We start from the raw sequence: 56,439 nt of genomic DNA on the forward strand, positions 1-56,439 counted from the left end.
GCAGCGGCGCGCGTTCGACGAGGTCGGGGCCGCGCACGGCGTCGAAGGCCGCGCCGATCTGGTCGACGACGCCGGACAACTGCTCGCTTTCGGGCATCGGCATCTCCGCCGGGTCCCGTTCCTCGCGGACGGCGGCCGCGAGTTCGGTGAGGGCGGCCGTCAGGAGGGCGATGTCGGCGTCGGCCGGGGCGGGGGCGCCGCGGCCGAGGGTGACGCCGACCTCGGTGACGGCGTCCGCGACACGTTCGAGTCCGGCGATCACCGGCCACCAGGCGACGGCCTGCCGTCCGGCGGCGGAGGGTTCGACGACGACCTGCTGGAACGCGGTCCGCAGGTCGGCCAGCGCGCGGTAGGCGCGGCGGCGGGCGCGTGAGCGTTCCAATCGCGCTTCGCCCGACGGCGCGAGCACGAGGCCCTTGTCGACGTATTTCACCAGGCAGTCGAGGCTGTCGGCGAGCCGTCCGCCGACCTGCGGCCGTCGGCTGCCCGGCCAGAGCAGGTAGCCGAAGAGCAGGACGATCGCGCAGCCGAGCACGGTGTCGACGAGCCGCGCGAGCACGACGTCCCAGCTTCCGGTGCTGGCGAGGTCCATCTGCAGGATGATCAGCGGCGTCACGAAGGCGCTGAGGATGCCGTAGTTGCGGACCTTGCCGACCGCGACGCCACCCGCGAACACGGCGATCAGCAGGACCAGCAGAAAGCCTTCGCCGCCCGCGGCGAGCACGGCCGCGCCGATGCCGACGCCGATCACCGTGCCGATGCCGCGCAGCACGGCGCGGCCGAAGACCGAGCCGAAGTCCGGTTTGAGGACGATGCCGACGGTGAGCGTGATCCAGTAGGAGCGTTCGAACGGGACGAGCAGCGCGACGACTTCGGCGATCGCGACGCACAACGTGAGGCGCAGCGCGGCGAACCAGGTGAGCGGACCGGAGACGAGCGAACCCGCCCAGCCGCGGAGGCGCTTGTGCCACGGCTGGACCTCGCGCCGTTTCCGGTTGTCGCCCTTGCCTATCCGGGCGAGTCCGGCGTAGAGCGCGGCGAGGACCGGGTCTGTGTCTTCTGGCGCTTCGGGAGGCTCCGGCAGTTCCTGGTTCGCGAGCACGGCGGCCGAGGTCGCGATGAAGTGGTCGATCACGTCTTCCGGGGCGCGGCGGCCGGCGTTGACCATCGCGACCGACGCCTCGACGGCCGGGGTGCTGGCCGAGAGCAGGTTGAGCAGCTGGCGGTAGGTGGCGTCGCGACCGGAGAGCCAGGATCGCGCGGTGAGAAGCCGGTCGTACGCGGTGTTCATCGCGGTCGTGAGCTGGTGGCGCGCGACGCGGGAAGTGGCTTCGTCGGTCGCGGACAGCATCGCGGCGAGTTCGACGTAGACGTGCGCGACGGCGCCGCGTTCGGGGCTGGTGGCGCGGAAGGTCCAGGTGGCGAGCGCGATCAGCAGGCTCCAGGCGGCGCCGGCGCAGAAGTAGCCGAGGAGGATTTCGACGCGCAGGCCGGTGACGTGCTGGCCGGTGCCGAGCACGCAGAAGACGAACATCTGCAATCCGGCGACCGACGCGTTGCTGCCCGCCGCGCTGATCAGCGCGGACACCGCCGCGACCCCGACGACGACCGGGATGGAAGCGGCCGGGATGCCGCCGGTGATCAGCCCGGCGAAGTAGCCGAGTGCGGCGGCCGCGGTGGCGCCGCCGAGCCGACGGGCGCGGTAGCGGTACGGGCCGGCGGATTCGGAGAGGACGGTGGGCAGGGCGCCGGTGGAGATGAGCGCGCCGACGCCGATGTCGCCGAGTGCGTAGCCGACGGCGAGCGGTACGGCGAGGGCGAGGACGGCGCGGGCGACCATGTTCCACGGAATGGGAACCGGCGTGCTGCGGAGCAGCTGCACCAGCCAATGCGGTGCGGCGATCTCGCGGCGCGACGTGCTCACGCCCCTATCTTGACTTATCCGTGGCGGCCGGAGCGGTTATCGTCGCCACATGGGCAAGACGTACTCCTTCGAGATCAACCGGACGAGCAGCGCCTCGCCCGCTTCCCTGTTCGCGCTGGAGGCCGACGGTTCCCGGTGGTCGGAATGGGCGAAGCCGGTGGTGTTCCACTCGCGCTGGGCGCGGGAACCGGATGCGGACGGGGTGGGCGCCGTCCGGGCCGTCGGCCTGTGGCCGGTGTATCTCCACGAAGAGACTCTTGAGTACGAACAGGACCGAAAGCACGTCTACGGCTTCGCGGGCCTCGCGCCGCTGAAGGACTACCGCGCCGAGGTCTCGTTCACGCCGAACGCTTCCGGCGGCACGGATCTGCGGTGGACGGGACGATTCACCGAACCGCTGCCCGGCACCGGCGCCGCCGTCCGCACCGCTCTGCGCACGGTGATCTCGATCCTGGCCACCCGCCTGGTGAAACACGCCGAACGCGCCTGACCCCACCCCCCGCCCTTCCCAAGGGGGGCGACCCCGAGTCCAGTCTACCGGCGATGGGCGCTGGGAAGGGCTGGTCGGCGGAGTTGTCCACAGGTGGCGATGGTTGTGGACAAGTCCTGTGGGGAACTGAAGGACGCCATAGCCGCATCGGACGCGGCGAAGGGAGCTTTCGCCCCTTGGGTCTACGGTGGCGAGCCCAACGCCCGGGGTGGCGGGCGGCGCGAAGGCGTAACTCACGTGTTTGGAGACGTAACTCGCGTTGATCACGCGAGTGCGGTGCCGCGTCACCCCAGGGTCACCTTCCCCTCAATAACCGTCCTTATCACTCACGAGGTCCAGCACCAGGGATGTCACGTGACTGAACGGACGACACGCGTGATCCGGCGGACGACACACGTGACTGGACGAACGACACGCGTGATCCGGCGGACGACACACGTGACTGGACGAACGACACGCGTGATCCGGCGGACGACACGACCGCGGCCGAGGGTTCCGCAGCGAGTCGTCCGCCTGATCACGTGTGTCGTCCGTTCAGGCACGCGAAAGCGCCATCCGTGCACCTGCAAGACACGGTTGGCCTAACCGTCCTTACCCACTTACGACATCTCTAGCCCGCGCCAAGGCAAAGGAAGGGCCGCCGCAGCGGGTCGGCGGCGGTCGCTTCGGCGAGTGCCAGGGCGGGCGCGGTCCCCGAGGCCAGCCGACGGTGCAGATCCGCCATCGCTTCGGCGGCGGCCTTGTCCCCGACCCGCGCGATCGCGCCGATGACCGTCCGCGATCCGCTGGCGAGCAGCGTCCCGGCGAAACCGAGCGCCTCCTCGCCGGGCCGGATGTGACTCATCGCGAGTTCGCACGCGGCCAGCACCACCCGTTCCGGCGGCTTCGCGAGCCGCGCGGTTTCGTGCGCGTACAACGGGCCGTCGACGAGTTCCAGCCGCGAGAACAGCGCGTTCGCCGGTTCGTGCGCGCCGTGCGCGACCAGGTGTGCCATCCCGGAACCGTCCAAAGCGGACAGTACGGCTTCGCTGGTCGCGTCCTTACCGTCGACGAGCCTGGCGTGCGGGTACACCGTCCGCAGGTTCCGCACCTCACCGACCGAACCCGGCACACCGGGCCCGCCGGCGAGCAGGACCGGGCCGGAGTTCCGCCGTCCCGACGCGCTCACCCATGCGGTCGCGGACGGCGCGATCGACACCGGATGTCCGTGCAGTGACGGCAAAGCACCCCACGGCAACGCGTACAGCGAGCCGATCGGCACGATGATCAGCTCGCGGTTCTGCAGCGTTTTCGCCAGCGACGCCGAGATCAGTGTGTCCAGTTTGTCCGCCCGGCGCCGCGCGGAACCGGTGACGACCTCGACGAGCGGCGCGGGCAGGTTGTCCGGGGCCAGCGCGTCGAGGTCCGCGTGCAACTGCCGCGCGGTCTCGACGATCTCCGCGAGCGGCCCCAGCTTCAGCAGCCGGAACCGGCCGTGGTCGACGACCACCGCGTACAAGGTGTCGCGATACCCCATGAGGCTGACCAGCACGCGATCGCCGAGCCGCTCCACCACCTCTTCGGGTGTCGACACCGGCCGCGGACGACCCCATTGGCTGGTGTACCACCCGAGCCGGGTCGCCTCCTGCTGCAACCGGTCGTAGCGTTCCTCGAGCTTCCCGACCGGTTCGCCGGACAACCGCCGCGCCTGGATCGTCCCCTGCACGTGCCGCATTTCGTTGATGTGCCGGGCGAGCGCCGGATCTTCGATGACCGGGAGCGGTTCGTAGCGGTACACCTGCGCGCGCGTGCGTTCCAGCCACGCGAACAGGCTCTTCGCCCCGGCGCCGCTACGCCTCGCCTTCTTGAGCACCAGTGTGAGCGCGAGTTTGCCCAGTTCTTCGCCGTGCGCCGCCGTCCCGCAGACGAGGTCGAGCCCGCCCATGCGGTCGCGGATCTGCCCGAGTTCCGCCAACCCTGCGCGCGCCTGCGCGAGCGCCGAACGCGGCCGATGCGACGCCACCGCGAGTTCGGCCCGGCACAACCGCAGCTGCATCCGGTGGTCGATCGGCGTCGTCTGCCGCGGTTTCGGTACCTGCGCCAGGAGTTCCTGCGCGGCGACCGTCTCTTCGCGACGGATCAGCAACCGCACCGCGAACATCCTGGCCGCGCCCGCTTCGTCGCGCAGACCGAGTCCGGCCAGCCGGATTGCGAGATCGGCCAGCCGCCCCGGCAGTTTCGCGGACGGCTTCTTCTCCCGGTCCGCCAGCACCTTCACCGCGTCCGCGCGGAGCCGGGTCAACGCGGCGATCTCCGCCCAGCGGCCCTTGCCACGCCGCAGGAAACTCCGCCGTGCCGACGCCGCGAGCTTCTTCGCCAGCGGGTAGTCGCGTTCCAGGATGGCGGCACCGGCCCTGGCGACCTCCGCCTCCGCGACGAGGTGCACCGCGCCGTTGTGCCGCAGTTCCGGGATGGCGTCGTCGAGATGCCGCGCGGCCTCTTCGGCGAGGCCCGCGGTCAGCAGCGCCTTCGCCTGGTCGAGCCGGACGAGCGGCAGCGAGCCGGGGCCGTCGGTCACGAAGATCGCGGCCGCCTGCTCGTAGTGCCGGAGCGCTTCCGGGATGTCCCCGAGCAGCTGCGCGTGATCACCGAGGTTGTGCCGGATCTTCCCTTCCAGCAACCGATGGCCGTGCTCGACAGCGAGGTCCGACGCCTCGACGAGGTCGCGGTACGCCGCGTCCGGGTTGCTCATTTCCAGATGCAGCCACGCGCGGTTCACCAGTGACCGGGTGAGCACCGCGCTGTACTTGCCCGCCTCGGCGGCGAGCCCGGGGAGGAAGGCGTTGTTGAGCGCGAGCGACTCCTCCAGCCGTCCGGCTCGCATCAGGACGACGGCACGCTGGAGCCCGACGACGAAGCGCAGCTCGTGGCGGACATCGCCACCCGGCAGCAGGAGCCGGATGCGTTCCGCCTCGTCCAGCCGGGCGAAACCGTCCTCTTGGGACACGAACTCCGCCTCGGCCGCCGCCAGGCTGATCAGGATCCGGACCCGGATCTCCAGCCGGGCGACCAGATCCGCGTCCACCGGACCGAGAAGTGCGAGCGCGCGCCGAAGCAGCCGTATCGGCCTGCTGAGCCCGTGATCCGAGGCGGCGGCCCTCGCCCGGCGATGGAGTTCGGCCGCTTCCTCGGCTACGGGATCGACGACAGGAGGAGACGGCGCGGGCACACGCACTATGGGAGCACACCCACGCCGCATAACGGAACAGCCGTCCGGTTAGAGCACCACTGTGGGGGTCACGACGGTCCTGCGACAGGTCACGTCACCGAGGTGGATCACGATCTGGGTGGTGCCCTGGGGGACGTTGTCCAGCACGAATCGGCCTCCCTCGTCGGCGGTGGTGGAACTCGTGCCGTGCTCGGCCACGCGAACCTCCACTCCGTACTCGCCGGCGGGCACGAGCCAGCCGTCGATCCGGTGTTTCTTGCCGATCTTGGTGAGGTTGATCATCACGGTCAGGTCGCTGACGGTGAAGGTGATCGTGCCGGTGTCGCTGCCACGGACGCCTGCCGTGGCGTCCATCCGTTCCCAGCGGGCGACCTCGACGTCGAGGTTTTCGAGCGCGAGCGCGAACTGAACCCGCTGCACCAGATCTCCCGGCGGCGGGTCCAATTCGTCCATGAAGCGCCCGATATCGGCGAGCAGGTCCTCATCGCCCGGGGAGGTCATCTCCCCCGGCGTCCCGAGGTCGTTCATCGGCTTCCCCCTTCGTGGGCCAGCAGGTCGCGCATCGATTCGAGGCAACGGCCCCTGGTCGGGCCGACACTTCCGCGCGGCATACGGAGTGCTTCGGCGACCAGTTGGTATTCGGCCCGCCCGGCGAGCACGGTCAGCCGAAGGAGCTGCTGACAGCGGTGCGGCAGGCGGAGGAAGGCGCGCCAGACCCGGCGATCCCGGTCGGCGCGGACGGCTTCCTCCTCGGGAGCCGGATGGGTGCTCTCCATGCTTTCGGCCAGCTCGTCGGTCAGCGGGACGGGCTGGGCGCGGCGGCCGAAAGGATGCTGTGCTTCACGTCTGGTGGTGGTGATCAACCAGGCGGCGAGCGCCTTGGGGTCACGAAGTTTGTCGAGCTGACTGAAGAGGGCGAGCCACACCGTCTGGACCACGTCCTCGGCGGTCAGGCGATCGAGCCCGTTCGCACGCGCGACATGCCACACGAGCGGGGTCAGCTCGTGCACAAGTCTGTCCATCGCCTGGCGGTCACCGGCGCGGGCCGCACGCATACAGGCGGCATGCAGGTCGGCACCGGTCAGTCCTTCCCATGGCGGGTCTACCTCGGTCGTTTGCACGTCGGTCACCGTATCTGCCCCACTTCGGACGTGTCTTCGTGTCGGCGCTGGCAGTATCGCGGGCCTTTCGGGGAAAAGGAGCGTGCAAGAGGCTCTGGGATACATCAAGTCACTAACTTTTTTGTCGGGTTTCCGGTCGTCCCCCTCGAGGTGGGCGAGGACAAAGGCACCGGCCGGCGCGAGTAGGTGTGGACTGCGCACCGGCCGGCCCTTTTTCCCTCCCCCCGGGCCCGCTCCCCAACGGGCCCGCGTCCGGGCGTCCCCCTCCCCCGAAGGAGCACCCGGAGGTGATGCCCGGAGGCCCCCTCGGCCTCCGGACATCACCTGTCTGTGTTAATTCAGTTCACCGGCGGTTTGGTGCCGTGCGGGTCCCAGTTGCCGTCCGGGCTCGTACCGGGACGGGGCGGGACCGGCGCCGTGATCGGGCCCGGCTTCGGGGTCTCTTCGAGGTCTTCGGTGGCCGTGGCCTCGTCGTCGACGGGCGCGGTGTTGGTCTCGGTCGTCATCGGGTGTCCCTCATTTCCTCGACTGCTCCATAGGACGCAACGAGGCTGCCACCAGATACACGCAGAGCCAGCTTTTTCGCGGAAATTTCTCGTTCTGTGGCAGGAGAGTGACCTGATCAGCGGTTTTACCGGTGAAATGTGCCGCTGAGTAGCCGGTGGCTCACGTCCGCGAGTTGCCCGGCCCAGCGCCGGTACCCCTCCGGACCGGGGTGGAAGCGGTCCTCGGCGAAGGTCGCCGGGTCCAGCATCGCGGCGGGCATCGGGACGTGGACGACGCCGGGCAGCGACGTCAGCCGCGCGGCCGCGGCGTCGAGGGCGGCCGACCGCGCGCCGAGGACGTCCCGCAGCGGACGCGGCAGCGCGGGGAACCGGCCCATCGGCGGCACGCCTGCCAGCACCACCGGGACCGGCCCGGCGCGGCGCCGCAGGGCGACGACGAGGTCGAGCAGGTCGCGCCGGTAGCGCGCGGCCGAATGCAGTTCGATCGTGTCGTTGACGCCCAGCGCGATCACCACGAGGTCGGCGGGTTCGAGCAGCGGCAGCAGCTCCTCGCGCGCCACCCGGGCGTTGGCCCCGGTCTTGCCGAGTGCCTGCCAGGCGACCGCGCGGCCGTCCCGCGCGAGTTCGTCCGCGAGCCGTCCGGTCAGTCCCTCGGCGTGCGTCGCCGCGCCGACGCCATCCACAGTGGACTCGCCGAGCACGGCGAGCCGCACCGGACGGCCGTCGCCCGGCACGAGGCCGGTGACCGGGCCCGCGGCGCCGGGCAGCCTCGGCGTCGTACGGCGCACCCGGACGGCTTGCGCGAGCAGGATCGGGGCGAGCACCACCGCACGGCTGATCACCCCGCGACTCTACTTCCGCCTCAGCCGTGGGCGATCGAGACGGTCTGTCGGACGAGCGAGTCGTCCGCGGCCGCGCGGAGCAGGTAATCGGCGACGTCGGCGCGGTTGATGCTGTAGCTGCCACGGACGTTGCCGTCGGTGCGCGCGGCGATGGCGCCGGTGTGCGGCCCGTTCAGCAGCCGCGGCGGGCGCACGATCGTCCAATCGAGGTCGCTCGCGCGCACGATCCGTTCGGCGGCGATCATGTCCGCGAAGGCATGCCGGAGGACCCTGCCCAGGATCGGCTTGACGACGTTCCTGGTGAAGAAGGTGTCGCCGTCGACGAACGGACCGCTGGCACTCACCAGGAGCAGCCGCCGGGTCCCCGCCGATCCGAGCGCGGCGACGGCGGCGTGCGCTCCGTCGGTGACGACGGTCGTCGGGGTCCGGTCACGGGCGCCGAGCGCCGAGATCACCACGTCACGTCCGGACACCGCCTCGGTCAACGCGCCGTGCTCGGACAGTCCGGCGACGACGACCTCCAGCAGTTCACCCTCGACGTCGAGCCGGGACGGGTCGCGGACGACGGCCGTGACGTGGTGCCCGGCGGCCAGCGCCTGCTTGACGATTTCCGAACCGACCCCGCCCGTGGCACCGAGAACAGTGAGCTTCATGGTCACGCCTTTCTGGGTTAGTGAACACTCACCCACTATGGTGAGTGTTCACCCACCACTTGTCGAGCGAACGCTGAGAAGCCCTCAGGAGCGAATATGGGAAGCCGCGAGGAGATCGTCGCCGCGGCGGCGAAGGTGATGCGCGAGCAGGGCTACGCGCACGCCACGACCAAGGCCATCGCGCGGGCGGCGGGTTACTCGGAAGCGTTGCTGTACAAGCATTTCAAGGACAAGACCGAGATCTTCATGAGCGTGCTCACCGAGCGGCTTCCCGGGCTCGGGACGACCTTGGACGAGTTGATGAAGACCGCGGCTGACACCCCGCTCGCGGCGAACCTCGCCCGGCTGGCGCGGATCACGCTGTCGTTCTATCTGGAGAGCTTCCCGATCGCGGTGTCGCTGTTCTCCTCGCGGGAGCTGCTGGCGACCCATCGGGAACGGGTCATGAGCAGGGACGGCGGGCCGGACGTGCCGCTCGGACGCGTCATCGAGTACCTGGGCGAAGAGGCCCGGCTCGGCAGGATCCGCGAGGACGCGGATCTGGAGGCGTCGGCGTCCCTGCTGCTCGGCGCCTGTTTCCAGTACGCGTTCCTGTCGTCCTTCGAGGACCGTGAGCCTCCCGCGGAGGAGCTGGACCGGTGGGCGGAGAGGCTGGCGGGCACGCTGGTGGTCGCGTTGGTCGTGAGTGGCGATTCGGGTTAGGGCCAAGGGTGTCTTAGGGACCCACGCGGTTCCGGCTGCGGTTGGTGCCAGGCCCCGGTCCGTGAAGGCCCCCTTCCCTCGGCTCAGCCGAGGAAACTCGACCTTCACACCTGCCCGAAGTACATGAAGGACCCCTTCCTGTACCTAGGCGCAAGGAAGGGGCCCTTCATGTACTCAGCCGAGCAAGCCCTCGTGAGTGGCGATTCGGGTTAGAACCCGAATCGCCACTCACGACCACCTCTACCGAACGGCCACCCGCGCCCGCGCGACCTACTTGCCCTTTTCGGCCCGCATCTCGTGCCACTTCGCGTACATGTCGTTGAGCTCCTTGATCATGAAGCTCAGGAAGTCCCGCATCTCGGCGACCCGCTCGCCGGCAGGCGTGCCCTCGCCCAGCGCCGAAACGCCCTCGTCGGCGGCGTCGCGCCACATGGTGATCATGCGGTCGCGTTTCATGAAGGTGGCGTACCAGAGGTCGTCGAAGAGCCGGTAGTGGTCGCGGCGCGAGCCGGGCTCGCGTTCCTTGGCGACCAGGCCGATCTGTTCCAGGTACCGCACGGCCCCCGAGATCGCGGCGGGGCTCACCGAGAGCTGGTCGGCCAGTTCGGCCGCGGTGAGGCGGCCGGCGTCGGTGGTCATCAACGCGGCGAACACCCTGGCGGGCATCCGCTGCATCCCGATCTGGGAAAGCGTGAGGCCCAGGTGCTCCACGTAACGGCGGACGGCGTCCTCGTCTCTCTGGGTGCTCGAAGCACTCTCAGGCGTCGTCGTCATGGGCACATCCTCTCGTACTACCCCCAGAGTGATCACACCATCCATACGTTTTCTTAACTTCACAACTTCGTGAAATCACTGTACCTTCAGATACATGGAAAACGCCATCTCCATCTCCGGCCTCCACAAATCCTTCGGCCGGACCAAGGCTTTGGACGGCCTTGACCTGCGGGTACCCGTTGGGGAGGTGCACGGTTTCCTCGGCCCGAACGGCGCGGGGAAGTCGACCACCGTCCGGGTCCTGCTCGGTCTGCGCCACGCGGACTCGGGCGACGTCCGCCTGCTCGGCGGCGACCCGTGGAAGGACGCGGCGAGCCTGCACCGGCGCCTCGCCTACGTCCCCGGCGACGTGAACCTCTGGCCCAACCTCTCCGGCGGCGAGGTGATCGATCTGCTGGGGCGGCTGCGGGGCGGGCTCGATCAGCGCCGCCGCAAGGACCTGATCGAACGGTTCGACCTCGACCCCAAGAAGAAGGGGCGCACCTACTCCAAGGGCAACCGGCAGAAGGTCGCGATCGTGGCGGCGCTGGCCTCGCACGTGGACCTGCTGATCCTCGACGAGCCGACCTCCGGCCTCGACCCGCTGATGGAGGCCACCTTCCAGTACGCGATCCAGGAAGAGCGCGAGCAGGGCCGCACGGTGCTGCTGTCGAGCCACATCCTGGCCGAGGTCGAGGCGCTCTGCGACAAGGTCAGCATCATCCGCAACGGGCACACCGTGGAGACCGGCACGCTGGCCGAGCTCCGGCATCTCACCAGGACGTCGATCTCCGCCGAACTCGCCGGCCCGCCGAACGGGCTGACGAAACTGGAGAACATCCACGACCTCAAGGTCGAAGGCAACCGAGTCCGGTTCGACGTCGAAACCCGTTCCCTCGACGACGCGCTGCGCCAGCTCACCCAGGTCGGCGTCCGCAGCCTGACCAGCCAGCCGCCGACGCTGGAAGAGCTCTTCCTCCGCCACTACACCACCGAAGCGAGCGCGAAATGACCGCGACGCTGGACCGCCCGGTGACCGTCTCCGAACCGGCGCACGGACTCGTCGGCACCTGGCAGCTGACCAGGCTGGCGCTGCGGCGGGACCGGATCGTCCTGCCGATCTGGGTCGTCCTGCTCGGGATCATGCCTTCGACGTCGTCGGGGACGTTCGAAACGCTGTACCCGACGGCCGCCGAACGGGCCGGGCTCACCGCGAGCATGGGCGCGAACCCGTCGCTTTCGCTGATCTACGGCCCGGCCTTCGACCTCTCGACCGCGGGCGGGTTCACCGCGTGGCGGCTCGGCGGCTTCCTCGCACTGGTCGTCGCGCTGATGGCGGTCTTCACCGTCACCCGGCACACCAGGGCCGAGGAGGACTCCGGCCGCGCGGAACTGCTGGCCTCCGCGGTGGTCGGCCGGTACGCCCTGCTGACCGCGGGTGTGCTGGTGTCCGCCGGCGCGAGTGTCCTCATCGGACTCGTCGAGACCGGGCTGATGATCGGCGCGAAGCTGCCTGCCGACGGCGCGCTCGCGCTCGGCGCCGCGACCGCGGTGACCGGGCTGGTCTTCACGGCCGTCGCGGCGGTCGCCGTCCAGGTGGCCGAGTACTCGAGGACGGCCAACGGGATCGGCGCCACCGCCGTCGGTGTCGCGTTCCTGTTGCGCGCGGTCGGCGACTCGACCTCGGACGCGACCTGGGTCTCCTGGCTGTCCCCGATCGGGTGGGCGCAGCAGATCCGGCCGTTCGCCGACGAGCGCTGGTGGGTCTTCCTGCTGCCGCTGGCCGCGACCGTGGTCGTCGGCGCCGTCGGCTACGCGCTGCTCCCGCGGCGCGACGTCGGCACCGGCATCATCCCGCCGCGGCCAGGCCCCGCCGAAGCGGCGGCGTCGCTGCGCAGCCCGTTCGCGCTGGCGTGGCGGCTGCACCGGGGCCCGTTGATCGGCTGGCTGATCGGCACGGCGGTGTGCGCCGCGGTGTTCGGCTCGGTCGCGAGCGGCATCGGTGACGTCGTCGGGGAAAGCCGGCAGGCGAAGGAGATCTTCCAGCGTCTCGGCGGTACGGACGGGCTGATCGACGCGTTCATGGCGGCGATGGCGGGCCTGTTCGCCATGGTCATCGCGCTGTACGGGGTGCAGGCCGCGTTGCGGATCCGCGCCGAGGAGACCGCGATCCGGGTCGAGCCGCTGCTCGCGACCGGCGTGGGCAGGCTGCGGGTGCTGGGGAGCCATCTCGTGTTCGCGTTCGGCGGCACGGCGCTGATGATGGTGGTCAGCGGTGTCCTCTTGGGACTGTCGAACGGGATGCGGGCGGGCGCTGTCTCCGGCTCGGTCGGGGACATGGTGGTCGCTTCGCTGGCGCAGCTTCCGGCGGTGTGGGTGATCGTCGGCCTCGCCGTGACGCTCTTCGGCCTGGCGCCGAAGCTGTCGACGGCGGGGTGGGCGATCGCCGGGCTGGCCTTGCTGCTCAGCCTGTTCGGCCCGGTGCTGGACCTGCCGCAGGTGCTGCTGGACGTCTCACCGTTCTCGCACGTTCCGAAACTGCCCGCCGCGGAGTTCACCGCGACACCGCTGGTCTGGCTGACCGGGGTCGCCGTGGTCGCGCTCGTGGCCGGGCTCATGGGCTGGCGGCGTCGCGACGTCGGCTAGCCACAGGGGATGACCGTGGAGGCCGTTCATCGGGGGCGGCCTTCACGGTCCTTGCCGTACTTCACCGCCGGGCGTCACGACCAGTTTCGCGCCCGGCACACCGCCTCCGCAGTCTTCGCCCGCGGGGTAGGCGATCACCGGAGTCACGTCGAGGACGTGGGGTTTCCCGTCGTCGAAGGTCACCGTGGTCCGGACCGGCGTGGTCGGCAAGCCCCTGGTCGGGATGAAAACGTGCTCGCCGCCGGGCGCGGACTCGGTCACACAGTCACCGGCCCAGCACAACTCCAGCGACACACGGGTGACGTCGGCAGCCACTTCCGGCGGGATGGCGAGGGAGATCCCCTCTGACAGGGCGATGGCCGGACAGGCCTTCTCGCCGGATTGGCACGCGGTCGAGGTCGCGAGCAGGAGCAAGAAAACGGGTAGCCGCCGCATACCCGGACAGACGGCGCGAGGGACCGTCCGGGTTGCCTCAGTCTCTCCGGTATCCCGTGCCGGTCGTGCTGGGCGGGAGCACCGTCGACGAAGTGGTGGACGGCGTCACGGTCCTGGTCACCGTGCGCGGCGCCGGCGTGCTGGTGCGGGTGATGACGAGCGGTTCCGGCGCGCTTCCCGGCACGGTCACCGTGACCGGCCCGACCGAACGGGAGGTCGTCGTCGGGGAAGGGGTCGTGCCGACTTCGTGGACGCGGGGTTGTGGCTCGCGGCCTGCCACCAAAAGGGCGGCGACGAGCAGTCCGGTGGCGAGACCCGCGATGGCCGCGACCGTGACGGAACCGGTGGTGGGACCTTGACGGAACATCCGGCACCCCCTCGCCATGCGAAGCGCAGGTACGAGGACTTCTCGCGTCGATCTTACGTTTTGTCACGCAACGTGCGCAAACCGTCGACAACGACCCGCACGAGGTGACGTTCCTCGAGCGAATACCGTTCCGCGGCGAGGCAACCGGCGATCAGGGCGCGCAGGTCGTCGCCATTGATGTCCTCGCGCACCGCGCCCGCGGCCTGTGCCCGCGTCAGCAGCGCCTGCGTCGCCGACCGGAAATCGTTGCCCGCGTTCGCTTTGAAACCCAGCCCGGTCGTCTCGGCGAGCGCGTCGCACACCGCCCGGTTGCGGGACGCCTGCTGGACGACGCGTTTGAAGAAGTCGAAGAACGCTTCACCGGGGTCTTCGGCGGTCAGCAGGTCGCGTGCTTCGCGCGCGAACTGTTCGAGCCGGTCGAGGACGACGGCCTGGAAGAGCGCTTCCTTGCTGGGGAAATGCCGGTACACCGTGCCCGCGCCGACACCGGCGATGCGGGCGATCTCGTCGAGGGGGACGGCGAGGCCGTTGACGGCGAAGGCCTCTTCGGCGGCTGCGAGCACCTTCGCTCGGTTGCGGCGCGCGTCGGCTCTCAGCACTGGCTTGTCCACTGTTCCCCCTCCTCAACCGGGTCCGGCGTTCCGATTCAACGCCGGACCCGGCGAGGGCATTCCTCGGCAACGGCGAAAGGGCCGGGTTGCGAAAGCCACTTTCGCAACCTTCAACGTTGCGAAAGTGGCTTTCGCAACGTCAGCGGAGGGAAGGCGAGCGGTCCGCCGAGGGCACAGCTCAGTGCACCGCGGTCTGCGTGCCTTCCGGCGTGAACAACCCCTGGACCGTGGTGAACAGGTACTCCCAGACGCCCGGGATCAGCAGCACCGCGGCGACCGCGAACACCGGGAAGATCAGCCGGTTCTCCACGTTCTTGCCGGTGCGGAACCGCAGCGGCTTCGGCGGCCGGATCTCGTACCAGGTCTCGCCCGCGATGGGGATGGGGAACAGGAACGGGCAGCCGGACTCGGTCAGCGCGTCGCCGAGGCAGTGCACGAAACACCCGGCCGCGACGGCGATGCCGAGCCAGCCGGAGATCTCCGCGAGTTGCGCCGCCTTGTCCGGCGGGGCGGTCCACACCCACCACGCGACCGCGGCGCCGCTGACCGGCAGCAGCCAGTCGCCGAGCGCGCCTTCCGCGAGCAGCACGCCGAGGACGACGACGCCGAACACCGCCCACGGTCCGCCTTCGGTGGTGCCCCAGGAGGTCAGGAAGCCGAGGCCGACGGCGAACAGCACGGTGTGCGAGAGATGACGGTGTTTACCGGTGACCTTCTCGTCGCGAGGTCCCTTGGTCAGCGCGTAGAGAGCCGCGGAGACCCGGCGAAGCAGCCAGGAGATCGCGCCGGTGAACCAGCCGAGCAGCCTCGACGCGCGAGCGCCCGGGTGGTCGAGGTCGGGCAGGAGGGCGAACCCCGCGGTGGTCGCGGCGAACACGACCGCTTGGTGCACCGTGCCCGCGCCGACCACGGGTGCGAGCGCGAGCCCCGCGCACCAGCCGGTCAGGGCATGCGTCCGCCCCATCATCGTGCAGCCCCCAGGCGTCGTGGATCACGAGCCCACGACCGTAGCGGGGGATCAGGCGGGAGGCTCCTCCGACACGCTGAGGTGCTCGGCGACGCCGGTGAGCTCGATCACTCGGCTCACCTGCGGACTGGGCACCACTTCGAGCTCGACGGCCTTCTCGGCGGCCTGACGCTGTGCCTGGAGCACCACGTTCAACGCCGAGGAATCGAAAAAGGTCACACCGGTCAGGTCGGCGACCACCCGGCCCGACGGTTTGTCCGTGATCAGGGCCCCGAGGGTCTCCTGAAGCTGCGGGCTCGTCAGCAGGTCTAGCTCACCGGTGACCACCACACGCGGTTCAGACGCGTCGGCGTCCAGCGTGATGCTGAAACCGGGCGGCGTGGTGTTCTGGTCCGCTGCGGGCATGCACATTCTCCTCATCAGGTGAGAACCGACGCTCAGCGCCGGAACGCGCCTGTGGTCTCAAGCGACGGCCGCGCCCAGTCCGGACACGGACGCACGCTCTTTTTCGGCGGGTAGGCGTGGCTGTCCCCGCAACGACAGTCCCAACCCTAACCCAGTACGGACGGGGCGCCGCGATCGCCGTCGCGCGCGTCGCCGACCGGTGCCCGGGACGCGCTCAATGCGCGGTCAACGTCTTGCGCCCGGCGCGGCGTTCACGGAGGAACAGCTCGCGGCGCTCGATCTCGCCGAGACCACCCCAGATGCCGTAGGGCTCCTGCACCGCGAGCGCGTGCTTACGGCACTGCGCCAGCACGGGGCAGGTCTGGCAGATGGCCTTGGCCCGCGATTCGCGCCGCTCACGGGCCGAACCACGCTCGTTGTCCGTGTGGAAGAACAAGCTGCTGTCGGCGCCTCGGCACGACCCACGGAGCTGCCAGTCCCACTCTTCCGCCACCACGTTCGGCAGCCGGCTCACGTCAGCCATGTCGGTCCCCGCCTTCCCAGGAGATCGTTTGTCGCCGGTTACATGCCCGCCCCCTGCGCGCGTCAAACGTGGGTTTGGTTTGCTCACACCCAGGGAAGTGATCCAGCACCGGACCGGCAGCGCTGCTCGAGAGAGGAACACACGTGGTGGACAACACCCCGCCCGGCGGGGAGGGCGCTCAACTCATCGAGGTACGCACGGCCGCGGTACCGCATGTGGTGCCGACTCTCCGGACGATCGTCGCGGATATCGCGATGCGCCAGGACTTCGATCTGGACGCTGTCGAAGATCTCAGAATGGCGGTGGACGAAGCCTGCTCCATGCTGCTCCCGTCCGCCACCGACGGCCATCTGACCTGTGTTTTCTCGTGGAAGGACGGGCGGATCGAAGTGACCGTCTCCGTCCTTTCGGACTCTCCGGAACCCGACGACGAGACCGGGCTGTCCTGGCAGTTGCTCACCGCGCTGGCGACGTCCGCGCGGCGGAGTGTCGTCCCGGCCGACGGCGGCTACCTGTCCAGGGTGGAACTCATCCGGGAGAGCGAGGCGGCCCGGCCGTGACGGAACCCGTCGGGCAAGACGGCGCGGACGTTCCGGCCCTGTTCGAGCGTATGTGCGCGTTGCCACTGGACGCGCCAGAGCGTGAAGGGCTCCGAGACGAGCTCGTGCGCGCTCATCTGGAGCTCGCGCGCAATCTGGCGCGCAAGTTCCGCAACCGGGACGAGTCGATGGAGGATCTGGTCCAGATCGCGACGATCGGGCTGATCCACGCCGTCGACCGGTTCGATCCCGGCCAGGGCAGTGATTTCCTGGCGTTCGCGGTCCCGACCATCTCCGGCGAACTCCGGCATCACTTCCGCGACAACAGCTGGTCGGTCCGGGTGCCGCGGCGGCTCAAGGAGCTGAACGCGAACATCTCGGCCGTGCGCGAGGAGCTGACGGTCCGGCTTTCCCGCGCGCCGAAGCCCAGTGAGATCGCCGCCCATCTCGGCGTCCCGATCGACGAGGTCTACGAGGGCCTTCGCGCCGGTCAGGGCCGGTACGGGGCCTCGCTGGACAACCTCTTGGAGAACTCGGCGCACACCCGCTTCGGCGAGGCGGACGCCAATTTGAGCCAGGCGGAGCTGCGCGAGGCGTTGCGGCCGATGCTGGAGCGGCTGCCCGACCGGGAGCGCAAGATCGTCGCGCTGCGGTTCGGGTCCGGGATGAGCCAGTCGGATATCGCGCGCCGAGTCGGGGTTTCCCAGATGCAGGTGTCACGTTTGCTGGCCTCCACGCTGAAGAAACTGCGCGAAGGATTGACCGAGACGGAACTCACTGACGGGACCTGATTCGACCTCGGCTCTTGTGGGTATCAGGGAGGCGAACAGCGGATCTGAAAGTCTCTCGTGAGGGGAGGTGCGGAACCATGACGATGTCCAAAACGCGATCGGAGGGCTCGTTGCCGGTGGCCTCCCTCCCCTTGCCGGTGGATGTGACGGCGCCCGCCGTCGCGCGGCAGGCGGTGCGGGCGACTCTGGTGGGCCTCGGCCTTCACGGCCCGGCTGTCGACGACGTCCTCTTGGCGACGTCCGAATTGGTCACGAACGCTTTCGAGCACGGCGAGAAGCCGGACAGGCTCGAGGTCGAGTACGCCGAGGGAAGGCTCACCCTGCGGGTCTTCGACTCCGGAACGAAGCGGCCGAGGCTGAAGGAACCGTCGCCGATGGCGGCGCGCAGCCGTGGTCTCCAGCTGGTGCACGCGTTGTCCGAGGACTGGGGACACGAGCTCTGCTCCGGCGGCAAGTACGTCTGGGCCGTCTTCAGGCTGGACCGGGTCGACGCCCCAGCCTGAGCGCGGCGTCCGTTTCGGCGATGCGCTCCCGGAGCGATTTCCGCTCCAAGGCCTCGACGGCGGCGACCAGTACTTCCCTGAGCGGATACGGCAGTTCGGCTTCCAACTGCTCGGCCGCGGCGCTGGTCGCGGCCCACTCGGCTTCGAGTGTCGGCATCAGGCGCCGCGTCTTCTCGGTCAGCGAAACGATCCTCTGCCGGGCGTCCGTCCCCGGCCGGAGCGACACGAGGTCCTGGCGCGCCATCTGCGCGATGGTCTGGCTGGCCGCGGAATGCGTCACGCCGACTTCGACGGCGAGATCGCGGATGGGCAGCGGCCCGTGCGTGACGATGGCGCGGACGAACGGCGTGAACCGCGGACGGTAGTCCCCCAGCCCGATGTCTTCGAAGAACGCGGAGACGTCCGCCTCGGTCAATTCGAGGACATGGCGCAACAAGGTCCCCATCCCTCGTTCGCGCGGCGGCCTCCCCACCAGCGGATCATAACGACATAATCTCCGGATGACGCCCGAAGAGCTGCTGACGACCACTCGAACCGTCCGCAAACGACTGGACCTGACCCGGCCGGTCCCCCTCGAACTGGTGAAACACGCCCTGCAGACCGCGTTGCAGGCGCCGAGCGGGTCGAACACCCAGCGCTGGCACTGGCTCGTGATCACCGATCCCGGGCAGCGGGCCGAACTCGGGAAGCTCTATCAGCGGGCGTGCCGCGAGTACCTGGATTCCCCGAACGCGGCCGGGAAACTGTTCGCGGACGATCCCGAACGGTCGAAGGTGCAGAAGCGCGTCGGCTCCAGCGTCGAGTACCTCGCCGACAAGATGGGCGAGGTGCCCGTGCACGTCATCCCGTGCCTGGAGACGAACAGCGCCGAACTGCCCGCCGGCAACCAGGCCCCGCTGTGGGGGAACCTGCTGCCGGCGGTGTGGAGCTACATGCTCGCGGCGCGGGCGGTCACGCTCGGCACGGCGTGGACGACGCTGCACCTCGCGTACGAGAAGGAGGCCGCGGAGATCCTCGGCCTGCCGGAGAACGTGCACCAGGCCGCGCTCATCCCGACGGCGTTCTACACCGGCGCCACCTTCAAGCCCGCCGCGCGTCAGCCGCTCGAAGAGGTCATGCGGCTGGACCGCTGGTGAGATAGGAGTCCAGTCGGTCCGCCAGTTCCTTCGGGTGGCTCAAGGGCACGGAGTGCGAGCCGTCGATCTCGTCCGGCGCGAACCCGAGCCTGTCCTGGACGACCCGGCGTTGGAAGTCGGGCGTGAAGAAGTGGTCTTCGCGCGCGATGAGGACCTTCGTCGGGACGTCCGGCCACTTTTCCAGCGGCCACGGCTGTCCCCATTCGGCGCTGACCTGGTTCCGGCCGTGCGAGCCCGCGTCCGCGACGATGGACGCGGGGACGCCGTTGTAGAACTTCTCCTCGTCGCTGAGGTCCTCGGCGTCCTCGAAACCCGTGTTGCCCCACCAGTCCCCCGGTGTCTCGCCCGGCTTCGGGATCATCGGGGTCAGCATCACGAGCAGCCGCGCCGAAACCTCGCCGGCCACGATCGGCGCGGTGAAACCGCCGTAGGAATGGCCGAGCACCACGAGATCGCGGCGGTCTCCGATCGCCTTCACGACGGCATCGACGTGCTCCGGGAAACCCGCCTTCTCGTCCTCGATCGGCAGGTTCACCGCGACGACGTCGTGGCCGCGGCCCGCCAGTTCCGCCTCGAGGAGGTGGAAGTCCCAGGCGCTGCCGCCACCGCCGTGGATCAGTACGAAGGTCGTCATGCGCCCAGCCAACCCGAAGCCGGGCTGATCAGCAACGACCGAGCATGTCGCCGAGCGCGCTCTTCTCCGCGGTGGTGACCGTGAGGCCGTAGTAGTGCTTCACGGTGATCCAGTCGGTGGCGTAGGTGCACCAGAACGAGACGAGCGGCGGCTTCCACTGGTCCGGCGCCTTGTCGCTCTTCTCCTGGTTGACGTTGTCGGTGACGGCGAACAGCTGCGGCCGCGTCAGGTCGTTCGCGAACTGGCGACGCTTCTCCTCGGTCCACGACTTCGCGCCGCTGACCCAGCTCTGCGCGAGCGGGACCATGTGGTCGATGTCGACGTCGGTCGGCTTGGTCCAGGTCTCGCCGTCGTAGATGCTCGTCCAGCTGCCGGAGGTCGGGGCGCAGTCGGAACCGGCCTTGACGTCCTTGCCGTCACGCTTGAGCACGAACTCGCGCGTGTTGCAGTTGTTGCCCTGGTTGTCCCAATGCGGGTACTTCTTGCGGTCGTAGCCGTCCATCGAACCGCGCGGCGCGACGGTGAGCTCGTCCAGCTGCTTGCGCGCGTCGACGGCGCTCGCGGGGTTGGCGGGCTTCGGCTGCAACGCGTCGCCCTTGCCGCTCACGAACCAGAAGACCGCGAGGACGACGGCGGCGAGGGTGATCAACAGGAGCAGCCGCTGAGCCGTGGTCATCTGGCTGGTACGCGTGGCCACCGCGCGATTCCTCTCGACGGGGATGGGGAGCGCCAAGTATCGCCGCGACGGGTGCGGAAACCGGGTGCGACACGGCGATGACACCCGGTAGTTGTTGTCACATCCGGGCCCTGAGCAGCGACTACCCCAGGGACGCTGCCGGAAGGAGCGGGCTTGTGGGCGCCGAAAAACGTAAATGGAACACCCGGGTCGACGACTATCTGAACCGGAAGGCCGCGGAACGCGGACATGTGATCGCCATGGCACGTATGGGATCCACCGCGTTGGAGCGCGGCGATCTCGACGAGGCCGAGGTGTGGTTCCGGAAGGCCGCCGAGGGCGGGGACAGGGTCGCGATGGGCAACCTGGCGCACCTCCTCGCCGAACGCGGCGTACCGGAGAAGGCCGAACGTTGGTACCGCGAAGCCGCGACCGCCGGTGATTCGCATGCCATGTCGCATCTGGGAAATCTCTGTGCGCAACGAGGTGACGTCGCCGCCGCCGAGGACTGGTGGCGGCGCGCGGCCACCGAGGGCCGGGTCGAGGCGATGGCGGAACTGGCGCGGACGCTGCATCGGCGCGGCGAGCTCGACGAGGCCGCGTACTGGGCGGGCGAGGCCGCGGAGGCGGGCAACGTCGAAGGGATGATCACGCTCGGCGCCGTGCTCTGCGACACCGGCCGGACGGCCGAAGCGGAACCCTGGTGGCGCAAGGCGGGGGAAGAGGCCGACGCTTCCGCGCTGTGCAAGCTCGGCCACCAGGCCCAGCAACGGAACGATCTCGCGCGCGCCGAAAGCTGCTACCACGCGGCCGCGGCCGCCGGCGCCCCCGAAGCCGCTGTCCGGCTGGGCCTGGTGCTGCACCGCCGCGGCGAACTCGACGCCGCCGAACACTGGTATCTCAAGGCCGCCAAACGGGGCGACGCCGCCGCGATGACGAACCTGGGTGTGCTGGCCAACGACCGGAACGACCCCGGCGAGGCCACCGCCTGGTACCGGAAGGCCGCGGAACTCGGCAGCGTCCCCGCGTACACCAACCTCGGCAGGCTGGCCGCCGACCACGGGAACTTCCAAGAGGCCGAGCACTGGTTCCGCGCGGCCGCCGACACCGGCGACCAGGCCGGGCAACGGGATCTGGAGGAGCTGTACCGCAACCGTCAGCGGTTCTAGGCTCGCCAGTTCCGCATCGCCGCGAACCCTTCGCGAAGCCGTTGGAGTTTGCGGCTGCGGTACGGGTCCTCGCCGTCGTCGAGCCGCCACCGCTCCTCGACGCCTGCCCGGAACACCGCGAGCCCCTCGAAACCGAGGCCCGCGGTGAAGTCCGCGATGTTCACGTCGACGCGGCCAGAACCGTCGAGATCCAGCCGTAGCAACCACTCCGCGAGCTCCTTGGGCTCCGGCGGCGAGTCCGCGCAAGCCTCCGCGTACAACGCGAGCGCGCCCGCCACCTCGGAGCCGAGCGCGCCGAAGGAGTCCTCGACGAAGTCCAGCGCCTCCACCACCAACTCGATGACGCGGCACAACAGCGGCCCGTCCATGAGTTCCCTGGCGGTGGCGAGCACCTCGCGCACCTTCTCGGTGTACGCGACCGTGCCCTGGAAACCGACGAAACCGCGCAACCGCAACGTTCCCTCGACATGCCGCCGCAACGCGCCGAGGTCCTCGCGGCCCGCCATGAGCGAAAGCTTGCGGAAGAGAGCGGGGTCCTCGTTCGCGTGCCCGACGAGCAGCTCGACCAGCTCGGCGTGCGCGAGGGTTTCGACGTACCCGCGGATGTCGGCCGCGCCACCGTCCGCCACCCCCTCCAGGACCAGCAACCCGACGGCCACGCAGTGCTTGCAGAAGAAGCCGTCCGCCGCGTGCGGGCAGGAGCACTCGCCGACCAGTTCGCCGTCGACATTGCGCAACCGGACCGTGTACCGGTCGGTGCCGCTGACCACCGCCGCGACCCCGCCCGCGACGTCGTCCAGCGTCTCGACCGACTCCAGGTACTTGGCCCCGCGCGCGAAGGAGACGTCACCGGCCTGCCTGCGGAGCTCGTCCTCGCTGAACCACGTCACCGCCCTATTCTGCGCCTTGGCCCGGCGGCCCGAGGAACAACCCGCCGCTCGCGTCGAGGACCTGCCCCGTCACCCACCGGGCGTCGTCGGAGGCGAGGAACGCGACGACGTCCGCTATGTCCTCCGCGGTGCCGAGCCTCCGGTGCGCGGTGAGGGTTTTGATGGCGGCCTCCAGCTCCGGCGTGAAGATCTCGCCGTTGTCCGCGGTCCTGGTGGCGCCGGGCGCGACGACGTTGACCGTGATCCCGCGGGGTCCGAGCTGGTGGGCGAGGGTGCGGCTCATCGTCTCGAGCGCGCCCTTGGTCATCGCGAACGACGTCTGCGCCGGGTTGGCCATCCTGGTGGCGACCGACGAGACGTTGATGATGCGGCCGCCGTCGTTCAGCGGTGCCCGCTGGATGAGGAAGTACGGCGCCTTCACGTTCACCGCCATCAGGTGATCGAAGCCCTCGGGCGTGTCCGTCTCGATCGGCCCTCGCGGCGCGGCTGCCGCGTTGTTGACCAGGATGTCCAGGCCGTCGATGCCCTCCAAGGCCTTGTCGACACCTTCCATCGTCGACAAGTCGGCCTGACTGCTGTCTTGCTTCAGGACGGTTATGCCGTCCTTCTCGAGCCTTCGCGCGATCGCCGCCCCGATCCCCCGCGATGCTCCCGTCACCAATGCCGTCTTCATACGCACCCCAGATGTTAGTGACTAACACTTTGATAGTGTCTACCACGTGAGCCTCCGAGACCGCCAGCGCGCCGAAACCCGGCTTCTTCTGCAGGAGCACGCGATCCACCTCTTCACCGACGTCGGCTACGACTCCACCACCGTCGCCGACGTCGCCGCGGCAGCCGGCGTCTCGGCGATGACGGTCTACCGGCACTTCCCGACGAAGGAAGACCTGGTCCTCTACGACGAATACGACCCCGTGACCGCTTCGGCCGTCGCCGCGCAGCCCGCCGGCCCTTTGCCTCGGCGGATCGGGCGGGCGCTGGAGTCGACCGCCGCTTTGGGGTCTTCGCAGGAGAAGGCGTTCCTGCTGGCGCGGCTACGGCTGATGATCTCGGTGCCGGCGCTGCGGGCGCGACATCTGGACAGCCAGTACGCGACAGCGGATGCGATCGTTGCCGCCCTCGACTGCTCGTCGCCCGATGCGGAGTTTCGGGCGCGAGCCACGACTATGGCTTGCCTGGGGGCGGCGCATGTGGCGCTTGTGCGCTGGGCGGAGACGGACGGGGAGGCGGATCTCGCGGGGTTGATCCGGCAGGCGTTGACCAGCGTGTTCGACGTCTACTAGTCCACGCCCACGATCAACTGGCGGGCATCCAGCCGCCGTGTCATACCGGGTTTTGTCAGCCTTCACTAGTACTGTCGAACCCGTGTTCGAGGACATCTGTCACCGCGGCTACCGCAGTCTCCAGGGACACGTGTTCCCAAATGCGAACCACACGCCAGCCGGCGCACTCCAGAGCGGACGTAACCAGACGGTCGCGTTCAACGTTGCGGCGAAGCTTCGGCGTCCAGTACCACTCATTCGACGTCGGCTGTCTTCCGTGTTCAGGGCACACGTGCCAAAAGCAACCGTCCACGAACACCGCTACCTTGCGAGCCGTGAAGACAACATCCGGGCGAACCTTCACGCCATCGTCCAACGTCAGGCGAAGATCCTTGCGATACCGATACCCAAGGTGATGCAGAGCCTTACGGAGCGCGACTTCCGGCTTAGTGTCAGCGCGCCGGTTGGCCTGCATGTTCCGAGACCGACCGGCATCCTTCGGCGCCGGGTAGAGCCCCTTCGCATGCGCCCGGGCACGAGCCTCGCTGCGATCACCTTGAACCACGCCTGCCGAACCTCTTCATCCGATCACGGACACATGAGGCAAGATACCTCGCTAGGCCCCTCGCCAGCCGTACCACCTTGGAAGGTTAAGTAACCATGAAGCTCAACGCCGTCGAGATTTGCGCTGGCGCTGGCGGCCAAGCCCTGGGCCTGCACAACGCTGGCTTCCATCACACGCTTGCGGTCGAGCTAGACGAGAACGCCTCCAAGACTCTCCAAACCAACAGCGACCGCAAGAACAGCGGCTTCACCTTGGACAAGATCAAGACGGGTGACGTGGCGGACCCGGAGATCTGGAAGCCCCACGACTACAAGGGGATCGACCTGCTCGCGGGCGGCGTACCCTGCCCTCCGTTTACGATCGCAGGTAAGCAACTTGGAGCCAACGACGAGCGGGACCTCTTCGCCTGGACTATCGAGCAAGTTGCGACAGTGGAACCACGTGCCTTGCTGCTTGAGAACGTCCGAGGCCTGAGCATGCCACGGTTCTCCGGATACCGGCAGCATGTGCTAGATCGCCTAACATCCTTCGGCTACGTCGCCGAGTGGCGCCTTATCCATGCTTCCGACTTCAACGTTCCACAGCTGCGACCGCGATTTGTCCTGGTAGCGCTTCAAGAGGAATACGCCGACTATTTCAAGTGGCCCAAGCCGCTCCTCAACGCCCCGACAGTCGGCGAATCCCTCAAGGACCTCATGGGAACACGAGGCTGGGGTCAAATCGACGAATGGGTGGAACGCGCCAACAAGATCGCTCCCACAATCGTGGGCGGCTCAAAGAAGCACGGCGGCGCCGACCTTGGACCCACACGAGCCAAGCGGGCCTGGCATGAACTCTGGGTCGACGCTCATGGTGTTGCCAACGACGTTCCAGGCCCGAAGGATGAGTACTCTCTCGATGGCCGCGGTCCCAAGTTGACCAATGAAATGGTCGCACGACTTCAAGGGTTCCCCGACGAGGGTAAATGGACTTTCGAGGGACCCAAGACATCCAAGTACAGGCAGATCGGCAACGCCTTCCCGCCGCCGGTCGCAGAAGCCGTCGGAAAGTCCATCAAGAACGCACTCGGCAAAAAAGGGAAGAAAGTCGTGCGCGAGCCAGTCGAACACGATCCAATCTACAAGATGCTTAAAGAGGTGGGAGACTTTGTCAAGGTCGAACATCTTCAAAATTCCGGCGAGAAGCCAGTTGACATTCCAGAAGTTGAGCTCAGCATCGCCAGACTGAAGAAAGATTTCGTCGTAGAAACCATCTCCGATAACGGCACAACAAAGCACAAGATCGGGGACTTCAAAGCTTTTATGGGACAGGACGACCACGACCGGCACGCCGTGTTCCTGAAGAGTCGAGCAAAGATCAGCTAGTCATCTAATCTACGGACGGATTGCGCCAACTCGGCCAATGATGGCCTGTATGTCTGCCGCATCCAGGCCACCCGCGAGCGCAATCTCATCCTCAGGGTCGCCCAGCTTCCGGACTGAGGGATCGTCCAAGATTTGTCCCATGAACTCCAGCTTCTCTTTCAATCGCAGTGCCACGATCTCATCAATACTGCCTTGAGCCTCGAGTATTGTTACTCTAGTTTCAGTGTCGCGTGCAAGACCCAGCCGATGAATACGATCCAGGCTCTGCAAGAATCGACCTGCCTGAAAATCTCGGTCCACATAGATTGCGTCATGACACACTTGATGCAAACTAACCCCCTCGCCCAGGGTAGCCGGATTCGAAACAAGTACCGCGCATGCTGGATCTTCGCGAAATATACGAAGTTGCTCGGCTCTGTCCACAGTGCCCCCGTGCACCACAGCCGGACTGAAGTCTTTAAAGAGCACTTCTAAAGATTTAATGCTCCGCACAAAACTAGCCCAAACCAGCGTCTTTAGACCCTTTCTCGCATTATCTGCGACAATAGCTAAAGCTTCTTGATACTTAGGAGGGATTTCATACTTTGACAAATCTCTAAGCAAGACATAGAGCGGCTCGCCTTCATGCACTTCCAAAGGCGGGATCTGAAAAGAAAGCGGCTCGTACTTTGTCGCTCCCTCCACAAGAAGGGCGGGACTGGTAGCCGCCATCAATAGCCGGAGAACTGCCCTGCCCAATGATTCGAAGTCGTTGCGGTTTCGCTCCGCACGAGCAGTGAACTGGCCAACCATCGCATCGTATATCTCGCGATGCAGAGGTGACATTTCAACCTTCCGAACACGTGTTGAAACAGGAGGCAAGCCCAGCTCTTGTTTTGTCGTTCGCGTGTAGAGCGGCCTCAGTTTGCTACTCGCATAGCCAAGATCTCCCCCACCAACCGCCTGCCGGACGACCCGGCGACCACGGCCTGGCCATACGAATGCCAAGAGGCTTTCAAGATCTTTAGGGCCATTAGGCGCCGGAGTACCACTAAGAATCATCCGGACTCGACTTAATGGGCCAAGCGCCATACAGGCAGACCCATAGACCCCAGCAGCGCCCAATTTCATCCTATGAGCTTCATCTAGGATCATCATTCCGGGAGATTCTTGCAACCACTTAGCAAACCCAGCGAGAGAAGGGTTTAAACGTTCATAATTTACTAGAAGCAGATCTGCTGCACCTGGCAGGCGATTGGTTACGATTTTTACTTCGAGTGGCCGCTTAAAACAGACCCTGGCCTCGTAAAGCCACGCTTCGTAAGCAGCCTTTGGGCCAACCACTAGCAGACGATCGACTTTCCCTTTCTCACGCATCGCCGCGAAGACCGCCAGCGCCACCCGCGTCTTACCTGCGCCAGGAACACTGAAATTCGCACTATGCCCAAGTGATATCAAGCGGGCTACATCCCGACGCTGAAAGTCGGTCAGCTCACCGCACCAGCTTGGCCCGAGAAGTTCATCAACTTCACTAGCATCAATTTCGGTTTGCTCGTCACCGCGAAGTCGCCTATCAGCGTCTTCAGCGTCATCAAGCATCTCCTCGACAGTTGCTTGAAACGTTGCATCCCAGACCACTGTTTCTGGTTCGGGCCAAACAGCTAATGCCTCAAGGCCAATAAGAAATTCATCGACAGGAACGACCGCAGCCGTCTTGTCCGAGAACCGCCCGGCCGGAAAACGCTCGAGCAGCCGCCCCAAAGCGGGAACAAAATCTAACCGTGCACGCAGCAAGGCTTGAGTGCGAGTTACATCAAAGCCAATAAATAGGCTCGCCTCCGAGTCCATAACCATTAAGACCCTGAATAGAAGGCCGCGGTGAGCCAGTCCACTCCATCACCGGGAACGGAAACTGTACGTCGAGTTTCCAACGCAAGCCGCTCCAGACTCTTCCTAAGCTTGAGGACCGCCTCGTCAAAAGATTCTTCATCTAGACTTCTAGAACCCCGAGACATAACCAGGTCAGTGACACATTGATCGATATCTTGGCAAGCATCCAGAAGCCTTGTTGGGGCCGCCTGCTTCCGCTTTCGTATCCGAGCATCCTTGCCCGCCGGCACCAGGGCCTTCTCCATTGCCTTACGAAGTTCCTCTCCAGCCTGCGCTGCTTCGGCTGCGGCAGGATCCCGGAGGACGGGGTCAGATGCTTCGGCAGCCTTTGCCCGCAAAGCTGTATCAGTTAGCTTTCTGACAGAAGCCAAGGCATTTGACGCACCCTTAACCTTCCGATTTAACCCCGGGATAGCAACTGATTCATGACCGGCGTCTTGTTCTTTCAGCATCTCAGGAAGGTGTTTAGACAGATAACGCTGTTGAAAATCATCTTCAATCAACCGCACATCGGTCTTCGAAAAGTCAAGAGTGATAGCGGCCAGACGATACTCCTTTACCAACTCTGCCATTTCCGGGTCAACAGTGATGTCTTTTTGGTATCGCCGATATAGTTCTTTAAGCTTCTCAGCTTTATCTTCGAACGCAAAGATTGGCAGGAGCGCACCCTGCGCCTTGCTGCGTTCGACTAGTGATTCGATACACCTGAGCACCCACAAGTCTTGTTCGCACGCAGCTGCCGTAGTGCGAAAAGTTGTCGCGATCACACTAGTCGGCATTCCCTGTTTGGTAAGTTCATCAATAGCTAGTAGCCGGTTGACATAGGAGTACTCTCGATGATGCGTCTTTCGGAGCTGCAAAGACAGCTCGACGTCGCTTATATCAGCCCAACTACATGACTCAGGAAGAACCGCGACACGCATGCCTTGCCCCGGCCCGCCAATCTGAAGCAGAGCCGCACGCCTCGTATTACCGTTTACAAGCACACCGTCGCGGGTGATTAGCCCCGGGTCAGTTTGTTTATATTCGTTCAGACTCTCTGCCAACCCAGTGAAAACTGGATCAACTTTCGAAAGATCCGATGGCAAGGCTTTGAGCAAGAAGTCCAGGTACTCTTGACTTCCCTGGCTCCAGGGGTCCTGTTCGAGCAAGTCACTTCGCGAGCTGTCGTGACTGCGTTGAGCGCGAATCCTGTGAGTAGCTGGGTTGTAGTACAGGTCACCTACCGACATCTCGATAACATCGAGATGCGTTGGCCGGCCACGCCAGTCAATAGTTACAGTCTCGTGCACCCCTGCGCCGGCAGCAACTTCTGCCAGTCGACTCTCGATCAGCGCGCGGTTCTCTTCAGCTCGTGGCGGCCGACCGTAGTCTTTAGTCACTACTCTCTCCCGATACGAAGTCGCTCTGGTTCAGCAGTGCAGCCTGCCGAAGTGATAGCTTAGTACGGTCTAGCCAAGGCCTAGCGCTTCCTGGACTTTAGACCGTGCTTCAGCCGGCAAGGACCGGTAGTCGCCCCACAGCTCCTCAATCCGGCTGAAGTCTCTGCTATCTGCTTTAACCCAGCTGGTTAGCAGACGGCGTTCGATAGCCCCAAGGGCAGACAGGTCCCGCAGTACGGCATCCAGGCTGGCCTCGATGCCCCGTCCGCCGACCCTGCACCTCTTACACTCGGTGACTAGCTGTACCTCGACACCCGTGGGCGTGACCACGTGCCGGCGAGCGATGTCAAGCTGAGCCATCTCATGTGTGCCGACGTAGGGGTGACCAGGTGTAATGCCGCACGACCGGCACATGTTGCCATCGGCCGCGAGTACCTCTCTGCGCAAGGCGGCGCCTATAGCAGCATTTGCTCGTTGACTAAGCGCAACACCTCGCTCCCAGACGGGGAGGCCAGCTTTGACGAAGCAATGCTCGTGAGGATCAAGGGTTAGGTCTTCACGGTTGGTGTCGATCTGCCATTCATACTTTCGAAGATCCCGCATCCTTCTGTCAATCTGGGACACACCCGGAAAATCTTTTCTTAGCTTCTCCTTTGTAAATTTATTTCCCTCGCCGACTTCCGCGAGCAGCCACAGGGCGACTCGCTTCATCGTTCCAAGCTCATGATCTTGCCACGACGGGAGCACGCATAAAGCCCTTCTGTGCCGACTTCGCTGACAGGTCACACTGCGAACCAGCAGACCATGACAGCTGAACTTCCTTTGTAACACAGAAGGTTCACCGAGCCCACCGCGCAAGCATCCCTACATTTTTTGTAATTACTACACCGATTGTACGGACCAGCAACGCTATCCGACATATTGCGATGTATTGCGATATATCGAATAGCGGACGGGCTGCGGACAGATTTTTGTTGCCGCAAGAAAAATTGAGATTTTTGAGCCAGTCGCTGCCACCTGAATGACGTCGATGCCCTACAGTCGCGTACATGTCCTTCGCGCCTTCACGCGCCGAAGGGCTGTACGCAACTCTTCAAGGAAGGGGTTGAGCGAGGGGGATGCCACCGATAGGACGCGTGGGCGGCAGATACCCGGACGGGACTACGCCCATGGCCGCGGCTTTCGCCGAGGCTCTCACTGACCTGCACAAATGCTTCCACTCAAGCACTATCGCCGCGGTGAGTAAGCGACTTGGAGTCTCAGACGCATCACTCTCGCACTACTACAACGCGCGGCGGCTACCAGCGATCGCAACTTTGATCTTGATGTACGAGGAGGCGGCACAGGACGTTGCAAAGCATGGCGTGCTCACCACAATGCCGTTCACCCTTGAGCACCTTCTCGAACTCCGAGCCGCTGCCAAGGTGGGGTTGTGCCCTAGCTGCCATCGTGCGCTCACGGAAGTGCCGCCCGATTCGGTGGACGCTCACCAAGCAACGGACCGGCGCAACAGCACGCCGCCCCACGTCGACCGGCGCAACGCGACGAGCGCACCCACGCCGCCACCAGGACTCGATGAGGTCTTGGCCTACATCGAGAGCGAACGCCTGCATGACGTTTCCAGTGTTCTCTGGGCGACTGCTTCCGAAGTAACCGCTGAGGAAGTGGCCGGTGCTGTGTCGTTCTTCGTTGAAGCTGGCCACCCTGATGCTGCGGATGTGCTCCTGCGTGGCGCACAGAGCCGCAGCCCACAAGATCGACTGGCCATCATCGGAGAGCTCCTCAGTGCCGGACTGGCCGACAACGCACTCGTACTTTTGGAAAGGTAGGTGACCCTGTCCGGAACGTCGTCCTTGCTACCGGAGGCGGCGGGAGCGAACTGGCTTGACGCCGCTACGTCCCGCTCTGACCTGCCTCCCGTCGCGCGAGGTCCTCCTTCGCGCAATCCATCAGTAACTCGCAGTGTTGTGATCAACAATACGTAGTTGAGGTAGAGCGATATGTATTCACGAAGACCGAGATATCGAAGGAAGACCCGACCGGCAGGCCTAGGAACCAAGGCCGGCCGGGCCCTCCCCCTTCAGAACCCCTGCCAACCTCCGCGGACAAGGAGTCCCTACATGAATAGTAAACGTCGCCGCTCTTCTTCGGGTGGCCGTCCGGCCCGAGTCACACGGTCGGGAAGGCTGGTTCCCGGTAAACCTGCTGGTGGGAACAGGCACCCTGAGCCCACCGGATGGCGCCGGTGGTGGCAGCTTGCCTGCACGCACTTCGTCAAGGGCCTTGCCTACGCCGCCGGATCGGCGCTCGTAGGCTTGATCATCTGGCTGCTGAGTTAGCCGGCCCTGTGTCGTATTACTGCTGATTTCACTCCCGCTGGCCTGGCTAATCGATACAGCTCGGGTAGCCAGGCCAGCGGGAGCCGTTAGCGCCGATCACCTAACACCGCAACCTAGCTACGAGGAACAACCGGGGCCGGGTGCGGAGGATCATCTCGTGTTGCCTTCCGCCAGAGCTGGCCTTGTATCGAGGCCACAGGCATGCCTTCATCGTTTCCCGCGGGAACAACCCGGGTGACTACGAACTGCCCCTTCTGCGGAACCGGGAGTCCTAACGCGGACGCAACTCCAGGATCATTGTCCTGGTGCCCAAGAACAAGCAAGCCTTCGGGACGAAGCGCATCGCGGGCACCGCCATTGCTGCGCATCCGTTTTAACGGATCATCCAGGCCCCAGCCCACTGTTTCAACGGTGGCCCGGGTGATTATCTGATTGTGAACGTCTCGGCACAGTTGAAACAACCGTGCTTGCGCATGTCGATCGCCACGTCTTGCGCAGGCGTTCATGATCCGCTCCCGCTTCAGCGGATCAAGGTGCAACAGGACGTTCGGAGCGAGATCGCCGTGCGACGACCAGAGCCATCTGATCTCGGTGACGCCGCGCTCCGTCAGGCGACGCTTCGCATCTCGATTTGCAGTCAGTCGCAACCGATCTTGCCTGGCCCGGACAAGGCCGGCGCGCCACCTGCTTTCCAGGTCACTTGCCCAGATCACCAAGCACAGCTGGTCGACCATCTCGGGCCCCATCTCCCAGCCTCCGATCCGCTGGGAAAACTTGCAGTCCACATCATGGCCGGCGATCCGATAGTCGGTAGCCACTCCATCTGCGAAATTAAATTCACGGTGCAGGTTGATCTCAACCAACGTGCCCATGTGGGTCTTTTCGGTCTTGTGAAGCTGTACGTAATCCCACCGGCCGCTTCGGCGCCCGTCAAGAAGCTGGTCAATTGTTTCTCTAAGTACCTTGGCGACACGGTCGCCGGACGGATCATGCTCATAAAGCCGGTCGGTTACAGCGTCGAGTTCAGGGTCATCTCCACGTCCAGGCGGACCCTCTAGAACCATGTCGAACAAGCCGGCGTCCCCTCGCTGCACTCAAAGTGCTCAACTTCATACCGATGCCGGCACAGCGGCGGAAGCACGCCTGGCTGGCACTGAACACATGCTGCCCCAGTCGCGCGTGTCCGGTCCAGCAGTTAACGGACAGACAAAAAGGCCCTCCCGCGAACGGGAGGGCCTTAGTGCTGTCTCAACCAGACGTGCGCCCGAAGGGATTCGAACCCCTGACCTTCTGATCCGTAGTCAGATGCTCTATCCAGCTGAGCTACGGGCGCTTGTTCAGTTATCAATCTAGCACCTGCCGGAACAGGCACCAGCGGAGGCTCCGGGATTTGAACCCGGGAGGGGGGGTTACCCCCAACCGCATTAGCAGTGCGGCGCCATAGACCAGACTAGGCGAAGCCTCCCAGGCCCAACGACCACTGCTCAAATAGGTTACACACCCCGCGGACCCCCTTGGAAGGGGGCCCCCTTAGACGCGTTGCAGGGCTCTGAGCAGGCCGGATGGGCGGCCGCCGAGGCCTTCGGCTTCGAAGACGGCGACGCCGACTCGGGGTAGGTCGCGGGCCGCGGGGTAGGCCAGGTAGCGCGGGACCCAGCGCGGCTGGAACTTCGCGTTGAAGCGGTAGAGGGTCTCGATCTGGATCCAGCGTGAGAAGAATCGCAATGTCCGGGCGGACAGGCGGGCGACGGGGCCGGCGCCGATGCGTTGGCCTTGCTCCAGCACCGCGCGGAAGGCGGCGAAGTTCAGGGAGACGTGCCGTGCGGGGGTCGTGAGGAGGAGTTCGGAGATCATCAGTTCGTTGACGCCGTTGTCGGCGGTCCGGTCGCGGCGCATGACGTCCAGCGAGAGGCCCTTTTCGCCCCATGGGACGAACTGGAGGAGGCCGCGCACCCGGCCGTCGTGCTCGGCGGTGACCAGGACCGAGCCCGGGTCGCCCATGCGGCCGAGTGCCATCGAGAAGCCGCGTTCCGTGTCTGTGCCGCGCCAGGTGGCGGCGAGGGTGCGGAGTTCGTTCAATTCGGCGAGAGACAGGTCTTCGGCCTTGCGGACGCGGACGGTGTAGCCGGCGCGCTTCGTGCGTGAGACGGCTTGGCGGACTCCGCGCATGACGCGGCCTTCGAGGGTGAAGGTCTCCGTATCCACGACGGCCTCGTCGCCGATCTCCAGCACCTCCAGCCCGAAGCGCGCCCAGACGGTCGCGCCCAGTTCCGAGCAGCCCATGGCCGCCGGGGTCCAGGCGTACCGGCGGCAGACGTCCAGGTACTCCTCGATCGCGCCGGGCCACGCTTCCGGGTCACCGAGCGGGTCCGCCGAGCACAGCGCGACACCGGCGATCACGCGATAGGTCACCGCGGCCTTCCCCGACTTCGAGAAGACCACGAACTTGTCCCGGCGCAGCGCGAAGTAGCCCAGCGAGTCCCGTTCACCCAGCAGCGCCCTGAGCCGCTCGACCTCGTCGTCGGTCAGCTCCGGCGCGGGTTCGGCCGAGCGGAGCAGGAAGTACGCCGCCAGCAGCACAGCCCCGATGCCGAACAGGAGGCCGACGGCGGCCGACAGGTCCTCCAGCCACAGCGCGGGGAACACCACCGGACCGCTCACGCCGATCAGGGCCAGCATCGACTGCGCCAGGCGGTCGACGGCACTCGCGGCGACGGGCGCGACCGAGAGCAGGACGAAGTTGATCGCGACGCCGGCCGCCGTCAGCTCCAGGAAGACCCGGATCGCGCGCCATCGGCCGGTCACCGGATCGGGGAGCGCGATGAAGTGGCGCCGTGTCGCGATCAGGGCGATCAGCAACGCGAGCGACACGAGACCGGCGCCCGCCGCGTGCCGCAGCCCGAGGTGCGACACGGTCAGCAGCGCGGCGGTGGCGACCGCCAGTTGCCAGGCCCGGCGCTTGCGCCGCTTGAGGCCGGTGGCGAGCAGCATCAGCAGCACCCCGGTCACCAGCGCGACCGTGACGGCGCCGACCGTGGCCTCGTGCGGCAGTTCCAGCCATTCGGCGACGCGTCCGCGCAGGGTGCGCCGTCCGGCCGGGACCAGCACCGAGACCAGGGCCAGCAGTCCGGCCAGCCGCGTCACCCAGGTGATCACCGCCACCGAGGTGGCACCCGCCACCCGCCAAGCGCCCGCCAAATCCCGCTCCCGTCAGGTCGTGTCCTGTGAGCCCGTTCGATGGGCTTCGTGATCCAGGTGGTTCCTGACGGTGCGGGCGGTTCGGCCTCGTACCGGGTTGTACTCGGCTGGACCGCCCGTGCCGTCAGGGGCCGCCTGGGCGCGAAGACCATCGAACGGGCTCACAGGACGCGGCCTAGCTCCTTGCCAGCTCCACGAACGGTACAAGGGCGTCGGGGTTCAGCAGGGCATCCCGGCTGACGGCGCGGTCAGGTGAAACCCCCGAAAGGATCTTCTTGACCGGAACCTCGCATTTCTTGCCGTTGAGCGTCCGGGGTACTTCGCTCACCTGGACGAACCGGTCGGGCACGTGCCGCGGCGAGAGGGCCCCACGCAGCTCCTTGCGCAGTGCGGGCTCCACCTCGTCGAGCGACGCGCCCTCGGCCAGCACGAGGAAGCACAGCAGCTGCCCGTCCTCGTTTCCCGCCGCCGACGTGTCGATCACCAGCGAATCCGCGACCTGGTCGAACGACTCGACGACGCGGTAGAACTCGGCCGTGCCCATCCGGACGCCGCCGCGGTTGAGCGTCGAATCGCTGCGCCCGTAGATGACCGCGGAGCCGCGGCCGGTGATCCGGATCCAGTCGCCGTGCCGCCAGATCCCGGGGTACATCTCGAAGTACGCCTCGCGCAGCCGTGAGCCGTCCGGGTCGTTCCAGAAGTACACCGGCATCGACGGCATCGGCTCGGTGATCACCAGTTCGCCGACCGTCTCCACGACGGGCTTCCCCTGCTCGTCGAACGCGGCGACGGCGGCGCCGAGCGCGCGGACGGAAAGCTCGCCGAGCCAGACCGGGACGTCCGGGGCGCAGGCGACGAACGCCGCGCACAGGTCCGTGCCGCCGGAGACCGAGCAGATCTGGACGCGTTTGCCGACCTCGTCGACGATCCACCGGAAGCCTTCGACGCTCAGCGGCGCGCCGGTGGATCCCAAGGCGCGCAACGCGGTGAGGTCGTACCGTTCGGCCGGTTTGATGCCGGCCTTCAAGCAGCTTTGGATGTACGGCGCCGACGTGCCGAAGTAGGTGACGCGGTGCTGTTCGGCCAAGTGCCACAACACGTTCAGGTCCGGATGTCCCGGGCTGCCGTCGAAGAGCACGATCGTGGTTCCGGTCAGCAGGCCGGAGATGAGGAAGTTCCACATCATCCAGCCGGTGGTGGTGAACCAGAAGAACCGATCGCCCGGGCCGAGATCGCTTTGCAGGGCAAGGGCTTTGAGGTGTTCGAGGGTGATGCCGCCGTGGCCGTGGACGATGCCCTTCGGCAGGCCGGTGGTCCCCGAGGAGTACAGGACCCACAGCGGGTGACCGAATTCGACGGGTTCGAAGGCCAGTTCCGCGCCGGCGTTGTCGGCGAGCAGCGTGTCCCAGTCGAGCGTCCCGTCGAGGCGGCCACCCGCGTAGTCGATGAGCACCGTCGCTTCGAGCGTGGAGATCTCGTCGCGCAGGGCGTTCACCGTCGACCGGCTGTCGAACCACCGTCCATTGTAGACATAGCCGTTGACGGCGAGCAGCACCTTCGGCTCGATCTGCGCGAACCGGTCGGTGATCGCGCGGACGCCGAAGTCCGGCGAGCACGACGACCAGATCGCGCCGAGGCTGGCGGTGGCGAGGAAGGCGATCAGCGTCTGCGGGCAGTTCGGCGCCAGCGCGACGACCCTGTCCCCTTTGGACACTCCCAGCTTCCGCAGCCCTTCCCGCGCGGAGGCGACGGCGGACCGCAGGGCGCCGAAGGTCAGCTGCGACGAGAGGCCGTCTTCGCGATGGAAGATCACGGCGACCTCGTCGTCGGCCTTCGCGGCGCCCGCGACACCGGGCATGAGCGAGTGCTCGGCGTAGTTCAGCGTGCCGCCTTCGAACCATCGCGCGTTCGGCATCTCGCCGGTGAGCACCGCGCCGGGCTCGTCGTGCCAGCGCAGGCCGAGGAAGTCGGCGACGGCGGACCAGAACTCCGGTCCGCGCTGGACGGAGAACTCCCACAGCGCGTTGTAGTCGTCGACTTCCACGCCGCGTTCGGTGCGCAGCCACTGGCGGAACGCGTCGATCTTGGTGTCGGACAGGCGGCTCGGCTCAGGGCGCCAGAGCACTTCTGGGGCGTCGGCGGTGTGCGTCACCCCGCGATGTTAACCCTCGTTAACCGAACTGGCGAGCCCCCGTGAACAGCTCGTACGCCATCGTCTTGAGCCGCGCCGCGTCGAGCGGGGTGATGGTCAGCCAGCCCCGGTCGCGACGAAGCCCATAGCGGCCGTCGGGGGTGTCCACCCAGGTCAACGTGCCCTCGCCGCGCACCCAGCGGCCCTCCCACGACTTCCTGGTCGCGCCGAGCCGCCCGCTGCCGATCCGCTGTGTCGCGATCCGCACCATCACGATGACCTCGGGTTCACGCAGCCCGGCGTCACGAAGGACGTCGGAGAACGCCGGCTGCCCGCCGCGCTCCCCCGCCTCGCACGCGGCCGTGTAGTCGTCGACGCGCAGGTTGACCGAGAGGCCTCGCCCCTGGTCGCACGGCGGCAACGCCTGCAGCAAGGTCGCGGCGACGAGCGGTTCCCGCAGCGCCGACAGCTCGACGTCGGTGCCCGAGACGCCGATCGCGACCGCGCCGCGATCGGATACGCAGCCGACGGCCCGGTACGCCGGATCCCCGTCGAGCCGCAGGTCGAGCGTCAGTTCGCTGTTCGCGACGGTGTGCAGCAGCCCGACCAGCTCGGGCGAAGGCGCCTCCACCGTGCCGAGGCCGCGTTCCGAGAGCGTCCCGTTCGCCGTGGCCACCAGTTCCGCGCGGAACTCCGGGGTCCGCCCGACGTGCGGGACCTCCAGTACCGCGGGCAGTTCGTCGCGTCCGTGCGCCGACCAGAGCAGGAACAGTTCGCCGATGTGCAACCGGATCCAGTCCATCAGCGACCGCTCCTCGGGTCTTCGCCGATGACCGGCGGGGTCACGTGCCCGCTGAGGCCCCAGATGTCGGAATCCTCGACGAGGTAGTCCGGCGCCTTGTGGTCCTCTTCGCCCTGCCGTCCTTGCGAGGGCGCCATCCCCATCGGCATCCCGCCGAAGCCGCCCATACCCCCGGCCGCCGCGGCGCGTGTCCCGGCGGGTTGACCGGGCTGCTGTCCCGACGGCCCGAAGCCGCCGGCACCGGATCGGCCGCCCTGCCCGAGCTGCTCGTGGGTTCCCCCGGAGGTACCGGACGACGGCGGCGGCACGTAGGCCCCGCTGCTCGCGCCGGGCGCGCGCGGCGTCTCGACCGGCTCCCGGACCTGAATCGGGGCGGCGTCGCCGGCGCCGCTGCCGCGCGTGGAGTCGTCCGGCGGCGGCACCGGTTCCGGCGTCGGTTCGGGTTTCGGTTTCGGCTCCGGCTCTTCGGGCGTCTTGAGGATATTCGGCTGCTTGCCGTACGAGGTGAAGGTCGGAACGTTCTCGTAGACCTCGCCGGAGCTCCGCTGCATCCGCGTCATCACGTCGGCCGCCTGCCGATGCAGATCCTGCGAACTCTCGTCGGTGGGTTCGGCGACGATCCGCCCCGCCTCGGCGAAGCCGGATTCCGACGGCGCCGACGTCGACATCGCCTGCGTCGAATCATCGGAGACCGGGATCGGACGGCGTTTCGGCGGCTCCGGCATCTTGGGCCGCGGCGCGTGTCCGGGCGGCTCGGGCATCGTGCGCCGCGCGGTGTCGGCGATGTCCGCCTGGCGGCGCACGCAGTTCGCGACGTTCTCCGCACGCCAGCCCGTGTCGCCCGCCCAGTCGACGAGCTTGATCGCGGCGTCACGGGCCCTGTCCGCGCCCTCGCCCGTCCAGCCATCGGCGGTGGCGACGAGCGCCGCCCTGAGTTCGGAACCCACCCTGTCGAGGAACGCGCTGATCTTCGTCCACTGCGCGGCGACGGCCTCCGCGCTCGCGAGGTCCAGCTCGTTGTGGACCATCTCGTAGAGCTCTCGATGCGAGTAGCTCATCCAGTCGATGTCGGCGTTGAGGTGATCGGGGCCGGGCTGCGGTTCGGGCTCCCGCGGCGGCCACGGCATGGGAAGGATGCGCATCAGTGCTCGTCCTTCCGCTCGTGCTCGACGATGTCCTCCATGTCGAACCGGCGGGCGACCCGTTCGAGCTGCTCCTGGCCTTCTTCGTCCGCGGCGACGTACATCTTCCGCGCCGCCATCACGGTGAGCTGGAAGTCCTTGAGCACCACGGCGAAGTCCTTGAGAACGGGTACGGCCGCTTCGGTCCCCTTGTTCGCGGCGCCCTGGAAGCGTTCGCTCATCGTGTGACCGACGAAGTTGTCGCCCAGCTTCAACGGCGCGTTGAACTCCGTCGAGTCCTTGATCAGCGCGTTGAGCTCATGGCGTGCCTTCAGCAGCGCGTCGACGAGCTTCTTGGCGGCGTCCTCGGAGACCTTGACGGTCCCCTTCTTGGCATCGGTCTTGGCATCCCGGATCTGACCCGCCACCGGAGCCAGCGCCGGAGCCGAAGCTCCGAACGCGGCTTGTGGCGTCGCAGGTACCTTGGGTGACTGTGCCATTCGACCCTCCCCTGTCACATCTCAGGGGAATGCTAGCGCGAATGGCGTCAGCGCAGGTGGGCGTCGAACCAATTCAACGTGCGCTGCCAGGCCTCCGCGGCCGCGTCCGGGTCGGCGTCGAAGCGGTGGTTGGCGCCCGGGTAGTGGACGACGTTCGTCGCGACGTCCGCCGTCGCCGCCGCGTCACGCAGCTGCTCGACCTCGGCGCCTCCGGCCTCGTCCCCCGCGTCGCCGTACATGCCGAGCCACGGGCTGGTGAGCCGTCCCGCGATCTCGACGAGCACCGGCAGCCCGGTGACGCCCTGCCCGCCGACGCTCACCGCCGCGCCCAGCCTGCGGTTCGACGCCACGACCAGCGCGGCGGTCCCGCCGAGGTCGAAACCGACGACGCCGACGAGATCCGCCTGGATACCGCGCTCGCCGAGCCACGAAAGCGTCGCGTCGGTGGCTTCGAGCAGATCCTGCTGCGTGAGGTCGTCCCGGTCGAGATGCGGGGTGACGGTGAGCCAGCCTTCGCCGGCGAGCCCGGCCAGCAGCAGATCCAGACCCTCTTCGGCCTCCCCATGCAGCACCACGAGCCCACCGCGGACGACACCGTCCGGTTCGGCGAAGGTCAGGCGCAGCGTGTGGCCGTCGGCGTGCTGGTGTTCCACGGTGGTCGTGAGGGTCATTCCTCCATCAGACCACTCTTAGGTAAATATTCGGAGCTTGCCTTCGCGCGGGAGGATACGGTGTCGGAGCCGTCCCCCAGACGTAGGAGCGCCGAAGATGTCCCCTGTTTCGCCGCGTGCGGATCTCGAATCGTTGCCGAAGTACGTCCCTGGCCGGACAATCCAGGGCGCGATCAAGCTGGCGAGCAATGAGGTGCCCGGCGGGCCGCTGCCGAGTGTGGCGCAGGCCATAGCCGAGACGGCACAGGGCATCAACCGGTACCCGGACATCACGGCTTCCGGGCTCGTCGAGCGGCTTGCCCGCGAACTGGACGAGCCGGTCGAGCGGATCGCCGTCGGCTGCGGTTCGGTTTCCCTTTGCCAGCAGATGATCCAGGCCCTGTGCGGACCGGGCGACGAGGTCGTCTTCCCGTGGCGTTCGTTCGAGGCGTACCCGATCGTCACGCAGGTGGCGAACGCCGTCAGCGTGAAGGTGCCGCTGACGGCCGGGCACGGGCTGGATCTGGACCGGATGCTCGCCGCGATCACCCCCAAGACGCGGCTGGTCTTCGTGTGCAACCCCAACAACCCGACCGGGACCGTCGTGCGGCGCGCGGAGCTGGAGCGCTTCCTCGACGCCGTGCCGTCGGGCGTCCTCGTGGTGCTCGACGAGGCGTACAAGGAGTTCGTGACCGACGCCGAGGTGCCGGACGGCGTCGAACTGGCGCGTGGCAGGGACAACGTCGCGGTGCTTCGGACGTTCTCGAAGGCATACGGCCTCGCCGGCCTTCGCGTGGGTTACGCGGTGGCGCCGGAAGCGATCACCGTCGCGCTGAAGCAGGTCTACGTCGCGTTCTCGGTCAACATGATCGCCCAGGCGGCGGCCATCGCCTCCCTCGACGCGGCCGGCGAACTGCTCGAACGCTGCAAGGAGATCGTCTCGGAACGCACCCGCGTCCGGGATGCCTTGGTGGCCAAGGGTTACGAAGTCCCGGAGACGCAGGCGAACTTCGTCTGGCTGCCGCTGGGCGAGCGGACGACCGAGTTCGCGGAGCACGCACTCGAGCGCAAGCTGATCGTGCGTCCCTTCGCGGGCGAAGGCGCGCGAGTGACCATCGGGACGCCCGAGGAGAACGACCTCTTCCTCGAAGCGGCCGGGGATTTCCCGCGCTGACAAGGCTTCGCGGCGGCCCGCACTTCGTGGACGGAGTGCGGGCCGTTTCCTATTTGAGGAGCAGCTGCACCATCGCGGCGAGGCCGATCACGACGATCACGCCGCGCAGCACCTTCGGCGAAAGCTTGCGGCCGATCTTCGCGCCGATCTGGCCGCCGATCGTGGACCCGACCGCGAGCAGCGCGACCACGGGCCAGCTGACCGGCGCGATGAAGGCGTAGATCGCGCCGGCGACGATGTTCACGACCGCGGAGAGCGCGTTCTTGACGCCGTTGAGCCGTTGCAGCGACTCCGACATCAGCATCCCCATCACGGCCATCATCATCACGCCCTGCGCGGCCGTGAAGTATCCGCCGTAGATGCCGATCAGGAAGATCAGGAACAGCAGGAGCGGCCCGATCTTGTGGACCGTCCCGTTCTCCTCGCGACGCTTCGCCACCCAGGCGCCCACGCGCGGCTGGACGATCACCAGCACCACCGCGAGCCCGACCAGCGCGGGTACGACGGTCTCGAAAGCGTCCTTCGGCAACGAGAGCAACAGGATCGTCCCGCAGATCGCGCCGAAGAACGACGCCACGGCGAGTTTGGCGACCTGGGGCCAGTAGCCCTTGAGCTCCTCGCGGTAGCCGATCGCCCCGCTGACCGTGCCGGGGGCGAGGCCGATCGCGTTGGACGTCGTCGCCGTCAGCGGCGAGTAGCCGAGCGCGACCAGAACCGGGAAGGTCACCAGCGTGCCCGAGCCGACGACCGTGTTGATGGTGCCCGCCCAGAGCCCCGCGACGAAGATCACGACCGCGTGCCACCACGTCATAAAGCACTCACGTCCGCACCCTAAGCACCGTTACCTCCTTTCGCGCTGTGGATGTGTCTAGTCGAACATTCAACGAGCCCGTTATGTCTCGTTCGGGGTGAAGACGCGGAACTCGTTGCCTAGCGGGCCGTGTCCGGCCGGATCCTCGATCGCGACCGGCCGCTCTCCTCCGGCAGATGAGCCGCGGTGATCTCCGCGGCGACCGTCCAGCCGAGCGCGAGGTACAGCGCCCGTCCTTCTTCCGTCGCGACCAGGACGGCACGCTCCGCCCCGGCCGCGACCGCCACCTCGTCGAGCCGTCGCATGACGAATCTGCCCAGCCCTCGCCGCTGGTGCTCGGGCTCCGTCACGACCTGGTCGATCACCGCCGTGCCACCGGCGATCGCGACCCGGCCGGTGGCCGCGCGCGAGCCGTCGGGCGCGCGCACCACCACGTCGGTGACCACGCCGTCGCCGACCAGTTCCGCCCGGTACGGCTCGGGCGCGGCCATGACCGGCCGCAGCGCGAGCTCGGCGCTCATCAGGTACTCCGGCGGGCCGACCTCCCACTCCGGCGGCACCGTCTTCGCCACCTCGTCCCGCGACCCGCTCACCTTGAGCCACGTGCCCGGCTCCGTCAGCGAACGGGCCCGGCGCCCGGCCGACCCGGCGTCCGCCAGCACATATCTCACGCGATGCCCGGGACGCCCGACGTCGAGCCGGTAGCCGTCCGGTTCGGCCACCGGGATCCCGACGCCGCGGGAGAGCGCCCAGCCGTGCACCCATGCCTTGATCAGCCCTGCCACCCCAGTCATCGTTCGATGATGGCATCGGCCACCGACAGTCCCGGGCGAGCGGGCGAACCTGCGAGGATGACGCCGTGGCCGACGACGAGCGCGAACAGGTGTGGAGTGCGACCGTCGATCATCTGCGCACGATGATCGATTCGGGCAGGCTCCCCGCCGGGTCGAGGCTGCCCGCCGAACGCACGCTCTGCGAACAGCTCGGGATCAGCCGTGGTTCGCTGCGGCAGGCGCTGCGGGTGCTGGATTCCATCGGCTACGTACAGGTGCGGCCGGGTTCTGGCACGTATGTCCGCGAGAAGATCGACGAACAACCGCTGCGCGGCTGGTTCTCCGAGCATGAGCAACTGGTCGAGAAGCTGTTCGACCTGCGCACCACCGTCGAGCCGACGCTGGCCGAGCGGCTCGCGCTCGACCACACGCCGCGGGTGCTCGCCCGGCTGGAAAGCACCGTCGACGAGATGGACCAGGCCGCGGCCGACGGCGACATGCTGCGCGTGATCGCGGCCGACGCCGAATTCCACCGGGTGATCGCGGGCAACGCCGGCAACGACGACGTCACCGATCTACTGCGTTCGGTGCTCTCGCTGGTCGGCGAGGAGCGGCGAGCGGCGCTCCGGCTGCCGGGGCAGATCAGGAAGGCCGTCGACGAGCATCGCGCGATCCTCGAAGCGATCCGCCGGTCGGACGCGGCGGCGGCGCGGGAGATCACCCTGCGGCATCTGCTCGACGCCAAGACCTACGTCCACGACTACACGGCCAGGGATTGACGTTTCCTTGATGGCGCTCGCGGATCCGCACGAGTAGAGTTTTCAGAAGGTTGTGAAACTTCTGACGGGGGTGTGCGGTGGAGAAGGTCCGGTTCACCGAAGAGAAGGCGACGATGCTGGCCACGCTGTACGGCCGGGCGCTCGACGCCCGCGGCGACCGGCCGATCCTCGGCGACAAGGCCGCCGACGAGGCCGTCAAGCAGATCGACTACGACTTCGGCTCGTTGGGCGTCACCGCCGACATGGGCTTGACCGTCGCGATGCGGGCCAAGCCGATGGACGACTGGGCCTCGGAATTCCTCCGGAAACATCCGGACGCGACCGTCGTCCAGCTCGGCTGCGGCATGGACAGCCGCGTGTACCGCGTCGACCCGCCGCCCTCGGTGCGCTGGTTCGACGTCGACTACCCCGAGGTCGTCGACCTGCGCGCCCGCATCTACCCCGAGCGGGACGGGTACCGGACCATCGGCTCGTCCGTGACGGACTTCGCCTGGATCGACGAGATCCCGTCGGACAAACCCGGTCTGGTGATCGCGGAGGGGCTGACGATGTACCTGCGGCCGTCCGAAGGCGAGGAATTGCTGCGGCGGCTGATCGCGCATTTCCCCCAGGGCGGCGAAATGGTCTTCGACACGTTCAGCAGGCTCGGGATCAAACTGCAGAAACTGAATCCCGTGGTCCGCAAGGCCAAGGCGACGCTGTACTGGGGCATCGACGAGATTTCGGAACTGGAGCGGCTCGGTCTGACGCTGGTTTCGGGACTCGACTCGACGGATTACGCGACGCCCGAGGTGAAGAACCGGATTTCGGGGTCGATGCGGGCGCAGTTGTGGATCGCGGGACTGTTCCCGGCGTTCAAGAAGATGGGGCGGATCCTCCGCTTCCGGTTCTGAGGGACGGTGCGGTTCGGATTCCGGGTGTTGCGCGATCGGGCGGGCATGACTCGCGTGATTGAGCACGTAACTCGCGTGCTGGGAGGCGATCCGTCTCTGATCACGCGAGTTACGTCTCTGATCACGCGAGTTACGCCGACACTCGGGAGGCAAACCGGCGGCAACGCGTGTCACGAGGCGTCAGCGTGACTCGAGTACCCGCTCGACGAACCGGTGCAGCTTGTCCTCCAGCCGGGACACCCGCTCCTCCAGCGTCAGGGACTCGAACGGCTGCGGCACGTCCGGCTTCAACTCGCCTCGGATGTACTGGCTGCACGCGAGATTCGCGCACGCGTAGATGCCGAGCGTGTTCCCTTCGCGCCCGAGCTTCCCGGCGCGGCGGCCGGAGAACAGCGCGATGTCGGACAGCGGATGTGTCGTCGTGCACAGGCCGCACATGTTGCTCAGCAGGACACGGCCCTTCGGCCGGGGCGCGGCGCGAAGGGACAGTCCGACGGTTTCCCCGCCGTACGGCAGCACGAGATACGCCCGGGAGACGGCCTTCGGATCACGCCAGCCGAGGAATTCCCTGTTCTCCCAAGGGATTTCCTCGGGCCGGGCGGGCAGCGTGACCCCCTTGGCCTCGCCACGCGTGCAGTTCACGAAGGACGCCCTGATCGCGTCCTGGCCCAGCGGTTCCATACCGGCACGGTAGCCAGCGCACGCGAGAACTGGCGAACCGTTTTCCGCCGGAGGTCATACGATCACCGGGTGCGCGGGAAGACGATGTCGAGCCGGTTCCGGCTGGTGCTCAGGACCAGTCTGGGGTTCGCCGCGCTCGGCGTCGGGTCCAGTGTGTGCGGTGCCGGTGTCGTGGCGTTACTCCTGCTGTTGCAGGGCCTGCCGAGCGAGGTCGGCGACCGTGGCTGGATCCTCGGGGTCACCGCGGCCGGCATCGTGGCGCTGTCGCTGGTGGTCGGTACCGCGTGGACGGCGTGGCTTCAGCGGCGCACGGCGGTCTGGTTCGTCTTCGGCCGCCCGCCGACGAGGGCCGAGGCCGAGCGGGCGCTGCGGCTCCCGGTCGACATGGGGATCGTGAGCGGGACGCTCTGGCTGATCGGCACGATCGTGCTCGGCGCGCTCGCGCGGGTGCTCGGGTCCTGGCTGGACGCGCTCGGGATGGCGCTGGTCATCGGGCTCGGCGGGCTGACCACGGTCGGCCTCACCTATCTCGCCGCGGAATGGGTCGCCCGTCCGGTGATGACGATCGCGCTCAAGGTGACCCCGCCGAAGGGGACGCTCCGGGTCACCGTGCGGACCAGGGTGGTCGTCACCTGGGCGCTGGCGAGCGGCGTGCCGTTCCTCGGTGTGCTGCTGGTGGCCGCCCCGCCGGATCTCGGCCAGGGTGACCACGTCGCGAGCCTGATCATGCTTTCGGCGATCGGGCTCGGCGTCGGCGCGATCGGGACGGTGCTGCTCGCGAAGGCCGTCGCGACGCCGTTGCACCGGCTGCGGGTGGCGCTCGACGAGATCGCGCGCGGCAACAAGGAGATCGTGGTCGACGTCGACGACTCCAGCGAGATCGGCCTGCTGCAGTCCTCGGTCAACGACCTGGCCGCCGGGCTCCGCGAGCAGGAGCGGATGCGGGATCTGTTCGGCAGGCATGTCGGGGACGAGGTCGCGCGGCACGCGCTCGAGTACGGCGCCTCCCTCTCGGGTGACGTGCGCGAGGTGACGGCCTTGTTCGTCGACGTCGTCGATTCGACGGCCTTGGCGAGCCGAACCCCGCCGGAAGACCTGGTCAAGACGCTCAACCGGTTCTTCACCAGCGTGGTGAACGCGGTCGGCGCGCGGGGCGGGCTGGTCAACAAGTTCCAGGGTGACGCCGCGCTCTGCGTCTTCGGCGCCCCGACGCGGCTCGCGGACGCGCCGACGGCGGCGCTTTCGGCCGCGCGGGTGATCCGGGACGCCGTCCAGGAGACCGGCGAGCTGGACCTCGGCATCGGCGTCGCGAGCGGGCGGGTCTTCGCCGGTCAGCTCGGGACCAGCAGCCGGTTCGAGTACACCGTCATCGGCGACGCCGTGAACGAGGCCGCGCGCCTGACCGAGTACGCGAAATCCGCCGACGGCCGGATCCTGGCGAGCGAGGCGGTGCTCAAGGCCGCGTTGGAAAGCGAGCGCTCGCACTGGGAGCCGTACGCGGAACTCGAACTGCGCGGGCGCCAGGAACCGACGCACGCCTGGGAAGCGAGCGCGCTCAGCCCGGAATGACGTCCGGCCAGCGCAGCAGCGTCGAACCCCAGGTGAGCCCGGCGCCGAAGGCCCCCATCACGACGCGGTGCCCCGGCTGGAGCGCGCCTTCCTTGGCGGCGTCGGCCAGCGCGATCGGGATCGACGCGGCGCTCGTGTTGCCCACCTTCTCGATGTTCGAGTACATCACGTCCTCCGCGAGCCCGAGCTGCTTCGCGCAGGTCTGTAGGATGCGGATGTTCGCCTGGTGCCCGATGAACCGGTCGATGTCGCCGACCGCCCAGCCCGCGGACGCCAGCACGGCGCGCGCCGATTCGGCCATCCGGGCGCAGGCGTGCCGGAAGACGGTCTGGCCCCGCATCACCAGATAGTGGTCGGCCGGGTCGTCCGAGCGGCGGTTCTTCGCGCCACCCGCTTCGACCCAGAGCAGCTCCGCGAGCTCGCCTTCGCTGTGCAGGTCGAACGGGCCGAGGGCGCCGAGTTCGTCGGCGTCACCCGCGCGAAGCAGGACGGCGCCCGCGCCGTCGCCGAAGATCGGCACCGTGCCGCGGTCTTCGGGGTCGACGAGCGAGGTGAAGACGTCGGCGCCGATCACCAGCACGCGCCGCGCGATGCCGGCGGCGATCAGGCCGGCGCCGGTGGCGAGCCCGTAGATGAACCCGCTGCACACGGCGTTGACGTCGAAGGCGGCGACGCCGTTCAGCCCGAGCTTGGTCGCGACCTGCGGCGCGCTGGCCGGGCACAGCTGATCGGCCGTGGACGTCGCGAGCACGACCGCGTCCGCGCCGCCCTCGCCCGCCGAGGCCAGCGCCCGGCGCCCCGCCTCGACCGCGAGGTCCACAGTGGACGTTCCGGGGTCGACGACCCGGCGTTCGGCGATGCCGGTCCGCGAGCGGATCCACTCATCGGAGGTGTCCAGCCGCTGGGCGATCTCCTCGTTGCCCACCACGCGCGGAGGCAGCCAAGAGCCGAGACCGGCGAGAACGGCCGCCTGAGATGAGGGCACCAAGGAATCCTTCCGCGGGGGAAATGAGAGGTCTGCCATTCACTTGTAAGCGCTACCATTCAGTAGACCCGTCAGTTGTGTTCCGGGTCACATTTCAAAGAATTCTCAGCTTTTCCCGCCGCGCCGTGCCCGACCTGGCTCGACTGCAACCGAGCAGGCAGGAAGGGTGACCGGACACACGAGCGCCTCGGCACCCGACCGGGCGAATCCGGCGCCGCGAACGCCACGGGCCGTGGCCGCCGAACCCTTGAACGCACCCTCCGGGGGCGTGATCCACACCGCGCGCCGCCACGGCTGGAGATCAGGCGCCCGGAAGAGCCCTCCGGTTAGCCTGACCTGGTGCACACACCCGACCTCGACAGCCTGGACGTCGCCATCCTCGCCTGCTTGCAGTCCGATGCCCGCACGATCGCCGAGACCATCGGCGCGAAGGTGGGCCTGTCGGCGGCCGCCGTGCAGCGGCGGATCAAACGGCTGCGCGAGGCCGGGGTGATCGAACGCGAGGTGGCGGTGCTGTCGCCGCGGGCGCTCGGGCTGTCGATGACGTTCGTGGTGATGGTCGAGATGGAACGGGAGAGCCTCGCGGTGCTCGACGGGTTCCGGCGGCAGGTGCTCTCGGACGACAACGTCCAGCAGTGTTACTACGTCACCGGCAACGCGGACTTCGTGCTCGTGGTGACCTGCCGGGACATGGCGGATTTCGAGGCGTTCACGCGGCGGATGTTCTTCGACAACCCGAACGTCCGGCACTTCACGACGTCGGTGGCGATGGACCGGGTCAAAACGGGACTGTCCTTGCCGCTGGAGCCGTGAGCTCCCTCGTCCAATTAGGACTCCACGGCCTCGTCACCACGGGTATCCGGCCGAACGCAAGGGGTCTGTGCCCGGCGTTACACCACTATGGACAGATGCAGCCGATAGCGTGAACGTCGTCGCAGTGGCGTCATCCGGCGTCCGCCCGGGCATCTCCTCCCCGAGACGCAAAGTTCGCGCCGCGCGAACCACGAGCACCGAGGAGTGGCCGTGCACACCGACGCAATTCACCAGAGCCAGTTCGTTCTGCTGAACAACAGCAGCACGCCCGTTCTCTCCCGCCTGTCCTTCCACGCCGGCGAGCCGTTCGCGGTCACCGTGTCGTTCCGGACCGAGCGCGGCCGGTGGGTCGAGTGGACCTTCGCGCGGGAACTGCTCGTCACCGGCCTGACCGACCCCTCCGGGCTCGGTGACGTCCGCGTCCGCCCCGACCTCTCCGAGGACGAGGCGCTGCTGACGCTCGAAATCGAGTCACCGGACGGCTATGCGTCGTTCGAGCTGGAACGTGAGGACGTCGAGACGTTCCTCGAGTCCACTTACGAGCTGGTCCCGCTCGGCTCCGAGAGCGAGCACTTCGACGTCGAAGCGCTGATCGAGGAGATCAGCAACGTCTAGAACTTTCCCGCGGCACGAAGACGAAGGGCGGCCCGAGTGCGCTGGAGGCACTCGGTCCGCCCTTCGTCCTGTCACGGTCCCCTAGGTCAGCCGAGCACCAGGGAGGTCCCGGTCGCGGACAACGCCGGCCGGACCGGGAAGAAGTACGTCACCGAGCTGTTACCGCCGGACAGCATGCCCTGGGCCTGGTTGCCGGAGATGAACGAGCCGCCGGAGTCGCCTGCCTGCGAGCGCACGTTGGTGGCGGTCATGCCGTAGACCGTGCCCTCGGCGTAGCGGACGGTCTGGTTCTTGGCGCCGATGGTGCCGCAGGTCCAGCCGGTGGTCGAACCCGACTTGCAGGTCGAGGCGCCGGTGGCCGCCACGGTCGAGCCGCTCACGCGGGTGCCGTTGTTGATGATGCCGCGCGGCACCCAGTTGCTGTTGACCCGGACGTGGCCGTAGTCGTTGGTCGGGAAGCTGACGCGGGCGAACGAGCCCATCGCGACCCGATTGGAGCCGGTCACCGTGCCCGGGCCGCAGTGCCCGGCGGTGAGGAAGCCACCGTTGACCGAGAAACCGATCGAGCAGCGCGAAGAACTGTTGATGTAGTAGGCGTCACCGCCGCGGACGTCGTACTTCAGGGTCGGCACCGCCGCGGTCTCGACCACCGCGACGGCGGTCTTGTCCACCTTGGTCTTCTCCAGATACGAGTCGACGACGCCGCTCTTGCCCGGCAGGACGTTCACCGTCACGCGGTTGGTCTTGGTGTCGACGCCCCAGCCGGTGATCGCGCCGTCCGCCGCGCGCTCACCCGCGTTCAGTTTGTCCACAGTGGAATCCAGCTGGGCGGCGGAGAAGCGCACGAGTTCCGCTTCCGCGCCACTGGCGAGGACCTGTCCCAGCTTCGCCGCGTCCGTGACGCCGACGCGGAGTTTGCCGGTGGCCTCGTTGTAGCTGGCGCCGCCGAAGCTGCCGGCGAGCGCCGAGGCGAGCGACTGTTCGAGCGTGCCGGCGGCGGTCTCGCTCTGGATCCTGGCGAGTGCCTGTCCGGCGGTCAGGCCGAGGTCCCGTTGCAGGGCGGGAACCATCTCGGCGTTGAGCAGGGTGTCCGAGGACGCTGCCGCGGGGGTACCCGTGACGAGCGCGCCGGTGGCCAGTGCTGCCGTGGCGGCCACACCGAGGAGCTTTCTGATCTTCATGCTTCTCCCTCGTCATCACGCACGGCTCCGGTTCGCCATGCGATGTCCCTCCCCCGATGGGTGAGAGTTCTGGACTCCGACGAAGGCCGCAATCCGGGTCGGCACGGGATAGGTATACCCATTCTTCGGAACCCGTATCCCCTGCTCCACGAGCGGCCACCTAGAGCGGGCACCCGGACGGACACGTCCGTAAGTAGGGTTTCGAGCGAATACCTTGTGTAGTCGTCGCCACCCCCGGAACGTGGGATGACTCGCCGAATCGGGTTTATCGCCGATGTTTCGGGTGCCTGGTGATTTTCCAACCGACGATCCGTCAGCCAACCGGTGACGGTGTGTCCGCGAACGGCCTCACAGGGTGCCCTTGGTGTCCGTGTTGGGTGGTTTACGACCAGGTAGGCAGTGCTTAGGCTCCGCAGGACAACGCACAAGATCGTGTCGGGCTCAGCGGGAACTCCCCACCGAGGAGCGCATGATGTGGCTTGCCACCCCTCGCCCGACCTCGGTTTCGGTCCGCGCCGGATCGACGGCACTCGTGGGCCGGGACGTCGAGGTCTCGGCGATAGTGAAGATCTTGCTGCGCCGTCCCGCCGCCGTGCTGATCGAAGGCGAACCCGGGATGGGCCGCAGCAGGTTGCTCGAAGAGCTGGCCGGACGCCGCGAGTTCGCGCCCGGCCGGGTGCTTTCGGGCGCCTGCCAGCCGATGCGCGAACCGTTCCCGTTCGGACCGCTGCTGGAAGCACTGCGTTCGGTGGGAGACCGGCCGCTCGGCCCGCTCAGCCCGGTCGCCGGGGTGCTGAGACCCTTGCTGCCCGAACTCGCGGAAAGCCTTCCTCCCCGGCCGGAACCACTCGCCGACCCGTGCGCCGAACGGCACCGCCAGTTCCGCGCGGTCCGGGAACTCCTGATCGCCTGCGGGCCCGCGCTCGTCCTGATCGACGACCTCCAGTGGGCCGATGAGGACACCCGTGACCTCATGCGGTTCCTCACCGCGGCCATGCCCGCCGAACTGGCCGTCGTCGCGGCGTACCGGACCGGCTCGCCGTCCGCGCACGGAAGCGCCGGCATCCCGTTCCGCACGAGGGCGAACGTCCAGACCGCCCGCGTGACGCTGGGCCCGCTCGACGTCGAGGCGGTCGGGAAACTGGCGGAAGAACTGCTGGACCTGCCCAGGGTTTCGGCGCCGTTCACCGCGAAACTCCACGAAAGCACCGCCGGGATCCCGTTCGTGGTCGAGGAGACCCTGCGGGCGCTGCGGGACGCCGCCGGACGGCTGCCGATCGGCGAGGTGCTCTCGGACCGGCTGCTGGAAAGCCTCGAAGTCCCGATTTCTTTGCGCGAAGCCATCACCGAACGGCTCGACGCGCTCCCCGAACCCGCGGTCCGGCTGGCCTGCGCGGCGGCGGTGCTCGCCGTCCCGTCCGAACCGGCGGTGATCGGCGAACTCGCCTGCCTCGACGGCGACGCGCTCCGCTCGGCGCTCTTGTCCACTTTGGACGGCGGTGTCCTCGGTGAACTCGGCGGCGACCGCTACGGCTTCCGGCATCCGTTGGCCCGCAAGGCCGTCTACGACACGATAAGCGGTCCGGAACGGACGCTGCTGCACTCGCGCGCGATCCAGGTGCTCGCCGGTCAACCGGTCCCGCCGCTGACCCTGCTGGCGAACCACTCGCGCGCGGCGGGGCGGACAGAACAATGGCGCCACTACGCCGAAGCCGCCGCCGACGAGGCCATCGCCCACGGCGACACGTCACGCGCGATCGACCTGCTCCAGTCCGTGCTGGCCGAGGCGAGCCTCGGCGAGGACGACATCGCCCGGCTGGCCACGAAACTCAGCCAGGTCGCGCTGCGCGGCTTCCGCCCGGACGTCATCGAGACACTGGAACGGATCCTCGAAGACCTCACCGACCTGCGGCCCAGCGTGCGCGGGACGATCCGGCTCAGCCTCGGGATGCTGCTCGTCCGCACGATCGGACGGCTCGGCCGGGGCCGGGTCGAGGTGGAGAAGGCGATCACCGAACTGGTCGACGAGCCGGAACTGGCCGCCCGCGGGATCAACCTGCTCGCCCAGCCGATCGACGGGCTGACCCCGTTGTCCTGGCACGAGGTCTGGATGAACCGCGCCCGCGAGGTCTTCGACCGGATCGAAGACCCGGAACTGCGGCTCGCGCTCCTCGGCGACCGGATCTCCACCCAGGCGCATATCGGTGACGGATCGGCCTGGACCGAGTTCACCGAACTGCCGGACCAGGGCAGCGGTGTGGCCGAACGAGTCCAGCTGGCGCGGTTGTGGTGCAACCTCGCCGACGCGCAGTCCTGGGCCGGACATCTGGCCAGGGCGGAAAAGCTGGTCACGGAAGGGATCCGGCGCGCGACCGACGCCGGGGCGCTCTACGCCGCCGGGCTCGCGCAGGGCACCCGGGTCCGGCTCGACTGGGTGCGCGGCGACTGGTCCGGGCTCGCGGAGACCACCGAACAGCTCCGCGACACCTATCCCGACCTCGGCCCGATCGTCATGGAGTGCTCGCTGGTCCTCGGCGGACTGGCCGCCGTCCGCGGGGAATTCGCCGCCGCGCAACGACATCTGACCGCGGCGAGCGTGCACGCCCCGGAACACGGGCCGATCCCCGTCGTCCTTTCGGCGGCCGGGGTCCTCATCCGCGTGCTCCTCGCGACGGACGACGTCGACGGCGCCTGCGCGGCGGCCGACAACGCCGTCACGGCGGCCCGGCGCAAGGGGGTCTGGGTGTGGGCGGCGGCGCTGGTGCCCGCCGCGGCCGAGGCCTACACGCGGGCCGGACGCTGGTCCGAGGCGGACGCCGTGGTCGAGGAATTCGCTCGCGGCATCGACGGCAAGGACTCGCCGGTCTCCCGGGTCGCGCTGCTCGCGGGCCAGGCGATCCTGCTCGACGCGCGCGGCAAACATCCCGCCGCGGCAACGGTTTTCGACGAGGCGGCGGCGGGCTACGAGGCGCTGCCGATGCCGTACCAGGCCATCTGCGCCCGGGAACGGGCGGCGCTGTGCCGTCTCAACGCGGGCCGTCTCACCGCAGGTCAGCTCACCTCCGGTCAACCGACCGCGGGCGACCGCAAGGCGATCGAGGAGCTCACCGCGGCCGCGGAGGCCTACGAGCGGCTCGGCGCGACCAGGGACGCCGGCCGCTGCCGCCACCAGCTGCGGGAACACGGCGCGTGGGCGCCCTCGCAGCGCGGACGGCGTGGCTACGGCCAGGAACTGTCGCCCCGCGAACTCGAGGTCGCGCGCATGCTTTCCGACGGGCGCACGAACCGGGAAATAGCGGACGGTTTGTTCCTTTCGCCGCGTACTGTGGAACAGCACGTCGCCAAGGTGCTGCGGAAACTCGGGGCCCGTTCCCGGACGGATGTGGCCCGCCGGATGACGACTTACGCACCCGCGACCGCCGACCGCTGACTTCGGCCGTTATTCCTTTAGGGGCAAGAAAAGTGCCCGATCGGGCACTGTGATCCATTCCATCGGGTCCACCGGTGTTCGTATGGTTCCGTACAGTCATGCGCTGTGCTAGTTTGTTTTCGCCATTAACAAAGTCGGGGCCCGGCGCCCGTGAGGGAGTAGCGCAAAAGCATGGCTGAACGAGCCGATTTCGCGCTGGGGACGGTAGAGGCGACCGTGGTCGGACAGGCGCTCGGCGTCGACGTCCGCTTGTTTCCCTTGCGCGTCCGCAACACTTCGATCGACCCGGAGCGCTACGCCGCCGTCATCCGGAAGGTCTACGCAGACCTCGAACAGCGCCGCCTGTCGATCAACGGCGAGCTGAACCAGGCCATCCGCACCGCGTTCGCGCTGCTCTCGAACCACCGGATCACCATCTCGGTCAACGGGATCGACGGCATCGGCCAGGACATCGCCGTCCTCACCCTCACCGACGGCAGGCAGGCGCTCGGCATCACCCAGGCCCACGGGGAAGACCTCCTGCAGTTCGCGCTGTTCGCGGACGAAGAGCTGGTCGAGGTCCTCGCCGGGGTCCTGCCGCGGATGCGGCCCGCGTCGACCGGCCGCCGGACCCTCGTGCAGCAGGAAGAGCGCGCCGTCTCCGCGATGGCCGCGCGCCGTCAGGCGGAAGCGGAATTCGACGAGGAGGAGACCGACGCGTTCGGCAACCTCCAGTTCACCGGCGTCGTCCGCGCCCGGCCGGAAACCGCTTCCCCGCGCAACGACGAGAGCGACGTCGCCGTCCTGGAGCAGGTGCTGTCCGGCACCCGCCTCGGCGGCGGGCACATCATCGTGAGCGGGATCGGCCGCCGCGGCGAGCGGCTCCGCTCGACGCCGCTGAGCTGGCTCGACACAGAGGACGGCCGGTACCTGGTCTGGACAGAGACCGACGAAGCCTCCGGCGCCGTGATCGGTCACTACGACCCGGCGAGTCAGTCGGGCGTGGCGAACGCGATCCGCGCGGCCATCGCTGACATCTACTGACCCTCCTGAACCCGGCGAGAGGATCCTCCGTTGACCGAGGAAGCACAACAACTGCAGCCGATGATGGCGGTCCGGGGCAAGCTCGCGGGCACGGAGCTGAAGGCCCTGGCGAAGCAGGGCCGTTTCGCCGTCGACGAGAGCACCGGTGAAGAGATGATCCGATCGCTCCAGGGAGTGATCGACAGTCTCGAAGAGCGCTGGAGCGCGCTGACCAAGCTGCGGAACACGCCGCCGATGAGCTCCACCGCGACCGCGCGCTGGGTGTCCGAGCACATGCACGGCACCGCGACGGACGCGCAGGGCCTGCTCACCCAGCTCGAAGCCGCCCGCGCCGAATTCCCGACCTACGTCGAGGCGATCGAACTCGCCAAGCGGAACTACCGGGAACGCGACGACGAGAACCAGCGCACCCTGACGCGGATCGACACCGAGATCTAAGAGGAGAGACCCGTGACCGAAGCCGCGGAGAAGACCACGAAGGTCTCCGACCCCCAGTCCGAGGACTACAACCCGGACGACCCGTTCTACGACATCACGGCCGACTCATCGTCCCCGTACTACGTCGGGCCGCTGGCCGACGAGGCCGCCTCCGGTGACGAGATCCGGGCCGGGGCCGCCGCCGGGACCGACCTGCTGTTCAACATCCTCGGCTGGGGTGACACGGCGCTCAACGGCTTCAAGGACATCTTCACGCAGAAGATGTACGAGGGGCAGCTGGACAAGGCGCGCGAGGGTCTCGACAAGGACCTGGACATCCGCAAGCCCGGCGAGCCGCCGTCCACGGTCTGGGCCAACGCCACCCACGAGCAGATGCAGGCCGCGATCGCGGACAACGCGGATCCGGCCGCGGTGGGCGAGACCTCCGAAGAGTGGATCCGGGCGGGCAACGACCTGGCCACACACCAGCGCAACCTGGCGAAGGCGATCAACGCGAGCACGGCCAACTGGGAGGGCGAAGGCGGCGACGCGGCCCGCGAGCACCTCGCCGGTGTCGGCAAGTGGCTCGGCGCGACCGCGAACGGCGCGACACTGGCCGGGCGGCAGCAGCAGATCCACTCGCAGACCCTCAACGAGACGCAGAAGCTGATGGCGGCGAACCCGCCGGTCGCGTTCAGCGTGCAGGAGGCCAACGCCAACCTGCAGACGATCACCGACCCGCACCTGTACATGGCGCAGCTCGGGAAGGACCTCTCGACCTTCAAGAAGCAGCAGGACGCGCGGGATCAGGCCGCGAAGGTGATGACCGACTTCGACGGCACGGTCGGTTCGGCGATCGCCACCCCGGCGTTCCCCGCCCCGCCGAAGCTGCCGACCATGCAGGCGGCCAAGCAGCTGCAGGGCAGCGCCGCCGGCGGTGGAGCGGGCTCGCCCGCCCAGACGCTTCGCGACCGGATGGCACCCGAAGGCGCCGACGGCACCGTGGGCCCCGACGGGACCATCGCCGCTTCGGTGGACGGGACCACCCAGGGTGGAACCGGCGGGCCCGGCGGCGTGTCGCCGTTCAACGCGCCGAACGGCGGAGCTGGCGGCAGTGGTCCCGGTGGCAGCGGTCCGGGCGGCGGCTTCCCCGGCGGCGGTGGTCCTGGTGGTGGCTTCCCCGGTGGTGGCGGTCCCGGCTCCAACCCGGCGATGCCCACCATCCCGAACGGGCCGACCGGCGGCGAGACCTACAAACCCGCGGCGTCGGCGGGCCCCAACCTCCCGAACCTGCCCAAGATCGACGACAGCACGCGCACCACGGGCTACACACCGCCGTCCGTCACGCCGCCGTCGTTCACCCCGCCGAACATCTCCATCCCCGAAGGCGGCGGCGGACCGCGTCCCGGTGGCGGTCTCCCGTTCACCCCGCCGAACATCCCGATCCCGAACGGGCCCACCGGCGGCGGACCGAGGCCGGTCATGCCGAACATCCCGCCGATCCCGCGGCCAGGTGGCATCGGCGAGCGGCTCGGCGGCCCCACGTTCCCGGACGGCAACTCGTACAAGGGCACGCCGTACAACCCGCCCAAACTCGGCATGCCGAACATCCCGGGCGGCG

General features: G+C 67.6%; 57 protein-coding genes and 2 tRNA genes (2 of these 59 only partly in view). 23 read left to right on the plus strand and 36 right to left on the minus strand.

The window, feature by feature from the left end; genetic code table 11:
* On the minus strand, positions 1-1,924 hold the 5' portion of the coding sequence (locus DMH03_RS02670) for an FUSC family protein (protein WP_125790411.1). It extends 41 nt beyond the left edge of the window; the window shows 1,924 of its 1,965 coding nt (coding positions 1-1,924); the start codon lies at positions 1,922-1,924; its stop codon lies beyond the left edge, outside the window.
* A gap of 49 nt (positions 1,925-1,973) precedes the next feature.
* Between DMH03_RS02670 and DMH03_RS02675 the strand changes: the two genes are divergently transcribed.
* Positions 1,974-2,414: an SRPBCC family protein gene (locus DMH03_RS02675; RefSeq protein ID WP_125790412.1), complete on the plus strand. Its 441-nt coding sequence runs from the start codon at positions 1,974-1,976 to the stop codon at positions 2,412-2,414.
* A 610-nt stretch (positions 2,415-3,024) separates the two neighbouring features.
* Here the strand turns inward: DMH03_RS02675 and DMH03_RS02680 are convergent.
* The 6 genes from DMH03_RS02680 to DMH03_RS02700 all read right to left on the minus strand — a co-directional run bounded on the left by DMH03_RS02680 (position 3,025) and on the right by DMH03_RS02700 (position 8,744).
* Complete coding sequence (locus DMH03_RS02680; protein WP_125790413.1) at positions 3,025-5,628, minus strand: CHAT domain-containing protein; 2,604 nt, start codon at positions 5,626-5,628, stop codon at positions 3,025-3,027.
* 42 nt (positions 5,629-5,670) lie between these two features.
* Entirely contained in the window at positions 5,671-6,150 is a 480-nt protein-coding gene (locus DMH03_RS02685) for a carboxypeptidase regulatory-like domain-containing protein (RefSeq protein ID WP_125780735.1), read from the minus strand.
* Complete coding sequence (locus tag DMH03_RS02690) at positions 6,147-6,752, minus strand: RNA polymerase sigma factor (protein ID WP_101611873.1); 606 nt, start codon at positions 6,750-6,752, stop codon at positions 6,147-6,149. The genes DMH03_RS02685 and DMH03_RS02690 overlap by 4 nt, the downstream gene beginning before the upstream one ends.
* A 329-nt stretch (positions 6,753-7,081) precedes the next feature.
* On the minus strand, positions 7,082-7,249 hold the full coding sequence (locus DMH03_RS42250; RefSeq protein ID WP_199748656.1) for a hypothetical protein: 168 nt from the start codon (positions 7,247-7,249) through the stop codon (positions 7,082-7,084).
* 125 nt (positions 7,250-7,374) lie between these two features.
* Entirely contained in the window at positions 7,375-8,091 is a 717-nt protein-coding gene (locus DMH03_RS02695; protein ID WP_125790414.1) for an SGNH/GDSL hydrolase family protein, read from the minus strand.
* Positions 8,092-8,111: 20 nt separating this feature from the next.
* Positions 8,112-8,744, minus strand: a complete 633-nt coding sequence (locus DMH03_RS02700) for an NAD(P)-dependent oxidoreductase (RefSeq protein ID WP_125790415.1) — start codon at positions 8,742-8,744, stop codon at positions 8,112-8,114.
* Between the two features lie 96 nt (positions 8,745-8,840).
* Between DMH03_RS02700 and DMH03_RS02705 the strand changes: the two genes are divergently transcribed.
* Positions 8,841-9,446 (plus strand): TetR/AcrR family transcriptional regulator, encoded by a 606-nt coding sequence (locus tag DMH03_RS02705; RefSeq protein WP_125790416.1) that lies wholly within the window; start codon positions 8,841-8,843, stop codon positions 9,444-9,446.
* A gap of 270 nt (positions 9,447-9,716) precedes the next feature.
* On the opposite strand, the gene DMH03_RS02710 is transcribed toward DMH03_RS02705, so the two are convergent.
* Positions 9,717-10,220 (minus strand): GbsR/MarR family transcriptional regulator, encoded by a 504-nt coding sequence (locus DMH03_RS02710; protein ID WP_034319891.1) that lies wholly within the window; start codon positions 10,218-10,220, stop codon positions 9,717-9,719.
* 94 nt (positions 10,221-10,314) lie between these two features.
* Here DMH03_RS02710 and DMH03_RS02715 point away from each other — a divergent pair, with 94 nt between their 5' ends.
* Positions 10,315-11,211 (plus strand): ABC transporter ATP-binding protein, encoded by an 897-nt coding sequence (locus tag DMH03_RS02715; protein WP_125790417.1) that lies wholly within the window; start codon positions 10,315-10,317, stop codon positions 11,209-11,211.
* The gene (locus DMH03_RS02720; protein ID WP_125790418.1) at positions 11,208-12,845 is read left to right on the plus strand and encodes an ABC transporter permease; all 1,638 of its coding nucleotides are present in this window, start codon (positions 11,208-11,210) and stop codon (positions 12,843-12,845) included. The genes DMH03_RS02715 and DMH03_RS02720 overlap by 4 nt, the downstream gene beginning before the upstream one ends.
* 42 nt (positions 12,846-12,887) lie before the next feature.
* Here the strand turns inward: DMH03_RS02720 and DMH03_RS02725 are convergent, their stop codons facing one another.
* Entirely contained in the window at positions 12,888-13,280 is a 393-nt protein-coding gene (locus tag DMH03_RS02725) for a hypothetical protein (protein WP_125790419.1), read from the minus strand.
* 32 nt (positions 13,281-13,312) lie between these two features.
* Here DMH03_RS02725 and DMH03_RS42005 point away from each other — a divergent pair, with 32 nt between their 5' ends.
* Positions 13,313-13,639: a hypothetical protein gene (locus tag DMH03_RS42005; protein ID WP_158633059.1), complete on the plus strand. Its 327-nt coding sequence runs from the start codon at positions 13,313-13,315 to the stop codon at positions 13,637-13,639.
* Positions 13,640-13,700: 61 nt separating this feature from the next.
* On the opposite strand, the gene DMH03_RS02735 is transcribed toward DMH03_RS42005, so the two are convergent.
* The 4 genes from DMH03_RS02735 to DMH03_RS02750 form a co-directional block, all read right to left on the minus strand.
* The gene (locus DMH03_RS02735) at positions 13,701-14,258 is read right to left on the minus strand and encodes a TetR/AcrR family transcriptional regulator (protein WP_125790421.1); all 558 of its coding nucleotides are present in this window, start codon (positions 14,256-14,258) and stop codon (positions 13,701-13,703) included.
* A 178-nt stretch (positions 14,259-14,436) separates the two neighbouring features.
* Positions 14,437-15,222: a metal-dependent hydrolase gene (locus DMH03_RS02740; RefSeq protein ID WP_125791505.1), complete on the minus strand. Its 786-nt coding sequence runs from the start codon at positions 15,220-15,222 to the stop codon at positions 14,437-14,439.
* Between the two features lie 54 nt (positions 15,223-15,276).
* Positions 15,277-15,630 carry an STAS domain-containing protein gene (locus DMH03_RS02745; protein ID WP_125790422.1) on the minus strand — a complete coding sequence of 118 codons (354 nt, stop codon included), beginning with the start codon at positions 15,628-15,630 and terminating at the stop codon, positions 15,277-15,279.
* A 214-nt stretch (positions 15,631-15,844) separates the two neighbouring features.
* Positions 15,845-16,153 carry a WhiB family transcriptional regulator gene (locus DMH03_RS02750; protein WP_125780715.1) on the minus strand — a complete coding sequence of 103 codons (309 nt, stop codon included), beginning with the start codon at positions 16,151-16,153 and terminating at the stop codon, positions 15,845-15,847.
* Positions 16,154-16,296: 143 nt separating this feature from the next.
* Here DMH03_RS02750 and DMH03_RS02755 point away from each other — a divergent pair, with 143 nt between their 5' ends.
* From DMH03_RS02755 to DMH03_RS02765, 3 genes are all read left to right on the plus strand, one after another.
* Entirely contained in the window at positions 16,297-16,713 is a 417-nt protein-coding gene (locus DMH03_RS02755) for an anti-sigma factor (protein ID WP_125780713.1), read from the plus strand.
* Positions 16,710-17,483 (plus strand): SigB/SigF/SigG family RNA polymerase sigma factor, encoded by a 774-nt coding sequence (locus DMH03_RS02760; RefSeq protein WP_125790423.1) that lies wholly within the window; start codon positions 16,710-16,712, stop codon positions 17,481-17,483. The genes DMH03_RS02755 and DMH03_RS02760 overlap by 4 nt, the downstream gene beginning before the upstream one ends.
* 77 nt (positions 17,484-17,560) lie before the next feature.
* Entirely contained in the window at positions 17,561-17,986 is a 426-nt protein-coding gene (locus DMH03_RS02765; protein ID WP_125790424.1) for an ATP-binding protein, read from the plus strand.
* On the opposite strand, the gene DMH03_RS02770 is transcribed toward DMH03_RS02765, so the two are convergent.
* A complete protein-coding gene (locus DMH03_RS02770) occupies positions 17,955-18,431 on the minus strand; it encodes a MarR family transcriptional regulator (RefSeq protein ID WP_125791506.1) in 477 nt (158 codons plus the stop codon). The two genes, DMH03_RS02765 and DMH03_RS02770, sit on opposite strands and share 32 nt — an antisense overlap.
* 55 nt (positions 18,432-18,486) lie before the next feature.
* Here DMH03_RS02770 and DMH03_RS02775 point away from each other — a divergent pair, with 55 nt between their 5' ends.
* On the plus strand, positions 18,487-19,122 hold the full coding sequence (locus tag DMH03_RS02775) for a nitroreductase family protein (RefSeq protein WP_125790425.1): 636 nt from the start codon (positions 18,487-18,489) through the stop codon (positions 19,120-19,122).
* Here the strand turns inward: DMH03_RS02775 and DMH03_RS02780 are convergent.
* Both DMH03_RS02780 and DMH03_RS02785 read right to left on the minus strand, forming a co-directional pair.
* On the minus strand, positions 19,100-19,756 hold the full coding sequence (locus tag DMH03_RS02780) for an alpha/beta fold hydrolase (protein WP_125790426.1): 657 nt from the start codon (positions 19,754-19,756) through the stop codon (positions 19,100-19,102). The two genes, DMH03_RS02775 and DMH03_RS02780, sit on opposite strands and share 23 nt — an antisense overlap.
* Positions 19,757-19,784: 28 nt before the next feature.
* Positions 19,785-20,453, minus strand: a complete 669-nt coding sequence (locus DMH03_RS02785) for an HNH endonuclease family protein (RefSeq protein ID WP_125790427.1) — start codon at positions 20,451-20,453, stop codon at positions 19,785-19,787.
* A 155-nt stretch (positions 20,454-20,608) separates the two neighbouring features.
* Between DMH03_RS02785 and DMH03_RS02790 the strand changes: the two genes are divergently transcribed.
* Positions 20,609-21,601, plus strand: coding sequence for a tetratricopeptide repeat protein (locus DMH03_RS02790; protein ID WP_125790428.1), 993 nt, complete (start codon positions 20,609-20,611; stop codon positions 21,599-21,601).
* Here DMH03_RS02790 and DMH03_RS02795 read toward each other — a convergent pair.
* On the minus strand, positions 21,598-22,491 hold the full coding sequence (locus tag DMH03_RS02795; protein WP_125790429.1) for an SWIM zinc finger domain-containing protein: 894 nt from the start codon (positions 22,489-22,491) through the stop codon (positions 21,598-21,600). The two genes, DMH03_RS02790 and DMH03_RS02795, sit on opposite strands and share 4 nt — an antisense overlap.
* 4 nt (positions 22,492-22,495) lie before the next feature.
* Entirely contained in the window at positions 22,496-23,164 is a 669-nt protein-coding gene (locus DMH03_RS02800) for an SDR family oxidoreductase (RefSeq protein ID WP_125790430.1), read from the minus strand.
* Between the two features lie 46 nt (positions 23,165-23,210).
* Between DMH03_RS02800 and DMH03_RS02805 the strand changes: the two genes are divergently transcribed.
* Positions 23,211-23,774: a TetR/AcrR family transcriptional regulator gene (locus tag DMH03_RS02805; RefSeq protein ID WP_125790431.1), complete on the plus strand. Its 564-nt coding sequence runs from the start codon at positions 23,211-23,213 to the stop codon at positions 23,772-23,774.
* A gap of 55 nt (positions 23,775-23,829) precedes the next feature.
* On the opposite strand, the gene DMH03_RS02810 is transcribed toward DMH03_RS02805, so the two are convergent.
* Entirely contained in the window at positions 23,830-24,318 is a 489-nt protein-coding gene (locus DMH03_RS02810; protein ID WP_255431226.1) for a very short patch repair endonuclease, read from the minus strand.
* Positions 24,319-24,413: 95 nt separating this feature from the next.
* On the opposite strand from DMH03_RS02810, the gene DMH03_RS02815 reads away from it, so the two are divergent.
* A complete protein-coding gene (locus tag DMH03_RS02815; protein ID WP_125790432.1) occupies positions 24,414-25,682 on the plus strand; it encodes a DNA cytosine methyltransferase in 1,269 nt (422 codons plus the stop codon).
* Between the two features lie 9 nt (positions 25,683-25,691).
* Here the strand turns inward: DMH03_RS02815 and DMH03_RS02820 are convergent, their stop codons facing one another.
* From DMH03_RS02820 to DMH03_RS02830, 3 genes are all read right to left on the minus strand, one after another.
* Positions 25,692-27,509: a DEAD/DEAH box helicase gene (locus tag DMH03_RS02820; RefSeq protein ID WP_125790433.1), complete on the minus strand. Its 1,818-nt coding sequence runs from the start codon at positions 27,507-27,509 to the stop codon at positions 25,692-25,694.
* A gap of 5 nt (positions 27,510-27,514) precedes the next feature.
* The gene (locus tag DMH03_RS02825; protein WP_125790434.1) at positions 27,515-28,933 is read right to left on the minus strand and encodes a transcriptional regulator; all 1,419 of its coding nucleotides are present in this window, start codon (positions 28,931-28,933) and stop codon (positions 27,515-27,517) included.
* A 69-nt stretch (positions 28,934-29,002) separates the two neighbouring features.
* On the minus strand, positions 29,003-29,644 hold the full coding sequence (locus DMH03_RS02830; protein WP_125790435.1) for a hypothetical protein: 642 nt from the start codon (positions 29,642-29,644) through the stop codon (positions 29,003-29,005).
* Between the two features lie 458 nt (positions 29,645-30,102).
* Between DMH03_RS02830 and DMH03_RS02835 the strand changes: the two genes are divergently transcribed.
* Positions 30,103-30,762 (plus strand): hypothetical protein, encoded by a 660-nt coding sequence (locus tag DMH03_RS02835; protein WP_125790436.1) that lies wholly within the window; start codon positions 30,103-30,105, stop codon positions 30,760-30,762.
* 623 nt (positions 30,763-31,385) lie between these two features.
* Here DMH03_RS02835 and DMH03_RS02840 read toward each other — a convergent pair.
* From DMH03_RS02840 to DMH03_RS02880, 9 genes are all read right to left on the minus strand, one after another.
* Positions 31,386-32,336: a NaeI family type II restriction endonuclease gene (locus DMH03_RS02840; protein WP_125791508.1), complete on the minus strand. Its 951-nt coding sequence runs from the start codon at positions 32,334-32,336 to the stop codon at positions 31,386-31,388.
* 195 nt (positions 32,337-32,531) lie between these two features.
* Positions 32,532-32,605, minus strand: a tRNA-Arg gene (locus DMH03_RS02845).
* A gap of 42 nt (positions 32,606-32,647) precedes the next feature.
* Positions 32,648-32,737 (minus strand) — tRNA-Ser (locus tag DMH03_RS02850).
* A gap of 65 nt (positions 32,738-32,802) precedes the next feature.
* A complete protein-coding gene (locus tag DMH03_RS02855) occupies positions 32,803-34,452 on the minus strand; it encodes a phosphatidylglycerol lysyltransferase domain-containing protein (protein WP_125791509.1) in 1,650 nt (549 codons plus the stop codon).
* A 193-nt stretch (positions 34,453-34,645) separates the two neighbouring features.
* On the minus strand, positions 34,646-36,622 hold the full coding sequence (locus DMH03_RS02860) for an acetoacetate--CoA ligase (RefSeq protein ID WP_125790437.1): 1,977 nt from the start codon (positions 36,620-36,622) through the stop codon (positions 34,646-34,648).
* A 19-nt stretch (positions 36,623-36,641) separates the two neighbouring features.
* Positions 36,642-37,403 (minus strand): ESX secretion-associated protein EspG, encoded by a 762-nt coding sequence (locus DMH03_RS02865; RefSeq protein WP_125790438.1) that lies wholly within the window; start codon positions 37,401-37,403, stop codon positions 36,642-36,644.
* A complete protein-coding gene (locus DMH03_RS02870) occupies positions 37,403-38,545 on the minus strand; it encodes a PPE domain-containing protein (protein ID WP_125790439.1) in 1,143 nt (380 codons plus the stop codon). The genes DMH03_RS02865 and DMH03_RS02870 overlap by 1 nt, the downstream gene beginning before the upstream one ends.
* Positions 38,545-39,024, minus strand: coding sequence for a hypothetical protein (locus DMH03_RS02875; protein ID WP_233611254.1), 480 nt, complete (start codon positions 39,022-39,024; stop codon positions 38,545-38,547). Before DMH03_RS02875 ends, DMH03_RS02870 begins: the two co-directional genes overlap by 1 nt.
* Before the next feature lie 47 nt (positions 39,025-39,071).
* A complete protein-coding gene (locus tag DMH03_RS02880; protein WP_125790440.1) occupies positions 39,072-39,695 on the minus strand; it encodes a dienelactone hydrolase family protein in 624 nt (207 codons plus the stop codon).
* A gap of 97 nt (positions 39,696-39,792) precedes the next feature.
* Between DMH03_RS02880 and hisC the strand changes: the two genes are divergently transcribed.
* Positions 39,793-40,848 (plus strand): histidinol-phosphate transaminase, encoded by a 1,056-nt coding sequence (hisC, locus tag DMH03_RS02885; protein ID WP_125790441.1) that lies wholly within the window; start codon positions 39,793-39,795, stop codon positions 40,846-40,848.
* A 49-nt stretch (positions 40,849-40,897) separates the two neighbouring features.
* Here hisC and DMH03_RS02890 read toward each other — a convergent pair whose 3' ends face one another.
* Positions 40,898-41,659, minus strand: a complete 762-nt coding sequence (locus DMH03_RS02890; protein ID WP_125790442.1) for a sulfite exporter TauE/SafE family protein — start codon at positions 41,657-41,659, stop codon at positions 40,898-40,900.
* Between the two features lie 119 nt (positions 41,660-41,778).
* A complete protein-coding gene (locus DMH03_RS02895; protein ID WP_125791511.1) occupies positions 41,779-42,444 on the minus strand; it encodes a GNAT family N-acetyltransferase in 666 nt (221 codons plus the stop codon).
* A 74-nt stretch (positions 42,445-42,518) separates the two neighbouring features.
* On the opposite strand from DMH03_RS02895, the gene DMH03_RS02900 reads away from it, so the two are divergent.
* Both DMH03_RS02900 and DMH03_RS02905 read left to right on the plus strand, forming a co-directional pair.
* A complete protein-coding gene (locus tag DMH03_RS02900) occupies positions 42,519-43,211 on the plus strand; it encodes a FadR/GntR family transcriptional regulator (protein WP_125780671.1) in 693 nt (230 codons plus the stop codon).
* A gap of 77 nt (positions 43,212-43,288) precedes the next feature.
* Positions 43,289-44,104 carry a class I SAM-dependent methyltransferase gene (locus DMH03_RS02905; RefSeq protein WP_125790443.1) on the plus strand — a complete coding sequence of 272 codons (816 nt, stop codon included), beginning with the start codon at positions 43,289-43,291 and terminating at the stop codon, positions 44,102-44,104.
* Between the two features lie 180 nt (positions 44,105-44,284).
* Here DMH03_RS02905 and DMH03_RS02910 read toward each other — a convergent pair whose 3' ends face one another.
* A complete protein-coding gene (locus DMH03_RS02910; protein WP_125790444.1) occupies positions 44,285-44,785 on the minus strand; it encodes an FBP domain-containing protein in 501 nt (166 codons plus the stop codon).
* A gap of 84 nt (positions 44,786-44,869) precedes the next feature.
* Here DMH03_RS02910 and DMH03_RS02915 point away from each other — a divergent pair, with 84 nt between their 5' ends.
* Positions 44,870-46,354: an adenylate/guanylate cyclase domain-containing protein gene (locus DMH03_RS02915; protein ID WP_125791512.1), complete on the plus strand. Its 1,485-nt coding sequence runs from the start codon at positions 44,870-44,872 to the stop codon at positions 46,352-46,354.
* Here the strand turns inward: DMH03_RS02915 and DMH03_RS02920 are convergent.
* Positions 46,341-47,339 carry a beta-ketoacyl-ACP synthase III gene (locus tag DMH03_RS02920; RefSeq protein WP_125790445.1) on the minus strand — a complete coding sequence of 333 codons (999 nt, stop codon included), beginning with the start codon at positions 47,337-47,339 and terminating at the stop codon, positions 46,341-46,343. The two genes, DMH03_RS02915 and DMH03_RS02920, sit on opposite strands and share 14 nt — an antisense overlap.
* A 339-nt stretch (positions 47,340-47,678) precedes the next feature.
* On the opposite strand from DMH03_RS02920, the gene DMH03_RS02925 reads away from it, so the two are divergent.
* Together DMH03_RS02925 and DMH03_RS02930 are read left to right on the plus strand one after the other, a co-directional pair.
* On the plus strand, positions 47,679-48,152 hold the full coding sequence (locus DMH03_RS02925) for an Lrp/AsnC family transcriptional regulator (RefSeq protein ID WP_125780663.1): 474 nt from the start codon (positions 47,679-47,681) through the stop codon (positions 48,150-48,152).
* A gap of 210 nt (positions 48,153-48,362) precedes the next feature.
* A complete protein-coding gene (locus DMH03_RS02930; protein ID WP_125790446.1) occupies positions 48,363-48,767 on the plus strand; it encodes an SsgA family sporulation/cell division regulator in 405 nt (134 codons plus the stop codon).
* An 86-nt stretch (positions 48,768-48,853) separates the two neighbouring features.
* Here the strand turns inward: DMH03_RS02930 and DMH03_RS02935 are convergent, their stop codons facing one another.
* On the minus strand, positions 48,854-49,948 hold the full coding sequence (locus DMH03_RS02935; RefSeq protein WP_125790447.1) for a S1 family peptidase: 1,095 nt from the start codon (positions 49,946-49,948) through the stop codon (positions 48,854-48,856).
* A 472-nt stretch (positions 49,949-50,420) separates the two neighbouring features.
* On the opposite strand from DMH03_RS02935, the gene DMH03_RS02940 reads away from it, so the two are divergent.
* The 4 genes from DMH03_RS02940 to DMH03_RS02955 all read left to right on the plus strand — a co-directional run.
* Positions 50,421-53,378 (plus strand): LuxR family transcriptional regulator, encoded by a 2,958-nt coding sequence (locus DMH03_RS02940; protein WP_125791513.1) that lies wholly within the window; start codon positions 50,421-50,423, stop codon positions 53,376-53,378.
* A 171-nt stretch (positions 53,379-53,549) separates the two neighbouring features.
* Entirely contained in the window at positions 53,550-54,401 is an 852-nt protein-coding gene (locus tag DMH03_RS02945; RefSeq protein ID WP_125790448.1) for an ESX secretion-associated protein EspG, read from the plus strand.
* Positions 54,402-54,431: 30 nt separating this feature from the next.
* Positions 54,432-54,839, plus strand: a complete 408-nt coding sequence (locus DMH03_RS02950; protein ID WP_125790449.1) for a hypothetical protein — start codon at positions 54,432-54,434, stop codon at positions 54,837-54,839.
* A 12-nt stretch (positions 54,840-54,851) separates the two neighbouring features.
* Positions 54,852-56,439, plus strand: partial view of a hypothetical protein gene (locus DMH03_RS02955; RefSeq protein ID WP_125790450.1) — the 5' portion only. It continues 380 nt past the right edge of the window; only the first 1,588 of its 1,968 coding nucleotides appear in the window; the start codon lies at positions 54,852-54,854; the stop codon falls past the right edge of the window.

It is taken from the genome of Amycolatopsis sp. WAC 01376 (assembly GCF_003947415.1).
Classification (GTDB): domain Bacteria; phylum Actinomycetota; class Actinomycetes; order Mycobacteriales; family Pseudonocardiaceae; genus Amycolatopsis.

Bases quoted from the DNA above. Each gene is read 5' to 3' on its own strand.
- DMH03_RS02675 (WP_125790412.1), top strand. From the start codon at position 1,974: ATGGGCAAGACGTACTCCTTCGAGATCAACCGGACGAGCAGCGCCTCG.
- DMH03_RS02685 (WP_125780735.1), bottom strand. From the start codon at position 6,150: ATGAACGACCTCGGGACGCCGGGGGAGATGACCTCCCCGGGCGATGAG.
- DMH03_RS42250 (WP_199748656.1), bottom strand. From the start codon at position 7,249: ATGACGACCGAGACCAACACCGCGCCCGTCGACGACGAGGCCACGGCC.
- DMH03_RS02700 (WP_125790415.1), bottom strand. From the start codon at position 8,744: ATGAAGCTCACTGTTCTCGGTGCCACGGGCGGGGTCGGTTCGGAAATC.
- DMH03_RS02705 (WP_125790416.1), top strand. From the start codon at position 8,841: ATGGGAAGCCGCGAGGAGATCGTCGCCGCGGCGGCGAAGGTGATGCGC.
- DMH03_RS02710 (WP_034319891.1), bottom strand. From the start codon at position 10,220: ATGACGACGACGCCTGAGAGTGCTTCGAGCACCCAGAGAGACGAGGAC.
- DMH03_RS02715 (WP_125790417.1), top strand. From the start codon at position 10,315: ATGGAAAACGCCATCTCCATCTCCGGCCTCCACAAATCCTTCGGCCGG.
- DMH03_RS02720 (WP_125790418.1), top strand. From the start codon at position 11,208: ATGACCGCGACGCTGGACCGCCCGGTGACCGTCTCCGAACCGGCGCAC.
- DMH03_RS02725 (WP_125790419.1), bottom strand. From the start codon at position 13,280: ATGCGGCGGCTACCCGTTTTCTTGCTCCTGCTCGCGACCTCGACCGCG.
- DMH03_RS02740 (WP_125791505.1), bottom strand. From the start codon at position 15,222: ATGGGGCGGACGCATGCCCTGACCGGCTGGTGCGCGGGGCTCGCGCTC.
- DMH03_RS02745 (WP_125790422.1), bottom strand. From the start codon at position 15,630: ATGCCCGCAGCGGACCAGAACACCACGCCGCCCGGTTTCAGCATCACG.
- DMH03_RS02750 (WP_125780715.1), bottom strand. From the start codon at position 16,153: ATGGCTGACGTGAGCCGGCTGCCGAACGTGGTGGCGGAAGAGTGGGAC.
- DMH03_RS02765 (WP_125790424.1), top strand. From the start codon at position 17,561: ATGACGATGTCCAAAACGCGATCGGAGGGCTCGTTGCCGGTGGCCTCC.
- DMH03_RS02770 (WP_125791506.1), bottom strand. From the start codon at position 18,431: ATGGGGACCTTGTTGCGCCATGTCCTCGAATTGACCGAGGCGGACGTC.
- DMH03_RS02775 (WP_125790425.1), top strand. From the start codon at position 18,487: ATGACGCCCGAAGAGCTGCTGACGACCACTCGAACCGTCCGCAAACGA.
- DMH03_RS02780 (WP_125790426.1), bottom strand. From the start codon at position 19,756: ATGACGACCTTCGTACTGATCCACGGCGGTGGCGGCAGCGCCTGGGAC.
- DMH03_RS02800 (WP_125790430.1), bottom strand. From the start codon at position 23,164: ATGAAGACGGCATTGGTGACGGGAGCATCGCGGGGGATCGGGGCGGCG.
- DMH03_RS02815 (WP_125790432.1), top strand. From the start codon at position 24,414: ATGAAGCTCAACGCCGTCGAGATTTGCGCTGGCGCTGGCGGCCAAGCC.
- DMH03_RS02820 (WP_125790433.1), bottom strand. From the start codon at position 27,509: ATGGACTCGGAGGCGAGCCTATTTATTGGCTTTGATGTAACTCGCACT.
- DMH03_RS02830 (WP_125790435.1), bottom strand. From the start codon at position 29,644: ATGAAGCGAGTCGCCCTGTGGCTGCTCGCGGAAGTCGGCGAGGGAAAT.
- DMH03_RS02835 (WP_125790436.1), top strand. From the start codon at position 30,103: ATGGCCGCGGCTTTCGCCGAGGCTCTCACTGACCTGCACAAATGCTTC.
- DMH03_RS02840 (WP_125791508.1), bottom strand. From the start codon at position 32,336: ATGGTTCTAGAGGGTCCGCCTGGACGTGGAGATGACCCTGAACTCGAC.
- DMH03_RS02865 (WP_125790438.1), bottom strand. From the start codon at position 37,403: ATGGACTGGATCCGGTTGCACATCGGCGAACTGTTCCTGCTCTGGTCG.
- DMH03_RS02870 (WP_125790439.1), bottom strand. From the start codon at position 38,545: ATGCGCATCCTTCCCATGCCGTGGCCGCCGCGGGAGCCCGAACCGCAG.
- DMH03_RS02875 (WP_233611254.1), bottom strand. From the start codon at position 39,024: ATGGCACAGTCACCCAAGGTACCTGCGACGCCACAAGCCGCGTTCGGA.
- DMH03_RS02880 (WP_125790440.1), bottom strand. From the start codon at position 39,695: ATGACCCTCACGACCACCGTGGAACACCAGCACGCCGACGGCCACACG.
- hisC (WP_125790441.1), top strand. From the start codon at position 39,793: ATGTCCCCTGTTTCGCCGCGTGCGGATCTCGAATCGTTGCCGAAGTAC.
- DMH03_RS02890 (WP_125790442.1), bottom strand. From the start codon at position 41,659: ATGACGTGGTGGCACGCGGTCGTGATCTTCGTCGCGGGGCTCTGGGCG.
- DMH03_RS02910 (WP_125790444.1), bottom strand. From the start codon at position 44,785: ATGGAACCGCTGGGCCAGGACGCGATCAGGGCGTCCTTCGTGAACTGC.
- DMH03_RS02915 (WP_125791512.1), top strand. From the start codon at position 44,870: ATGTCGAGCCGGTTCCGGCTGGTGCTCAGGACCAGTCTGGGGTTCGCC.
- DMH03_RS02935 (WP_125790447.1), bottom strand. From the start codon at position 49,948: ATGAAGATCAGAAAGCTCCTCGGTGTGGCCGCCACGGCAGCACTGGCC.
- DMH03_RS02940 (WP_125791513.1), top strand. From the start codon at position 50,421: ATGTGGCTTGCCACCCCTCGCCCGACCTCGGTTTCGGTCCGCGCCGGA.
- DMH03_RS02945 (WP_125790448.1), top strand. From the start codon at position 53,550: ATGGCTGAACGAGCCGATTTCGCGCTGGGGACGGTAGAGGCGACCGTG.